This window comes from Frankia casuarinae (genome assembly GCF_000013345.1).
Lineage (GTDB): Bacteria > Actinomycetota > Actinomycetes > Frankiales > Frankiaceae > Frankia > Frankia casuarinae.
Map to the genome: position 1 here is coordinate 1376839 of NC_007777.1, position 57516 is coordinate 1434354.

Here is a 57516-nt window from a genome sequence, read left to right on the forward strand (position 1 = left end):
ATCTCGGGCCCGCCAGCGCCAGCTCGTCGACGATGCCAGCCACGAGCTGCGCACCCCGTTGACGAGCCTGCGTACGAACATCGAACTGTTGCTGCGCGCCGAGGCGAACCCGCATCGCGCGCTGCCCGCGGCCGACCATGAGGCACTGCTACGCGACGTGGACGCGCAGATGCGCGAACTGTCCGGCCTCGTCAGCGAACTGGTTGAGCTCGCCCGGGACGAGGCGCCCACCGAGGAGGTGGAACGGCTCGATCTCGCGGAGATCGTGCGAGCCGCGGCCGAACGGGCCCGGCGCCGCGCCACCGGCAAGAGCATCAGCATCGAGCTCGACGCGACTCCCTCGACGGTCGACGGGCGGGCGAACATGCTCGAACGGGCGATCACCAACCTGCTCGACAACGCCGTGAAGTTCTCGCCGCCCGCCTCCGTCGTCCGGGTCGGCTCCCGGGACGGCGAGGTAACCGTCGCGGATGACGGACCGGGCATCGCGCCGGAGGACCGCGTGCAGGTGTTCGACCGCTTCTACCGGGCCACCTCCGCGCGGGGCCTGCCCGGATCCGGGCTCGGCCTCGCGATCGTCGCGGATGCCGTGCACACCCACCGGGGTACCGTCACCGCGGAGAGTTCCCCGAGTGGCGGGGCGTTGCTGCGGATGCGGCTGCCGGTCGTTGACGACCCCGGTCCGCTGGGCCCGGCCACCACACCGGGTCCGGCGCCGAACCCGCCGGACGGCGCTGCTTCGCCTCCGGACCGCGCGGGCGAGAATCCCAGGCCGTGACTTCCGACTGCCCCGCCGTGCCCACCGCATCCGCGTCTGCGTCCTCCGCGTCCCCCGCGTCCCCCGCCGGTCCCACCGCCCCGGCGGGACCGCAGCCCGCTGGGACGCCGGTGGTGGACCCCACCATCGACCCGGTCCTCGCCGAACTCGCCGCAGTGTCCGGCGTGGCGACGTCCTACCTCGGGGCCGACGGTGTCCCGGTACAGGTCGCGCCGGACACCGTCCGGGCCGTCCTGCGGCTGGCGGGGGTCGATCCGACGGATCCCGCCGCAGCGCTCGCGGCGGCGCTGGAGCGGCCTTGGCGACGCCGGGTGCCGGCCTGCGCCGTCGTCGTCGCCGCAGCACCGCGCCCGGTGGTCGTTCACACGCCCGTGGAGATCATTCCACACGCTGAGCTGGAGCTCGGCACCGGCGGCCGAATCGTCCTCGATCCCCCTGGCGCCCCCCTGGCCGAGCGGGTGCTCGACGGCGTGCCCTGGGTCGCCCGGCCGATAGGGCTCCCGGCGGGTCTGCCCTTGGGGGACCACGTGCTGCACATCGACGCCGGAACCGAGCGGCATCGCTGCCAGGTCGTTGCCGTGCCGGCCGCGGTGCCCGGCCCCGCCGCCCTCGCCCCGCCGGCCCGCGCCTGGGGCTGGATGATCCAGCTCTACGCGCTCACCTCGACGTCGTCCTGGGGGATGGGGGACTATGGCGATCTCGCGACGCTCGCCGACTGGTCGGGCCGGGCGGGTGCCGACGTGCTGCTGGTGAATCCGCTGCATGCGGGTGCGCCGACCCTGCCCGTCGCGGCGTCCCCCTACTCGCCCGCAAGCCGCCGTTTCGTCTCCCCGCTCTACCTGCGACCGGAGCGGACGCCCGAGTACGCCCGGGCCGATCCCGCCACCCGGGCTGCCGTTGACAAGCTCGCCCGCGGCGCCCGTCGCGACGGGCGGCGGGACGGTCTGCTCGATCGGGACGCGGTGTGGCGGGCGAAGCTGGCCGCGCTGGAACTGCTCTTCGAGGTCTTCCGGCGTGGCGGCGAGCAGGTGGCATCCGCCGGGTCCGCCGCTTCCGAGCCCGCCGCCGAGCCGGCCGGGTCCGACCTGATCGATTTCGCGACCTGGAGCGCGCTCGCCGAGCGGTACGGCCCGGACTGGCGGACCTGGCCGGCGCGTCTCGCTCATCCGGGCGCGCCCGCCGTCGCCGAGGCGAGGGCGCAGCTGGCCGACCGTGTCGCCTTCCACGTGTGGCTCCAGCAGCGCTGCGACCAGCAGCTCGCCGCGGCGCAGGCCGCCGCCCGGGCCGCCGGGATGGCCGCCGGGATCGTGCACGACCTGGCCGTCGGCGTCGATCCGGGCGGTGCGGACGCCTGGGCGCTGCAGGACGTTCTCGCCGTCGGCGCGAGCGTGGGGGCCCCACCGGACACCTTCAACCAGCAGGGCCAGGACTGGGGGCTGCCGCCGTGGCGGCCGGACGCCCTGGCCGAGGCCGGGTACGCGCCGTTGCGTCAGATGGTCGCCTCGGTGCTGCGCCGCGGCGGCGGGCTGCGGGTCGACCACATCCTCGGCCTGTTCCGGCTGTGGTGGATTCCGGCTGGGGCGGGCGCCGCTCACGGGACATACGTGCGTTACGACGCCGAGGCGATGCTCGGCCTGCTCGCGTTGGAGGCCGCCCGTGCCGGCGCCGTCGTCGTCGGGGAGGATCTGGGTACCGTCGAGGCATCGGTGGCGACGACGCTCGCCCGCATGAACGTGCTGGGTTCGACGGTGCTGTGGTTCGAGCAGGACGCCGAGGGCCGCCCGTTGCCGCCGACGGCGTACCGGGCGGCGACGATGGCCAGCCTCACCACGCACGACCTGCCCACCGCCGCCGGCTACCTCGAGGGCGAGCACGTGCGCACCCGCGCCCGGTTGGGGCTGCTCGGGCGTTCGGAGGAGGCCGAGGCGGCCGGCTGGCGAGCCGAGCGGGACGCGTTGGTCGAGCTGGTGCGATCCGAGGGGCTGGTGGATCCGGCGGGCGCGGCGGCGGGCCTCGGCGGACGGGGGAACCCCGGCGGGCGCGGCCGGCCGGAGTTCGACCCCGCCGTTCGGCAGGAGATCGTTTTCGCGCTGCACCGGCTGCTGGTGCGGTCTTCGTGCCGCATCGTGCTCGGGTCGCCGGGTGACGCGCTGGGCGACCGGCATCAGCCGAACCTGCCGGGCACGACCGACGCCTATCCGAACTGGCGGCTCCCGGTGACCGACTCCGCCGGTCGGCCGGTTACGGTGGAACGTCTGCTGACCGATCCGGACGTGCGCCGGCTTGGCGAGTTCCTCGCCCAGGTCCGGGTTGCCCAGGTCCGGGGCGTGTCGTCCACCGGTGCGGCATCCCCAGACGAGGACCGTAACCCCATTTCCCGGTAATCTTCGCTGCGTGACTCGACGTCGACCGCGCCAGACCCGATGGCTGCCGTTCGCCGGCACCTCCCGCCCGTGGCCGGGGGCACACCCCGCGCCGGGGTCGCGATCCAGGATCGCGCCGCGCCGGGTTCTCACCGTTGTCGGCCTCGCGCTGTTCGCGGTGCCGGTGTTCGCGGTGAGCGCCTCGGCCGGGGAGATCGGAACCCCCTACAACCCCGATCCGCTCACGGCCGTGCAGTCATGGGCGATCTACGGCGGCACCATCGTCGGTGGGTTCGTCATCGCGATCCTGCTGGCCGCGTGGTCGAGCCGCAAGAGCGGGCCGGTGCGCTACCGCCCGGGGCAGCCCTGGGAGCACGACGAGATCTGGATCGGCTCCAAGCCGGAGGAGATCGAGGGCGAGCAGACGAAGACCGCCCTTCCCGGCGCGGGTGGTGCCAGTGGCAACTGGTGAGCCGTTCACCCACGAGCAGCTCGACCGGCTGAACCGGGCCCGGGAGCTTGCCGAGACGCGTACCGGCATCCACGTCAGCATCCGGATCGGCGCGGTGCGCGGCGACGTCCGGCTCGCCGCCGAGCGGATCCTCGCGAACCTCGTCAACGACGCGGGGCGGGATGCCGCCGTGCTGATCCTCGTCTCGCCCGGGCAGCGGTTCGTACGGATCGCCACGACCCCGGCCGCCAGGAAGCGGATCAGCGACTCGGCCACCGGGCTCGCCGCGTTGACGATGGCCTCCAGCTTCGCGCTGGGCGATCTGGTCGGCGGCCTGATCACCGGCATCCGCCAGCTCGCGGACGCGGCAGGTGGCGCGGGCGGCGCAGCCGCCGGGACCCTCCCCCCGACGCAGCCTTCGTTGGCGGTCAGCCCGACGCCCTGACCCCGCTGATCCCGGAGGAGCCGGCCCGGCCGGCTCCTCCCGGCCCGGCCGGCTCCGACCGGCCTGATGCGGGTACGCTACGCCGCCGCCTCGATGTCCTTCTTGCGTGCGGCCAGCGCCCGGACGAGCCCGTCGCGGCCTTCCAGCAGGGCCCGCCGCAGGGGCGGGACCGGGTTGTGCTCGGCCAGGTAGGCGTCGACCTTCGCCACCGTCTCCGGTTCGATCACCGACGCCGGGAACAGCATCTGGGTGATGGTGGAGGCCATGTCGAAGCTGCGGGTCTCCCAGATCCCAGCGATCTCGTCGAAGAAACGGTCCACGTAGGGCCGGGTCAGCTCGAGCTGGTCGGAGATCCAGAAACCGCCCATCGTCGCGGCGGCCAAGTGGTTCGACAGGGTGTCCGAGTCCATGACCGCCGACCAGGCTGCGGCCTTCGCCGCCGCGGTCGGCCGTGCCGCCCGCGCGGTCGCAGCTCGCTTCTCGCCGGTGGCGGTGCGGTCGCGGGCGAGCTCCGTGTCGATCTCGGCGTCGGCGTACACGCCCCGGGCGACGAGTTGGGTCAGCAGGGTCCAGCGCAGCTCGGTGTCGAGCACGAGCCCCTCGATGACGTCGGTGCCCTCGAACAGCGCCCGGATCCGCGCCACCTGGTCGGCCTCCTCGGCCTGGGCGAAGGAGGTGGTGTAGACGAGCTGCAGGTCGCTGCCGGGGGCCGCGGCGCGCGCCAGCTCCTCGGCGCGTTCCGTCAGCGCGCGCAGCGCGGGCTTCCGGTTTGCCGGGTCGCCGTAGGTGTCGATCGTCAGGTCCGCCTTGGCCAGCAGCGACTGCACCACGCCGATGTCGTCCTCAGCGGTCACCCCGGACAGCACGAGCCGGACGTAGTCCCGGGCGGCGAGTTCGGCGTCGCGGGTCATGTCCCAGGCCGCCGCCCAGCACAGCGTCCGGGGCAGTGACTGGGAGATGGCGCCGATCGCCTCGACGAGCGTGGCCAGCGACCGCTCGTCGAGGCGCACCTTCGCGTACGTGAGGTCGTCGTCGTTGAGCAGGATCAGATCCGGCTGGCGGGCACCGACGAGCTTGGCGACCTCGGTGAGCTTGCCCGTCACGTCGAGCTCGACCCGTTCCCGCCGGACCAGCGCGCCGGTGGCGTCCCGATCGTAAAGGCCGATCGCGAGCCGGTGCGGGCGCAGCGTGCGCGAGGCGGTCGGCGGCGCCGACGCCGGCTCCTGCACCACGTCGAACGAGGTGAACAGGCCCGAGGAGTCGGTGAAGAAGCGCGGCCGCAGGGTGTTCGCGCCGGTGGTCTCCAGCCAGTCCGCGGACCAGGCGGTAAGGTTCCGCCCGCTGGCGTTCTCCAACTCGTCGAGCAGGTCGCGCAGCGACGTGTTCGCGTACTCGTAGCGGCGGAAGTACGCCCGCAGCCCGGCGAGGAACTCCTCTTGGCCGACCCAGGCCACGAGCTGCTTGAGCACCGAGGCGCCCTTGGCGTAGGTGATGCCGTCGAAGTTCGTCCGTACCGCGTCCATGTCCGGGGCGTCGGCGACGATCGGGTGCGTGGAGGAGAGCTGGTCCTGGCGGTAGGCCCAGCCCTTCTCCGCGTTGGCGAAGGTCGTCCAGCCGTTGGTGAAGCGGGTCGCGTTCACCTGGGCGAGGACCGACATGTAGGTGGCGAACGACTCGTTCAGCCACAGGTCGTCCCACCAGCGCATGGTGACCAGGTCACCGAACCACATGTGCGCCATCTCGTGCAGGATCGTCTCGGCGCGCCGCTCGCGGCGGGCCTCGGTCACCTTCGCCCGGAAGACATACTCCTCCAGGAAGGTCACGCAGCCGGCGTTCTCCATCGCCCCGGCGTTGAACTCGGGCACGAACAACTGGTCGTACTTGCCGAACGGGTACCGGTAGTCGAACACCCGGTGGTAGAAGTCGAACCCGGCTTTGGTGATCTCGAAGAGCTCGGCGGGGTCGAGGAACTCGGCCAGCGATCGGCGGCAGTAGAGGCCCAGGTCGATGCCGTCGTGGTGGTCGCGGACCTCGTGGTACGGGCCGGCGACGAGCGCGGTGATGTACGTCGACATCACCGGGGTGGTCAGGAAGCGGATGGTGCGCACCCCGATCGCGGCCTCCGCCACCGCGGCGACCGCGCTGTTGGAGATCGCCTTCCAGTCCGCCGGGACGGTGACCGTGAGGGTGAACGTCGCCTTGAGGTCGGGCTGGTCGAAGCAGGCGTACATCCGGTGCGCGTCGTACGTCTCGAACTGGGTGTAGAGGTAAACGGCCTCGTCCACCGGGTCGACGAAGCGGTGCAGGCCCTCACCGGTGCGGGAGTAGACGCCGTCCGCCACCACCGTGAGCCGGTTCGACTCCGCGAGGTTATCGAGCCGGATCCGCTCGCCGTCGAACACCGCGGCGGGGTCGAGCGGCGCTCCGTTGAGAACGACCTCGTCGACCTTCGCGGCGGCGAGCTCGATGAACGTCGACGCCCCAGGCTCGACGCAGGTGAAGATGACCGCGGTTGACGTGCGGAAGGTCTCGTGGCCGGTCGTCAGGTCGAGTTCGACGTCATAGGAGGCAACGTTGAGCAGGCGGGCGCGCTCGCGCGCCTCGTCGCGGGTGAGGTTGTTGGGCACCCGGTTCCTTTCGGACGGCACGGACTTGCAGGACTGCACACGGTCATCACCGTGTTCCCAGTCTCCCACGCCGATGAGGGGAACGGTCGCCGCCGGGGGACGTGGTGGTCGGGGACGTGGTGGTCGGGCCGTCGGCCGTGGTACCGGTGCCGGAGATGGTGGATTGTGGTGATTGGCGCGGGGTGCCCGCTCTCGCTGGTCGCCGATGCGGCACGATGGCGACATCTTCCGCGTGACCAGCCTGCGGGAGGATCGGGATGTCCGCGCGGTCGCGGGAAGGCAGGAAGAGGGCAGGACAGGAAGGGAGCCGCCGGTGAGACGGGTGGCGGGGCTCGGTCGCGTCCCCGGGCGCCCTCACCGGGCTCGCCGGGCCTCAGCCGTTCCGGCCGGCGGTGGGTCGTCCACCGCGCCGATGCCCACCGCGCCGATGCCCACCGCGCCGATGCCCGAGGCGGCGGCATCCGAGCCACCAGGCGGGCCGCGGGCCGCCGGCGGGGGGGAGTCCCCGGCTCGGCGGGCCGACTATCACATCCCGGTCGCGCTGCGGGTCTCGGCGGGCTGGTCGTGGCGTCTGATCGTCACGGGCGCGGCCATCTACATCCTGCTGATGGTCGTGGGACGGGTCCGGATCGTGGTGATTCCGCTCATCGCCGGGCTGCTCATCGCCGCTCTCATCCATCCGCTCGCGCACCGGCTGCAGCGGCTCGGTATGAACCGGCTGGGCGCTGCCTTCACCGCGTTGTTCGTGTTCTTCGCGGTGTTCGTGGGTGCCGGGGTGGCGGTGGGCTTCAACGCAGCGAACGAGATCCCCACGGTCAGCGATCAGGTCAGCGAGGGCGTCGAGCAGATCCGCGGCTATCTGAGAAACGGTCCGCTCCACCTGTCACAGAGCCAGATCGACAATCTGGTCGACGACATCCGCAAGAGCCTGGCGAACAACCGGGGGCGCCTGGTCTCCGGGGTGATCTCCGGCGCCTCGGTGGCCGCCGAGGTGCTCACCGGCCTGCTCGTCACCCTGTTCTCGACCTTCTTCTTCCTGTACGACGGGGATCGTATCTGGAACTGGATCGTCACCCGCTTCCCGGACGGAGCGGAGGAGCGGGTGCGTGGCGCCGGTCGGGAGGCGTGGAACACGTTGACCGGCTACATTCGTGGGACGGTCTTTGTCGCGGCGGTCGACGCGATCGGTATCACCATCGGCCTGGTCGGCGTGGGTGTCCCGCTCGTCGCGCCGCTGGCCCTGCTGACGTTCTTCGGCGGGTTCGTCCCGATTGTCGGGGCGACGGTGGCCGGCGCCGCGGCGGTACTGGTGACCCTGGTCTCGAATGGCGTGCCGGATGCGTTGATCATTCTGGGTGTCGTGTTGGCCGTGCAGCAGGTCGAGGGGCACCTGTTGCAGCCGCTGGTCATGCGGCGGGCGGTGCGGTTGCATCCGCTCGCGATTGTCATCGCGCTGTCGGCCGGTGGCGTGTTGGCCGGCATCCCCGGTGCCATCGCCGCCGTTCCGTTCGCTGCCATGGTGAACAGGGTCGCCGGTTATCTCGCCGTGAGCGGGAAGTGACCACCACCCCGACGGGTTGATCCCGGTCGAACGGTGCCGTCGACCGAGGAGACCACATGAGCGCCGAAACTCTCGACACCCCCGCGGCCACGTTCGTACCCACACCCACACCCACACCCACGTCCGTACCCTTGCCCGCGGACGCGACCGAAGCGGTCTTCTGGGACGGAGTTCTGCTCGTCGCTGCTACCCCCGGCTTCCACGAGCTCAAACGGACCTGGGACCAGGACCCGATCCTCACGTGATCGGGCATGATGACACATCATGCGTGTCCATCTGGGATCTGACCATGCGGGCTTCCACCTGAAGGAGGCGCTCGCCGAGCGTCTGGTGGAGCTGGGCCACGCGCCCGTCGACCATGGTCCTGTCGAGTACGACCCCGACGATGACTACCCTCCGTTCGTCCTCGCCGCCGCCGCCGCCACCGCTGTCGAACCGGGCAGCATGGGCATCGTCATCGGGGGATCGGGCAACGGGGAGGCCATCGCGGCGAACAAGGTCGCCGGGGTGCGCGCGGCCCTGGCATGGAGCGAGCAGACGGCGACGCTGGCCCGCCAGCACAACGATGCCAACGTGCTGAGCCTCGGCGCGCGCATGTACACCGTCACGGCGGCCCTGACGTTCGCCGAGGTCTTCCTCACCACGCCGTTCAGCGGGGAGCAACGACACGTGCGGCGGCTTCGGATGCTCTCGGCCTACGAGCGGACCGGGGACGTACCGTCGGTGCCCGGGTCGGCCTCGTCGGCTTCCTGAGACCTGTTCTTCGAGGACCCGGTCTCGGCAGGGCCGCTCTCATGCGGTCCGGCGGATCCGCGGTCGGAGCGTCGGCGGGTCCTGCGGGCACCCCGGCCGCGGCGGTCGGTCGTGGCGCTCTCGGCTCCGGCGCTGCTGGCTTCGGCACGACCGGCTCCGGCGCTGCTGGGGCCGCCGCGGCGGACCGGGTCGGTGGGGCTGGTCGACGGGGTCGCCGGTGCGGGGCGTGATCCGCGATGCAGTACCACCGATCGCTCGGCCTCGGCGAGGTCGGCGTCGGTGGGCCGGGCGGCGTCGCGGGCCCGCATCGCCGTTCTCGGGGGCAGCTTGCTGCGACCCGCATCGATGAGACCGCGCAGCTGCGCGTCCGCCTCGCCCGCCCCGGCCGCATGCGACCGGGCCCGACCTGCGCGCTCGGGTCGTGGCATGGCTCCTCCATCCGCCCTGGCCGGAACCCTTGGTGGATCATCCCAGAAGCGGGCCGCTCGGGGAGGCCTCGTGACGCGGGTGGACGTCGGAAATCCGCCGGTGCGCGGTTATCCCCCGCGACAGGTTGATCTCCATCCTTCCATTTCCGAAGGTCTCCGGAAGTTCACCGTCCCGGGTGCTACCGGCGGGTCGCCCGACAGCGACAGCCCGACCGTTTCCGGTCCGGTCCGGTCGACGCCGGGCCCCGGAATCGTCGTGGCGTCGCCGATCCACGGTTCGCAAATCCGTACCCGGTGTCGGCGGTTGGTCCCCCGCCGGCCCGCCTGCCGCGTTTTTCTGCTCCGCAGCGTGCACGCCCGCGGGCGCCGGGTCGCCGCACCGCGACCTGGCCGACCGTCCGATCCAGGATGATCCGAGGCGCTCCGGGGGATCGGCCACCCCCTGTCCGAGCTGTTCTGCCTCATCCGTATGCTACACATCGCCAGATGAACGTCTGATAGTCCAACGTACGCTCAATAGATGTCCACCTGTACTCAAGAGATGCCCATTGTGTCACATTGCCAGTAAATGAAACAAAAGGAAATTCTAGCATGCATACTTTGCCGCGTTTCGGTAGAACGCCTAAAACTGTTTGCTGATCTCGATCGGCCGTCACCAACCGCTGCGCCTCGGTGGCTTCAGTCATCGGCTCCGTCGTCGCGGCCTAGGAGTGAGTCTTGGACCGCGTGCCTGTGAGCGTTGTCATCCCCGCCTACAACGAGGCGATGCGCCTGCCCGGCTCGCTACCCCCGCTGATCTCGGTCATGCACAGGATCCCCGGTGCCGAGGTGATTGTGGTTGACGACGGCAGTACGGACGGCACCGCTGCGATCGCCGAGGAGTTGCTCGCGGATCTGCCCGGTGGTCGGGTCCTGCGGCTGCCGTGGAACTCGGGCAAGGGCGCCGCGGTCCGCATGGGGGTGTCGGCCGCGCACGGTGAGTCGATCGCCTTCCTGGACGCCGACGGCGCCTCCGACGTCAATGATCTTCCTCTGCTCCTCGCCGCGCTGGAGCACGCCGAAGTGGCGCTCGGATCGCGCCGGGTTGGGGCGGGTGCGGTCCGCAGCAGTGGCCGGCGGGTCGGCAGCTGGGCCTTCAACCAGATCACCCGGTCCCTGACCAGCCTGGACGTCGCCGACACCCAATGCGGGTTCAAGGCTTTCCGCGGCCCCGAGGCCAAGCTGCTGTTCAGCCTTGCGCGCTCCTCCGGATTTGGCTTCGACGTGGAGGTGCTCTCGATCGCCCGGTCGATCGGCTACCGGATCGCCGAGGTCCCGGTCCGATGGGCGGAGATACCCGGTGGCACGTTCCGGGTGACCCGGCACACCCCCGCGATGCTCGTCGACGTGATGCGCGCCCGGCGGTACCTGAACCGCTCCGCTCCCGGCCTCGTAGTGACGCGTCCCACGGTGCAGTCGCCCGCCGCCGCGGCAGCGCCGGTTCGTCCGGGCGACGGGGCGTCCCCCGCCGCGCAGGTCCGAGTCCCGCCTTCTGCCGTGAGCGTCCCGGCCCCCGCGGAACCGGTGACCGCCGGGCCGCCGCCCGCCGTCCTCACGGCGGCCGTGGGGGGCGTCGAGAAGCCCCTGCGCCTGCCCGCGGACCTGGGTGGTGTGACTCCGCTGCCTCGGAAGGCTGTATGAAGGTCCGGCGAACCGGACCCCATCCTTATCCTTTGGAGTAAGCGATCCCTTCCCCCGCCGCCGGCACCCCCACGACGGCGCAGGGCCTCGGCGCGCCGTCACCCGCCCCGGCCGTCGCAGCCCCGGCCGTCGCCGCGTCGCCGCGTCGCCGCGACACGCGGACGTCACGGCGGCCCCTGTTCGGCATGGCCGCCGGCTTTATGGTGCTCTTTCTGCTCCAGGCCCCCGGCAACCTGACCGCCGACACCAAGCTGGACGTCCCCCTTGACCCGTGGGGCTTCATGGGGCGGGCCACCCACCTGTGGAACTCCCTCGCCGAGTTCGGCTACCTGCCCAACCAGTACGTCGGCTACCTGTTCCCGATGGGACCGTTCTTCGGTGCCGGTGACCTGCTCGGGATACCCGCCTGGGTCACCCAGCGGCTGTGGATCGCGCTGCTCCTCACCGTCTCCGCCTGGGGGGTCGTGCGGCTGGCCGAGGCCCTGCGGCTCGGCGTACCGCGCACCCGGGTGCTGGCCGGACTCGCCTACACCCTGTCCCCGATGTTCCTCGGCAAGATCGGGGCGACTTCCGTGGCGCTCGCGGGCGCCGCCATGCTCCCGTGGATCACCCTGCCGCTCATCCTCGCGCTGCGTCCGGACGGCGCCTTCGGCGCCGACACCGGTACGGCCGCCACCACCAGTACCACGGCCGTCGATGATGTCGATGCCGCTGACGATCCCGCCCTGGACCCGGGCCGGCGGCTGTCCCCGCGACGGGCGGCTGCCCTGTCCGGACTCGCCATCCTGGGCACCGGCGGAATCAACGCGACGGTCACGCTGTGCGTCCTGCTCTGTCCGGCGGCGGTCCTTGTGTTCGCCGGCGGCACCCGCCGGGCCTGGGCGCTGCGGGCCTGGTGGGTCGTCGCCGTCATCCTCGCCTCGGCCTGGTGGCTGCTGGCGCTGATGGTGCAGGGCCGCTACGGGCTGAACTTCCTCGCGTTCACCGAGACCGCCCAGACGACCACGGCGACGACGTCGGTGGCGGAAGCCCTGCGCGGCGCGACGGACTGGCTGGCGTATGTCCAGTTACCCAGGCCCTGGCTGCCGGCCGCCACCGAGTACGTGTCCCGGCCGGTGCCTATCATCGGATCGGCAGCCGTGGCGGCGATCGGGCTGTGGGGGCTGTCCCGGGCCGATCTGCCCGCCCGCCGGTTCCTGCTGGTGACGTTGGCCGCCGGCACGGTCTCGGTGGCTGCGGCCTATCCGGGGCATCCGGGCAGCCCGCTGGCGGGCGTGGTGCGGGACCTGCTCGGTGACCAGCTGGGCTTTCTGCGCAACGTCTACAAGTTCCAGCCGGTGGTGCGCCTGCCGATAGCCCTGGGGATCGCGCACGCCCTGACGGTCCGACCTGTCAGTCTCACCGCCCGTGTGCGGAGATGGACGACCCGCGGGGCTTCCCGCCGGCACGGCAGGACCGCGGACATGATCGTGACCGTCGCGGTGAACGTCCCCGTCGTGCTGACCGTGGCCGCGCTGGTCTGCGGCATGACGCCAGCGCTCGCCGGCAGGGCGCTGCAGCCCCGGCCGTTCGCCCGGGTGCCCGACTACTGGGTGGCCGCCGCGGACTGGCTGGCCGCCCATCCCCAGGACGGCCGGGCACTGGTGCTGCCCGGCTCGCCGTTCGCCGAGTACGAGTGGGGCCGGCCGCTCGACGAGCCGCTGCAGTGGCTGGCCCGCACGCCGTGGGGGGTCCGCGGCCTGATCCCGCTCGGTGGCACGGGCGTGACCCGGCTGATGGACGGCATCGAGCACCAGCTCGCCACCGGGTCCGCCGCGGGCCTCGCCCCGGCGCTGGCCCGGGCCGGGATCGGCCAGATCCTGCTCCGCAACGACCTGGAACAGAAGAACTGGGACGTCCCCCCGTCCACCGACGAGCTCCACCGGGCGTTGCGTTCCTCCGGTCTCACCCTGACCGCCGCGTTCGGCCCGCAGGTGCCGGCGCGCGCCTCGGCGAAGGAGAGGCTCGTCCCGGAGCTGCGTAACCCGACCGCGCGGGTACCCGCGCTGGAGGTCTGGACCGTCCCGGGCGGCGCGAAGCTTGTCGGCTCCTACCCGGCGGACACCGCCGTCGTCGTCTCCGGCGGCCCCGAGGCGACGGTGCAGCTCGCCGGGCAGGGCCTGCTGAGCAGCGACCGGGCCGCCGTGCTCGCCGCGGACCTCGCCGCGGATCGCACCGATCCGTCCGCCGCCGTGGCGTCTTCGACGAGCCCGGCGGCGATCAAGGTTGCGCCGGGGGAGGTGATCGGCCCGACGACCGCCTGGGTCGACACGGACACCCTGACCCGGCGCGACAGCACCTTCGGACTCGTCCACGACGCCGCTTCGTACCTCCTCGGGCCCACCGGCACCGCGGTCGGCAAGACGGGGGAGCCCCACCAGTGGGCCGAGGCCGACGTCGCCGGCCACCAGACGGTCGCGGGCTACGTCGGCGGCATGTCCGTCACCGCGTCCTCCTACGGCTACGACCTACTCGCCGCGCCGGACCTCGCGCCACCGGCGGCCGTCGACGGCTTCGCCGCGACCGCGTGGACGGCACAGCGCACGAAGGGCACGACGTCGGCCGGGCAGTGGATCCAGCTCGATGCCGGCCGGCGGATGACCGTGCCCTACCTCGACGTGCGGCTGCTGTCCGAGGGTTCGTGGCGGCCGGCCGTCGAGGCGCTGCGGGTGTCCAGCGAGGCGGGCTCGGTGGTCACCGAGGTGCGTCCGGTGGAGGACATCCAGCGCCTCGCCGTCCCAGCGGGGCCGAGCCGCTGGTACCGCATCACGTTCGCGCGGGTCGGCCAGGAGACCGACGACACCCTCGGCGCCGGTATTCGGGAGATCACCATCCCCGGGGTCACCTTCCGCCACTACGCGCAGCTCCCCACCGACGTGGCCCGGCGCTTCGCCGCGCCGGACGGGGGGCTGGTCGCCTTCTCGATGGCCCGGGAGCGGGTCGACCCGGCGCAGCCGTTCGGCGGCTCGGAGGAGCTGGCGCTGTCCCGGCGCTTCGAGGTGCCCCGGGACATGACCTTCACGATGAGCGGCTCGGCGAGCTTCATCCCCCCGCCGCGGGGGACACCCCCAGCGGGTGACACTCCGTTGCTGGTCGACTGCGGCCAGGGCCCCACCCTGGTCGTCGACGGGACCCGTTACCCCCTGCGGATCTCCGGCCGGGACAGCGACGTCACCTCGGTGCGGCCGGTGCGGGTGTCGCTGTGCACCGACGGCGGCACGCTGCGGCTCTCGGCGGGGCCGCACCTGCTCGGCGTCGACCAGGGAGCGACCTCCATCCTCGTCGACGCGATCGCGCTGGTCGGATCGGGCGCCCAGGTGAGCGCGGCCACGCCGCGGGCGACGACGGTGCACGAGTGGACAGCGGAGCACCGGACGGTCCAGATCGGCGCCGGTGACCGCGCCTTCCTCGCCGTCCGGGAGAACGCCAACTCCTCGTGGACGGCGAAGCTGAACGGCGTGGCGTTGACCCCGCTGCGCCTCGACGGCTGGCAGCAGGGCTGGATCGTCCCGGCCGGCACCGGCGGCACGATCGTCATCGACAACGCGCCCGGTGCGGAATACCGCCGCAACCTCGTGGTGGGGCTGTTGCTGGTCGTGGTGCTGGTCGTGCTCGCCGTGCTGCCCGCCCGGTTCCGGCTACGGCCACGATCCGACGAGAACGGCTATCCGGCGCTGCTGAGGCCGCGCCGGCTGGGCCGGCTGGGCCGGGCGACGGTGTCCCCGCCGGTGGCCGGTGTGGGGTGGACGGTGCTCGCCATGCTGGCGGTGGCGCTGGTGGCGGGCCCGGTGGCGCTGGCCGTACCGGTGTTCGTCCTGGTCGGTCGGCGCTGGCCCGCGGCGGGGGGCCGCTGCGCCGCGGTCGCCATGATTGGCGCGGGAATCGGGGTGGCGGCGCAGCCCGGCAGCCAGCCCGGATCCGGGCAGGGGGCGTTCGGGCCGCTGGTCCAGGTGTTCGGCGCCTTGGCCTTGGCGGCGGTGCTGGCCGCGTTGGCCGGGCGGGCCTGGGACCGTCCCGCCGGCTCGGGCGCCGGCGCCCACTTCGGCGCCCGAGCCGGGTCCGATGTCGGGCATAGGACTCGCAATCCCTATACCGACAGCAAGGGACTCGGTTAGCGTTTTCGTGGCGCCGATTGTTCGGACGTCGTCCACCGTCTGTTCCTGAGGGAGACATCCGGTCATGATCACAGCCAGGCGTGCCGTGCGTGGAGTCCGCGTGGATGCTCTACGGCCGATCGGGGCCTCGCGCCCGGCCTGGGCCGATGCGGTGGGCGGGGATGGCGGCGTCGGCGGCACGCCGTCGGTCCTGGGCGACGGGGAGTTGGTGGAGCAGCTGGCGCGGGCGATCCACGACCGCTATCTGGAGCATGAGCTCGGTAAACGGCACGCGGCCGGATCGAGGCCCGGACTGCGGCCCTGGGCGGAGCTCTCCGAGGCGCTGCGGGAAGCCAACCGTGATCAGGCGGTTCATTACGAGACGGTGCTGCGTAACCGTGGCTGGGTGTGCACACCGGCCGAGCAGGACGTCGATCCGGCTGTCGATCCGTTTTCGCTGTCCGCCGCCGAGGTCGAGGAGCTCGCCCGGGCCGAGCACGACCGGTGGCGGCAGCACAAGGAGCGGCAGGGTTACTCCTACGGTCCGGTGCGCGAGGACCTCGGCCCGGACAAGCGTCACCCGTCGATGGTGGACTGGGAGGAGCTGACCGAAGAGGACCGTGATCGGGACCGCGACGCGATCCGGAACATGCCGGCCGTTCTGGCCCGGGCCGATCTGTGCATCACCCGGCGACCCGCGGCCGAGGCGGCTATCCGGTGAGCGGCTGACGGCCGCGACGATCGTCGGCGCATTGCCGCTGTCCGCCGATGACCCCGAAGACCTCCGCAGCCTGAGCGCACCGGTCACCTTATTTTCGTGTCAGCCCCCTGGGTACCGTCCCGATCAACGGTCACCTGGTTTTCCCGCTAGCTCCGTGGAAAGCATGTTCGAGGCTGCTCGTCGCGCTCCGGCCTTCGCCTGATCGCCCCGGTTGTCGGTCGGGATCGGACCGGGACCCGGATCCGGGGGAGATGCCGCCAGGTCACGGCTGGCCGCGAACAGCAGGTCCTCGCCGGTCGCCGGGCGTAGCCGCAGGTCGGCGAGCGCGCCGACCCCGACTCCGGCCCGGGTCAGGGCGGTGCGTGCGGCGGCGGGGCCGGCGCCGTAGAGGAGCGCGATCATCTCCGGGCCGGTCGGATCCGGCCGGTACACCAGGTCCGTGCGGCGCAACGCCGGGCGGGAGGTGCCGACCGGCAGGGTGAAACGGGCGTGCGTGAGGTCATCGTCCCGGCGCCGGCGCTCCAGGCCCCGATCCGGTCCCCGACCCCGCTGCGGCGCGCGGCCTTGTTCTCCTGCTTCGGCCCGCTTCGCCGCCGGGTCGGCCAGTCGGTCGATCTCGGCGGTGACCACCCGGGCCAGCAGTTCGGCGCTGGCGTCCCAGGTGAACCCGGCCGCCCAGGCGCGGGCCGCCGCGCGCAGCTCGGCCGCCGCGGGCGGCTCGGCCAGTAGCCTTAGCGCCGCGTCGAGGGTCTTCTCCAGCGGCTCGCCCTCGTCGACCAGCCATCCCGTAGTCCCGTCCCGGACCGCGTCGCGCAGCCCCGGGACCCGGAACGCCACCGCGGGCACCCCGAGGGCAGCGGCCTCCAGGACCGACAGCCCCCAGCCCTCACCATGCGAGGGGTTGACTGTCAGCCAGGCCGAGGAAAGCAGCCGGTCGCGGGTGGCGGCATCGGTGTAGCCGTGCCAGCGCACGGCGTCACCGTCCCGGTCGGTCGTGCCTCCCGAGCCCGGAGCCGCCCCCGGGTCGGTAGTGGTCACCGCACCGGTAGTGGTCAGCCCGAGGGCGACCGCGCGGGCGGTCAGCCGTTCGCGGTCCGGGCCGTCGCCGACGATGTGGACGGTGAGCCCGGGATGCGCCCCGACCAGCGCGGGCAGCGCGTCGAGGAGCAGGTGGAGCCGCTTGTGCGGCACGAGCCGGCCGACGCACACGATGGTGGGTGCCGTCGCGGGGCCGCCATCCGAGCCTGCGGGCCCACCGCCAGCCGGGCCCGTGAACGTAGTGGCCCCGGCGGCCCCGGCGGCCCCGGCGGCCGAGGTGGTCACCCCGTTGGGGACCAGGAAGCGCGGGCCGGGCAGGCCGAGGATGTCACGGGCCTCGGCGCGGGTCGAGGGGGAGACGACCACCACCGGCCGGCGCCGGTAGACCCACCGGCTGCCCGGCGCCTCCAGCAGTTGCCCCACCCGGGCGACCGGCCCGGGGAAGTACAACGGAAACTGTTTCTGATGAACGTGGTGGAGCACCTGCACGACGGGGGTGCTCGCCGGCAGCACCAGGGGGCTGAAGAACGGGATCCCGTTCTGGCAGTCGACGACGGCGTCGACGCGGTGCCCGGCCCGGCCCAGGCTGGCCAGCCGGGCGAGCACCGATGGATAGACGCCGAAGGTACCGCCCCCGCGGCGCACCTCGACGCCGCCAACGGACTCGGCGACGGGCGGACCAGGGCGTTCACCTTCCGTGGCCCGCGAGGTCAGCAGGGTGACCCGGGCACCGGCCGCGGCGAACCGCTCGGCGATCGACTGGCAGAACAACTCCGCCCCGCCGGCCTGCGGATGCTCCCGGTCCCGCCAGTTGAGGAACACCACGTGCCGGCCGGCGAGGGTGGGCAGGTACCGGCGCTCCCGGGACCCTCCGAGGTGTGTCGATCCTCCCGGGGGCGTCACGCTGGGACTTCCCGTCACCGGTGGCATTCCTTCCATTTCGTTCCGCTCGCCAGGGCTTACCATGTTCGTCTGCAAGGTTCGCCTGCAACCTACCGATGTCGGAAAATCGTCGACCACCTACCATGGCCGGTGTTCCGCTGTGGGTGATTTCGACGTGTCCCGTTCCCGGTGGGGAGACTGATGGCGAAGCCCTCGCGTGAGGCTGTGACGGGCCTGCTGGCCGGTCCGGCAGCACTGGCCGTCGCCGGCATGCTCGTCAACGGGTGCAACCTGCTGATGAACCTGATCGTCGCCCGGTCGCTGGACCCGGACTCCTACGGCGCCGTGTCGGTGCAGGTCAGCATCTTCCTGATCCTCTCGGTCGCGGGTAACGCGCTGCTGATCGCCGTGGTGCAGCACGAGACGTCCGGCCCGGGGGGCACCCGGCGCGAGCAGTGGTCCTGGATCCGGCGGCTGCGGGGCGCCTGCGGCGTCGGCATCGCGATCTCCGCGATCGTCGCGGTGGTGCTGTGCCGGCCGGTGGCCGCGCTGATGTCCTATCCGCATCCGCTCGCGATCGCCGAGGCGACCATCGGTGCCGCGCTGTGGACGCTGCTGTGCGTCGAACGCGGCCTGCTGCAGGCCAGGGGGGCCTATCCGCGTCTCGCCGTCAACTTCGTGGTCGAGGGCTTCGTCCGGATCGGCCTGGTGATCGTGCTCGTGCTGGGCGGGCTCGGGGTGAACGGCGCGGGCCTGGGCATCGTGCTCGGCGTCGTCGTCGGCGCCGAGCACGCCCGGTGGGCCGTCACGCGCACCCCGCGGCTGCCGCGCCCGCCCGCGTCCCAGCGCGGGGCGCCCGTGTCCCAGCGCGGGGCGCCCGTGCTGCCTGACGACGGCACACCGCCGGCCACCGGGCCGATTCCGCTGCCGATCCCGGCGCCACGCGCCAGCGCCCGGCAGAGCGTCATTGCCGACACCACCGTCGCCCTCGGCGCGCTGATCCCCCTCGCCCTGCTGCAGAACATGGACGTCGTCATCGTCGGCTGGCTGGGCTCCTCCGGGGTCGGCGGCTACGCGGCGATCTCGACGGCCTGCAAGGTACCGGTCTTCATCGGGCTGGCGGTCGCGAACTTCCTGCTGCCCGAGGCGGCACGACGGCGCAAGGAGGGACGCCCCGCCGGGGGCACGTTGGTCGTGGCGCTGGTCTTCGTCGTCGCTCCCGGGCTCTTCCTTGCCGGGCTCGGTCTGTTCGCGGCGAAGTGGTTGATCGGACTCGTCTTCGGGGCGCATCTCACCGCCGCCGCCTCCGCGCTGTCGGTGCTCGCGCTGAGCATGACCCTGCTGGCCGTCACCCTGATGTTCACCACGTACCTGCTCGGCGCCGGGGTGCGCCGGGTCGTCGGCGTGCTCGCCGTCGCCACGGTGGCGACGGCTGGGGCGCTTGTCTCGGCCGGCGGCGGATCGATGGCCACGGCCACCGCCGCGCTCGCCGCCGAGTCGGTGACCGCACTCGCGGTCGGCCTGCTCGTGGTCCAGCTGCATCACGCCGACCGCCGGGTGGCGCGGGTCGCCGAGACGCACCGGCGGCCGGCGGGGGATATGGGGCTACCCAACCCCCAACCCGGCGAGGGGGTCCCGGCCCGGGTGTGAGGAGCTCCTCTGCCCGACGAGTCCCAGCCCACCCCGCGCGGAGAGGCCACCGCTGATGCCAGCCCAGACCCGTCCGAACGCGGACGGCGGTGAGCCCGGTTCTCCCGTTTCTCCCGGGTCGTCGGGGTCGGTGCGTTCGCCGCTCGCCGTCACTCGCCGCCGCCTGCTTGCGACGGCCGTGGGCCTCGGCGCGACATCCGCCGGTGCCCTCGTCGCCGCGCGCCTGCTCTCCTCGTCCTCGGGTCCGACATCCTCCGGTGACCTGCCGCTGAGCCGACCCTCGGCACCAGTCGGCGGGGTCACCGTGGGGCCGTCGATGCCGGCCGGGGCGGTGGCGGGCCTGCCCGGGAATCTGCTGACCATTTACGGCGCACCCGGCACCTTCGGAAACCTCGACGACCGGTCGGCCATCGAGATTGCCGGGGTGCCGGGCTGGGGCTTCGGCCCCGGTCAGGCCGCCTTTCTGTCCGCGGTCGCCGCGGACGGCACCGTCTTCCTCGCGACGACTCCGTTCACCGACGACCAGGCGAAACTGACCGGCACGGGCATGGAGATAGAGATCTTCGAGCCGGCCGCCGAACGGTTCACCCGCCTGGTGATCCCCTCAACGAAGGGCCGGACAAGCCTGCCCCGGGCCGACCCGAACTACCATGGTGTGGGCGGCGGGGACATCTCGGACGTGATCGTCGTGCCCGGTCCGGACGGCACCGAGCGGGTGGTCTTCGTCTCGCTGATGCCCTTCTTCGGCTGGAACACCTCCATCGATGGCGAGTTGCCGAGCATCGGTCAGCTCCGGCGGGATTCCCCGGGCGGACGGTGGGCCTACGACCGGACGGCGTCCAGGACGGCGGCCCAGCTCGCCGGGACCGCCCCGCCGCACGTGGCGGCGCTGGCCTTCCCGGTGCTCGCGCCGCTGGAGCCGCGCTCACCGCGCGGGCCGTCCTCGATCGCCCGGCTGCCCCGCAGCGGGCACCTGGTCATCGCCCAGTACCTGGGGACCGGGGTCGGCGGCACCGACAACGGCGCCCTGCTCGTCGTCGACCTTGCCGGCCGGGTGCGGGCGCACTGGCAGTACCCGCAGGTCCGCCCGCTGGGCCTCGAACTGGTCGTGAACCCGCGGGAGGTCGTCGCCGATCCCACCAGCGAACCCGATGACGAACGGTTCGTGCTGATCAGCGACGTGCGCGGGCTGGACTTCCGGGCCCAGCCCTTCCCCGTGCAGGAGTTCTCCTACTCGGCGTCGCGGGGCACCATCAGCCCGAGGAGCACGGCGGTGCGCGCCGTTCAGGACGGCTCCCGGATGGAGTCGGCCGTGTTCGGCGCGGACGGCACCCTGTATGTGGCCCGCACCAAGGCCGACGGGCTGCGGGCGGAGACCCTCGCCGTCTACCCGAAGATCGATGGGGAGCGCGGCCTGGTGACCCGGGCCCCCGCCACGGGCAACTGGCCGGTCGACACCTGGGGCATCGCCAACCGCCCCGACTACCTGGTCGCGGGCACCGACCGGGGTGGGCTGGTGCGCAGCATCACCCTCGATCCGGCCACCGGCGCGGTGCTGCTCGCCGGGCTCGACGGCCTGGTGCAGGTCGTGCGGCCGGCGGGGCGCGGCACGCGGATGACCTTCCGCACCGACCGGCCGATCGACGTGGGGCTGAGCAGGCTGCGGGGCCCCGCGACCCGGTATGTCGGGGTGCGCCGCGGCGCGGTCGACGCCCGCCGTCGCAGCCTGTGGCTCCCGGTGAACCAGCTGCTGCTCGACGGCCTGCCCTGGCCGTACCCCCCGTTCAAGCTCGATCAGTGGTTGCTGCGCGTCAACCTGGATGTGCTGCTCGGTGACGGGTAGGTGACGGGCGGCCAGCGGGGGCCAGCGGGGGCCAGCGGCGTTCGGCGGGGCCTGCGGCGGCCGGCGATGCTTAGCCCCCGCCGGCGGCGGCGTGTAGCGGCAGCGCGAGCAGGTAGGGGTCGACGTGGGTGCCGAGGAAGCCGAGATGGCGGTAGAACGCCCGGCCGGGTTGCCGTATCGCGTGGGCGAGCAGGAGCGGCACTCCGACCATGCGATGGACGGTCAGCGACCGCATCACGGCGTCCCGCACGAGTTGGGCGCCGAGCCCGCGGCCCTGGTACCGGACATCGACCGCGAGCCGCCCCACGAACATCGCCGGAACGGGTTCGGTGGACCGGCGCGACCACCGGCGTGAACCGGGGATCCGTTCCAGGGCCGCGGTGGCCAGGCAGTAGTAGCCGGCGATCCGGGTAGCGTCGACGATCACGAACGTGTTTGTCGTCCGGTCCTGCTGGTGTTCGAGGGCGTGGTGGCGCAGCCAGCCGTCGAGCAGGTCGTCACCGCTGTTGAAGGTGAGCCGGTCCGGGCCCTCGGACAGGGCCGCGGGCTTGGCGAGGGGCACTGCGTAGGATCCTTTCTTGGGGCCGCGTCGGACCGCGTCGGGATCGCCGGTCGACTGGTCGGCCGATCGGGAGGCGGGCAGAGGTGGCGGGGTACTCCGGCTACTCCTGCTGCTCCGAGCCCGGTTCCTCGTCGAGGAGCCGGCGCAGCCGGGGGGAGTCCGGCGGCGGCGCGTCGAGCAGCGCCTCGAGCTTGCTCCAGTCGGCATCCGGGACGCGGAACAGGCGGCGGTCGGCGAGAACCTCTCGCGCGTATCGCTTCATGGCCTCGGCGGCGAAGTCCTCAAGGGACAGGCCCTCACCCTCCGCGGCCGAGCGGATGATCTCGGCTTCATCCTCGGGTAGCCGTACCGCGAGTCTGTCGTCCCTGGCGGTGCTCATGCTGGCAGTCTGCCCTCCGGGTCTTCGGACCCGTTTCCCCGGGTCTCGCTCGCCGACGTGGGTACCACATCCATCGCGGCCGTGTCGCCCGGATACTCGAAGGCCGGCCGGAGCGCGGATCCGGTCGGGTGCCCGGCATCTCTTCGTACCAGATCTTCGTACCAGAGAGGTCCTACGCCCGTGGTGCTTTCGCCTGTCCCCACCGTCCCGCTCGCGCACGGTGCCCGGATGCCCAGGCTCGGGCTCGGAACCTGGCCGCTGAACGACCGGGAGGTCCAGGGGGTGGTGGAACAGGCGCTCGGGCTGGGCTACCGATTGATTGACACCGCGCACAACTACGGCAACGAGAAGGGAGTGGGCGCCGGACTACGCGCCGCCGGCGTGCCCCGCGAGGAGCTGTTCGTCACCACGAAGTTCAACAAACGCTCGCACAGCGTCCGCGGCGTGCGCAGGGCCGCCGTGGAGAGTACCCGCCGGATGGGGCTGGACTACCTCGATCTGCTCCTCATCCACTGGCCGAACCCGTGGCGGGATCGGTACGTCGAGGCCTGGAAGGGGCTCGTCGAGCTGTTGAAGGACGGCCAGGTGCGCGCGATCGGGGTGTCGAACTTCAAGACGACCCACCTCGACCGGTTGCTGGCCCAGACCGGTGTCGCGCCGGACGTGAACCAGATCCAGCTCGATCCCCGACTCGGCCGGTCCGCGATCCGCGCCTACCACGCGGAGCAGGGGATCGTGACGGAGGCGTGGAGCCCGCTGGGCGCCGGCACCGGGCTGCTCGACGAACCCGTGATCACGCGGATCGCCGCCGCGCACGAGCGCACCCCCGCGCAGGTCGCCCTGCGCTGGCACATCGAGCTGGGCATCGTGGTGGTGCCGAAGTCGGCCAGCCCCAGGCGCATGGCAGAGAACATCGACGTCTTCGACTTCACGCTTTCCGCTGAGGAGATTGCCGCGATCTCCGGACTGGACCGGGGCGCCGCGGGGGAGGCGGACGCCCTCGACTCCGACGTGTTCGGGCACTGAGCTCCGGGAGTTCGGGGTCCCTGGGAGCTCGGGGCAATCCTCTCGTTTCGTATCATTCATGATACGTACGATGTAAGCCTGCCACGTCTTCACCGGAGGGCGTCGCCCGTAGGGGCTCGGAGCGGTCCGGCAGCCTTGGTGGAGGAATCGTGGGGCGAAAGGCGGCGCCGTCCGCTCCGGGCGGGCACTACCACCACCTGGACGCGTTGCGCGCCGTCTTCATGCTGGGCGGCGTCTTCGTGCATGCCTCGACGCTCGGTGACGACCCGTTCTTCCACGGGATCGCCTACGCCTCCGGCCTCTTCCGGATGGCGGACTTCTTCCTGATCTCCGGGTTCCTCTCCGCGATGCTCGTCGGGAAGTATGGGCCGTCGCGCACCGTGCATCGCAGGCTCGCCAGCGTGGGAATCCCATTCCTGTGCACCCTGGTCCTGTTCAATCCCACCGCGCTCTGGTTGAGCTACAACTTCCACAACCCGGACGTCTCGTTCCTGGACTTCCTGCGTGGAAACATCGTCCCCGAGCCGGTGGGCGAGCTGCGCTGGCCTCTGCAGCTGTGGTTCCTCATGGTGCTGCTCGCCTACGCGCTGTGCACCCCGGCGGCCGTGAGCGTCATATCCCGCCTTGTGGCCAGCTCCCTCTACCGGCGGGCCACCACCGGTCGGCTGCGCGTCATGGCCACGATCATCTCACTCGTCATCGTGACCACCATCCTCATCCGCGGCGGGTACCGGGCCGCGGTGACTCCCGTCATCGGTTCCGATCCCCTCGACCTCCCGGTCGAGGAGACGCTGGACTTCCTGCCGTTCTTCCTCCTCGGCGTGCTCCTCTACCTGGATCGGCGGCGAATCCTGCCGTCCTTTCAGCGGCCCGCGCCGATCCTGCTCGCCGTGGCCGGCGTCCTGCTGCTGGCGGCCAATCAGGACTGGGGTGGAGTGCTGACCTCATCCACCGGTCTGGTGCTCAGCAGGACCCTCTTCACCATCGCGATCACCGCCACGCTCTTCGCCCTTGCCAGCCGGCTCGTCCCCGGTCCGCGGCCCGCCGTCCGCTACCTCTCCGACGCCTCCTACACGGTCTACCTCTTCCACTATTTCTGGATCTACGCCATCGCGACGCTGCTCTCGCTGGACCCGAGCCTCCGCTGGCCGCAGATGCTCCTGGTCACCGCCCTCACCTTCGGCGTGACCCTGGCCATCCACCATTTCGTCATCTTGCGGTCACCCTTCCTCCGCAAGATCTTCAACGGGAAATTCCCGGTCGACGGCCGCCGCGGCACCGGCCGGCCCGCGGCCGGGCCCCTGACCACAGCGGCCGGCACGGCGGACTCCGAGCTGACCCAGCCGCTGCGCTGGCTTCCCCGGGCCGAACAGCTCGACCCGGAACGGACCCAGCACCTGCGCTGGGCTCCCTGACGCAACCTTCCTTTATAACGCTCCCTTATAACGTTTCCTTATGAGGTCATGTCCCGGCGCCAGAAGAGGACGACGGCGACCAGCACCATCGCGGTGCAGTAGACCAGCCCGCGCAGCAGCGCGTCGGCGTAGGGCGTGGCGACGGCGAAGCCACCGGTGGCGATCGCCTCCATCAGCTGCACCGGCAGCCAGGCCCGGGCGGGACCGTAGATGCGCGTGACCAGCATCTCCACCGGCAGCGCGTAGGCGACCGCGACCGCGATCGCCGCGGCAGGCGCGCGGAAGACGATCGCGGCCAGGGCGCCGAGCGCGGCGTAGCCGAGCGATCCGGCGCACAGGTTGACAAAGCTCTTGCTCAGTTCGGCCAGCCCCGCCGCGCTGCTCCAGGCGGCCGTCGACACCCCCTTCAGCGGCGCGAGCGCGAAGGACAGGGCGACCGAAACCACGGTCGCCACGGCGATGACGAGGACCACGAACGCCGCCAGAGCCAGCAGTTTGCCGGCGAGAAGCCGGAGCCGGTGCGGCTGGGCGACGAGCTGGTTGCGCAGGGCCCCGTGCGCATGGTCGCCTGCGAGCGACGCGGCGACGACGGACAGGGCCACCACGCCGAGCAGGATGCTGACCGCCTGCACCCCCTGCGCGACGCCGTTCGCGGCGGACAGCCCGCTGGCCGTGACGGGGTCGCCATCGAAGTCGTTGTGCCCCACCGAGACGAAGGTCAGAACGGTGCCGAGCAGGGCCGAGGCGATGACCGCCCCCAGCGTCCCGAGCAGGAACCGGGTCCGCAACAGCGGCACCCATTCGGCGCGGAAAGCCGTGATCATGTGGCACCTCCACGGCTCTGGGCCGGGTCGAGCCCGGCTCCCACGGCGGGCACACTGCCGTCCGGGGTGCGACCGAAACGGACGAGGTCGCCGTCGATTTCGCCGGTGACGCGCAGGAAGGTCTCCTCCAGGTTCGGCCGATGGGTGCGCAGCGAGCGCAGGGTGATGCCGGCGCGCATCGCCAGTCGGTTGAGGTCCGCGGCCACTCCCTCGCGGGCGTGGGCGGTCACCACCGGATGGCGTTCGCCGACTCCCGCGTCGCACGACGGCCCGGGGCAGAGGTCGATCTCGACCCGAAGGCCGGTCTCACCGAGGAGCCCGGCCAGGCGGCGGGCGTCGTCGTCCCGCTCGGGCACCATGAGGATCCGGGGATCCTCGGCGGAGAGCAGGTCGGTGACGTGCCCCTGGAACAGCATCCGCCCGCCATTGATCATCACCAGATGATCGCAGATCTGCTCGACCTCGGTCAGTAGATGGCTCGACATGAAGACCGTCATGCCGCTGCTGGCCAGCTGACCCAGCAGCGCGCGGATCTCCCGGATGCCCGCCGGGTCGAGGCCGTTCGTCGGCTCGTCCAGGATGAGCAGGCTGGGATCGGGCAGCAGAGCGGCGGCGATGCCCAGGCGCTGCTTCATCCCGAGGGAGTAGGCGGTGAACCGGTCGTCGGCTCGCTCGGTCAGGCCCACCTGTGCGAGGACTTCCCCGACCCGCCGCGCGCGATCGGCGCGGCGCCGCCCGCCGATCCCACGCAGCAGGGCGAGCTGGTCCAGATTGCGCCGGCCGGACAGCCCGGGATGGAACGTCGGGCCCTCGATCATCGCCCCGACCCGGCCCAGGTAGCGGGCCGGATGGGAGATCGACGCGCCCAGCACGTACCCCTGGCCCGCCGTGGGGCGGATCAACCCCAGCAGCATGCGCAGCGTGCTGGACTTCCCGGCCCCGTTCGGGCCGACGAAACCGGACAGCGTCCCGCGCGGCACCTGGAGGTCGAGATGGTCCACCGCCACCCGGTCGCCGTACCGCTTGCCGAGCCCGTGGGTCCAGATTGCCGCCTCGGTCGGGCCCTCGGGCGATCGCCCGGCCAGCCGCGGGGGCCGCGCCGCGCCGCGGGGGCGACCAGCCACGTTCGATGCGTGCGTCGGTTCGGTGACCGAACCCGAAGTCATCGTCTGACAGCCTCCCAGATCATGCGTTCAACTCCCGAGATCGGTCGATCCGTTACCCTCCACCGTGACTCCGTCATCCACCGTGCTCTATGGGAGTCGTGCCCGCGGAGGCCGTCGTGGTCGACCACATGCGCGGCCGCTGGCGGGGTCGGCACCAGCACGGAGGCTGACCGAACTCCCGCGCCGACCGGCGGTACGCACTGGGCGCCGTCGGCACCGGGCACCGCAGCGGCCGGGCCAGTCCCCGGCTCGGGATCCGCCGAGCTCAGCAGGCCTAACGAGCGGACCACGGGCACCGTTCCAGCTCCCGGCACTCCGGAGCGCTCGGTGCCGTGGGAACCCGGAGGTTTCCGCCTCGTCCGAAAGAGTGACGACGTATCGTCATTTTCGCTCATTTCCGACATGTCATCAAACGATCATTGGCGAAAGTCCGGGGCCAGGGCAGGTCCGCGTCGTCGCCGAGGTTTGCGATCATCCGGCGCGGCACAGTCAGTGCGGCGCTCATCGTTCCAGCCGCGAGATGGGGTAGCTGTCGTACGAGCCCCCCGGGGGACCCCACACGTCACCCGACACAACCGGCGCCCGACGGCTGGACGACAATCTTCACATGGGTGAGACGGCTGGCCTTCGGCGTGGCATCCGGGTGCTGACGCTGCTCGCCAGCATCTCGATCATCGTGATGCTGGTGTTGGCCGTGGTCTCCGCCCTGCGGTCACGTCATGCCGCGACGGAGCGGAGCAGGCATCTGGACCCGGCTGCGACCACCACCGCGATGCTCCTGGCCGACTTTGTCGACCAGGAGAATGCTCTGCGTGGCTACATCATCACCCGGGACCGGGGTTTCCTGGTCCCCTACAACGAGTCCGCCAGGTCCATCCCGGTCCTGACGGCACGGCTGGACGCATTGCTGGCCGACTTCCCTGCGCTGCGCGCACAGCACGGGGAAGTCGGCCAGGCGTACCGGGACTGGCGTCGCGAGGTTGTCCGGCCGGAACTGGTCGCGATGGCGAGAGGAGACACCGCCACCGCCCAGGATATCGTGCGCACCAAAGCGCGCCAGGACTTCGACCTGCTGCGCCGCGAGGTCGCGGAGCTCGCCGCGGCGATCGACCGTGAGCAGGTCGAGGCGTCCGGGCGGGTGGAGAGTGCCTCCGTGCTGCTGCTGAGCTCGCTGGCCAGCGCGATGTTTGTCATCCTCGGCTTCCTGCTGACCATTATGATCATCTCGCGGCGATGGCTGCTCCGCCCGATCGGAGCGTTGCAGCGATCCGTCAACGCGGTGGCCGCCGGTCGCTACGACACCCGGATCCCCTCCGTCGGCCCCAAGGAGATCGTGGAGCTGGCCGCCGACGTCGAGACGATGCGCGCCCAGCTGGTGCGGCTCGTCCGCCAGAACGAGCGGTCGTGGGAGGCCCTGGCCCAGCAGGGACCCGCCGTGATCGCACTGCGGGACGCGCTCACGCCCTCGCTCCTGCGGGCCCGCGGCCTGGTCCTGCACGGCCGGGTCGATCCGGCCGAGGGCGAACTTGCCGGGGACTGGTACGACGCCTTCGAGCTGCCCGACGGGCGGGTCGCCGTCGTGGTCGGTGACGTCTCCGGTCATGGAGCCGCGGCCGGGGTCTTCGCGTTGCGGCTCAAGCAACTGCTCGACGCGGCTCTGTCGACGGAGATCGATCCCGGTCGGGCCCTGGAGTGGACGGTGGACAACCTCGGCGAGATCGAGGAGATGTTCGCGACCGCGATCATTGCCGTCGTCGACCCGCGGACCGGGGACCTGTACTACGTCAACGCCGGTCATCCCGACGCGCTCCTGCTGCGCCGGGCGGTGCCCGGGAACTCCGGGAACATGGCGTCGGCGGGCGAGTCGCCCGTGGGCGAGGTGTGGGTGGGTGAGCTGCCCACAGGCAAGGTACCTGCGGACGCGGTGCTTCCCGACGAGGCATCCTCACCCCAGGTACCCGCTCCGACCGCTCACCTGGTCGGACCCCGCGATCCCGCCCGGCCGGGATGCGGCCCCGGTGACGGGGCGGGCGGATCCGTCATGGCGGCTGCTGTTGGATCCGCGCAGGCCGTCGGATCCGCGCAGGCCGTCGGATCGGCCTGCGGGCCGGGGGATGGGGCGAACGGTGCCGGCCCCGGGTCCGGTCGGGTGCCGGGAGCCGGTTCCATCGTCGGTTCCCGGCTGGGAACGGCGCAGGTCGTTCGGCTGCCTCCGACGGGCCCGTTGATGTCGAGCCTGCTCGCGGAGCCCGGGGCGTGGGGAATCCAGACGCTGCGGCTCGAACCGGGCGACGTGCTCTTCGCCTACACCGACGGACTGGTGGAGGCACGTGACGAGGCCGGGCGGCAGTTCGGGCTGCACCGGCTGATCGCCGAGATCCTGCGCGATCCCACGCGCACGCCGGTGGCGCTGCTCGACGACGCCTTCGACGCGGTTCGCCGGTACGCGCCCGGACGGCAGGGCGACGACCGTACGGCGATCATCCTCGCCCGTACCGCCCAGCGTGGCTCCACGATCGCGCCCGGAGAGTCATAGCGGCGACATCGGCGTGGTTGCCGGCCATTTCGGGTAGAAGACGCCCATGAACGACGAGTCCGGCCTGGACCGGCCCACCCGCTCGACCCGGTCTCCGCGATCTTTGCGGTCTCCGTCGTCCCGGCTCAGCCCACTGCGGTTGATCGCCGTCGTCGCCGTCGTCGTGCTCGTCCTCGCCGGCATCGCCCTGGTGGCGGGATGGCGGCCGAGCCTGCCGAACCTGTTCGAGGAGAGGACGGTCGACCGCAGTTCCCCGGCGGTGCTGCGTTCCCTGGAAGAGCTGAGCGACTATCACGCCGCCAGCGCCCACTTCGAGGTGGTGGTCGACCTCGAGAAGGACAGCAAGTGGATCCCTGATGCGCTGCGCGGCGAGCGCACCCTGTTCGTCGGGGTCGGTACCGTCGACTCGGTGATCAATTTTGGTGCGCTCGGCAAGGACGCGGTCACCGTCTCCCCGGACCGTCGTGCGGTCACCATCGAGTTGCCGAACCCGACGCTGTCCAGGCCCGAGCTGGATCTCGACCACAGCTACGTGGTGGCCCGCCAGCGCGGCGCGCTGAACCGCGTCGGCGGGTTGTTCGGTGGGGTCGGCACCGACCAGGAGCTCTACCGGACCGCGTCGGCGCGGATGACCGACGCGGCGAAGACGGACGGTCAGGTGCTCGAGCTGGGCAGGAAGAACACCACCGCCATGCTGCGCGGTCTACTCGGCGCGCTGGGCTTTACCGACGTCAGGGTGACCTACGCAGCCGACCGCCGCTAGGCGAACGGAGTGCTCAGTCCGTCGCGGTCAGCCTGCCTTCGTCAGCCCGGCGACCTGTCTTCGTCAGCCCGGCGACCACCCGGTCGATCTCGGCCCGGAAATGCTCCGAGATCTTGATGATGTGCGGTTCGCGGAGCAGGTAGAAATGCTCACACGGAACGAAATGGGTGTCATGGCTCCCGGTGAGGAATGCTGACCATGCGTCCTCCGGGTCCGGATTCTCCGCCGATCGGTACACGAGGGTCCGGCCGGGCCATGGCCGCGGTCGGTAGAAACGTTCGAGAAGCCGCCCGTGGTTGAAGAAGACGTCGAACTGCTCGAGCCCGCCGAACTGTACGACCCCGGTGAGCGGAATCTGCACCATTTTCTTGAGGGTCGCCTTGCTGGTGAAGTTCGCCCGCTGTTCCGGTAGCAGCTTCTGGGTGAACCGCGCCAGCCGGCCGCGGTAACCGCGCGCGTGGTCCTCGGCTGCCTTCGACGACCCGGCGGCGCCGCCCGACCCGGCGGCGCTACCCGACCCGGCCGACTCGATCCGCAGCGAGGCCGGCAGGTAGGTGTCCATGATGGACAGGAAACCGACCTCCTCTCCCGCGGCGGCGAGCTGCTGGGCGATCTCCATGGCGATCAGGCCACCCAGCGAGTGCCCGGCGAGCAGGTAGGGACCCCGGGGAGCCAGGACGCGGATGATCTCCAGGTGGCGGCGGGCGGTCCGCGCGACGCTCCAGTCCGGGACGCCCCGCCGCTCCAGCCCATGCGCCTGGAAGGCGTAGACCGGCTGGTCGTCGCCGAGGCGGCGGGCCAGTGAGTGGAAGCCGAGGGCGAGCGCGCCGGCCCCGGCGAAGCAGAACAGCGGCGGCCGCGAGCCGGTGGTGCGCAGGGGGACGACGGTGGGGTGTCGCGGACCCGACTGCTGCGCGAGTGACAGCGCGCGGGCGAACTCGCCCAGCGTCGGCGCGTCGACCAGCGCCGATGACGGCATGGTGATCCCGAGCTTCTCCGCGACCAGGGTGAGCAGCTCGTTCGCGGCCAGGGAGTCGCCGCCGAGCTCCATGAAGTCGTCCCCGATGCCGACCTCCTCGAGATCGAGGACCCGCGTCCAGATGTCGGCGACGACGATCTCCCACTGCGTTCTCGGCCGGGCGGAGACGGCCGGGGCCTCCGGCGGGGGCGGCAGCGCGCCCCGGTCCACCTTGCCGCGTTCGTTGCGGGGCAGTTCCGCCAGGGGGATGATCGTCGTCGGGACCATCCAGACCGGCAGCTTCTCGCGTAGCCTCCGCCGGATTCGGACCGGGGACAGGGTGTTGCCGTGTACCGCCGGCACGACATAGGCGACCAGCCGGTTCCGCGCCGAAGGATGCGCGACGGCGGTGACGACCGCCTCGGCGATCTCCGCGGAGCTCAGCAGCGCCGCCTCCACCTCGCTCGGTTCGACGAGATAGCCGCGGATCTTCACCGCCGCGTCCCGGCGGCCGAGCAGGATCAGCGTGCCGTTGGGTTCGAACCGGCCGACGTCGCCGGTCCGGCAGGTGGTCCGGCCATCGGTGAGCGGGGTGAAGCGGGACGTCGTCATCTCCGCGTTCCCCCAGTACCCGGCCGACAGGTAGGCCGAGGTGACCTCCACGTCGCCTACCTCGCCGGGATCGGCGGGCGTGCCGTCCTCGCGACGCAGTACCACCTCCTTGCCGGTCGCCGGCAGGCCGGCGGGTACCGTGCCCGCGGGCGGCTGCGTGCCCGGCGGGACCTCGAAGAAGCCGAGGGATGCGATCTCGGAGGCACCGGACCAGTTCACGTAGGTACACGCCGGTGGCACGTGCGGCCGCAGCGCCGTGATGTCGCGTCCGTAGACGGCCTCCCCGCACGTGGTCACGATCCGCAGGTCGGCGAGGACCTGGTCCGGTTCGAGCGAGCCGACGAGGGAGCGCAGCAGAGACGGAGTGGTCTGCAGCGCGGTCAGGTGCTGCGAGGAGATCCAGTCGGCGAGGCCGCTCAGGCCCGCCGCCCGTGGATCATAGGCATACACCCCGGCCCCGTTGAGTAGACCGAACACCACCACGGTGATGCCGGCGGCGAACGAGTACGGCAGCACGAGGGCCAGCCGGTCGCCCGGCGCGAAACCGAGACGTTCGGCGCCGGCGTAGGCGTCGCACAGGAACGTGCCGTTTGTCCACACCACGCCCTTAGGCGCGCCGGTCGAACCGGAGGTGAACACGATGCAGGCCGGATCGTCGACCAGCGGCTGCGGCCACCAGACCGCGTCCGCGCCGTTTGCCGCGATCCACCGGGCGCCGTCCGCGGCCGCCGCGGCGAGGTCCAGGACGTGGCGGGGGCCGCCCCCGGCCAGCGCGGCGAGCAGGGCGTCCGGATTCACGCTGGATTCGGCCGTGGCGTTCGAACCGTTGGTCCCCACCGGCCGCAGGCCCACCGTCGAGCGGGCCACGGAACTGTCGCCCAGGTCGGTCAGCAGGGCCACGCAGCCGGCCTGCCGAACGATCTGCGCCATCCGCTCGGCGGGCACCATCGGATCCAGCGGGACGACCGGGCGTCCGGTTTTCAGTACGCCCAGTACGCCCAGCAGGCCGGCCACGCTGTGCGGCAGCAGGGTCGCGACCGGACCGTCCTCGTTCGCGTCGAGGCGGCCGAGGACCGCCATCGCGATGTCATCGGTCCGGCGATCAGCCTCGGCGAAGGTCATGACGACGCCGGGCGAGACCAGCGCGGGTGTATCGGGCAGGTGCGTGGCGACCTCCCGGAACCGGCTGACCACCGAGGCCGGCAGGTCGTCGAAGTGCAACGCCGGGAAGAACGCGCCACCTTCAGGCGTCGCGACCGCAAGGGACGCGCGCCGACCGCTTTCGTTCAAAGCCACTCCCTCGTCCTGTCCTCTCTCGGCGTCATCGGCTCACAGCGGATGACGATGATCTTGTATCCTCGCCGGTCCTCATCTCGTCAACCGGATGCGGCTGGTTACCCCTGATCGGGGGGCGGACCTCGAATCCCGTATGGTCACGGATGCGCCGGGGCCGGGGCCGGTGCCGGGTGGCTGCGCGATGGGACGGGCCGTTTGTGGTAACTCCGTCCAACAATCTCGTACGGTGCTGCCTCGTACGGTGCTGCAACCGTTCGCTCGTGGTACACGAACAGCCTCCCCAACACGCAGTCCGGTATGGCGCGTGCGACTTTATACCACGGTGCTGTGGCTATCTTGTGGTCACTCCCGGTAACCCTCACTCAAGGGGTAGTTTGTCGGTGGTAATCGGGCTTCGGGTATGTACGGCGCAAACGATTTGCCGTGATCCCGGACTAATTTGATCCCGGGTCGGCGGTTCGGCTGATGGTGCCCGGATCCGGTGCCGCCATTCCGCGGTGTCACGGTGTCACGGCGGCCCGGAGCCCGCGGCGGCCCGGCGCCCGCGGCGTCACGGCGGCCCGGAGCCCGCGGCGGGCCGGAGCCGGGGCCCCGCCGCCCGGCCGCCCGGGGTCGGCCGCTGCGACCGTTCGCCGTTTCGGTGTTCTGTCTCACATCCAACAAATTCCTTACCCCCGCTTGCAACAGCAAGGTTGAGCGCCTTAGACTCATGAACTGTGAGAGCGGGAGGCAATCGAACCGAAGGTGATCCACCCAGGGAGCGCCTGAGGCGCGGGAGCGTCCCGATCGGCATCGATGTACAGAGATCGGCCCTAGAAAGATCAATCTTTTGGAGGGGGAGCATCGTGAGCACCTACCTGTGGGACCCGTTTGCCTCGCTGGGGCGTATGGACCGGGAGTTCGACGAGATCGTTCGGCGTGTCTGGGGCCCGCGGCGTCCGGTGCTTACCGGACGGTCGTCGGTCACCGAGTTCGCCGTCCCGTCGGCTGATGTGGTTACTGAGGGAGCGGATGTACTGATCAACCTCGAGCTGCCCGGGGTCGATGTCGAGCGGGACGTCGCGGTCGAGATCGACCGGGGCCGCCTGGTCGTCCGCGGGAAGCGTGCGGCCGGCAGCGAGAGTGAGCACGCCGGTCGCGTACACCGCGAGCGCTGGCACGGTTCCTTCCGCCGGGAGTTCAGGCTTCCCGAGGGCGTGGAGGCGCAGCGGATCTCGGCCACTTACGACCGGGGCATCCTGACGGTCCGTCTCGTCGGCGCGGCGGCGGAGCCCAAGGCGACCCGGATCGAGATCACCCCAGTCGTCGGCGACGCCCGGCCGGCCGAGGTCGTCGAGGGGGGCTCCCCGGGGCTGCCGGCGGAATCAGCGGAGTCCGCGACGCCGCGGTCCGCCGAGCCGGCCACGCCGGCCGCAGCCGGTTCCACCGCCTGAGGACCGCACCCGGCGTGCGGACGCCGACGTCCGCACGCCGGGCAGCGGTTCCCTCGCGCCGGGCGGCCTACCCCGCTGGACCGGTCGATCCTGCCGGGACCGCCCGGCTCAGCGGCGGCGCGGTCCGGTGCCGGTGGAGGAGGTCCGTCCCGGGGCGGACTGTCCGGCCGAGCTGCCACTCGACGGAGGCGGCACCATCGGCCCGATGTCGCCGTCCGGCGCGGTGTCCAGATCGACGATGACGGGAGCGTGGTCGCTCGTCCCGACACCTTTGCGGGCCGCCCGGTCCACCCAGACCGCGCGCACGCGGCCCGCCACGTCGGCGGTCGCCAGAGCCAGGTCGATGCGCATCCCGAGGTTCTTCGGGAAACACAGCTGGCGGTAGTCCCAGTAGGTGTAGACGACGTCGTCGGGCCAGCGGGCCCGCAGCACATCGATGAGCCCGGCGTCGACGAGTTCCGCGAGTGCCGCGCGTTCCGCCGGGGTGACGTGGGTGGCGCCCTCGAACTGGGTGATGTCCCAGACGTCAACGTCCGTTGGCGCGATGTTGAAATCACCCAACGTCATCACCGCGCCCTGGGTCGTGGCCTCGGCCACCACCTCGCGCAGCGCGGCGAGCCAGGCCAGCTTGTAGGCGTAATGAGGGTCGTCGATGGTCCGGCCGTTGGGCACGTACAGCGACCAGATCCGGATGCCGCCGCAGGTCGCGGCGATGGCGCGAGGCTCGGGACCGGGAAAGCCCGGATCGCCCGGAAGACCCCGCGCGACGTCGTCGAGGGTATCCCGCGACAGAATCGCCACGCCGTTCCACCGGCCGTCGCCGTGATGGGCGACCCGGTAGCCCCGGCGAAACAGATCCTCGTCGAACAGCTCCAGGAAGGCGTCGTCCGCCAGCTTCGTCTCCTGCAGGCACACCACATCCGGCTCGGCCCGGTCGAGCCATTCGATCAGGCGGGCCTGCCGAGCCTTCGCAGAGTTGATGTTCCACGTTGCGATCCGCACATCTGTTGACGGTAGTCCCACGGTCCGACAGGTCTGCCGGGCATGTCGGGTCTGGGATGATGGTCGTCATGGGAATGAGCCGGCGTGTCGACGATGACACTGTCGACAGTGTCATCGTCGACAATGACACTGTGGGCCAAGGCGCTGTTGCTGGCCGGCCGTACGTCATCTGCAGCTGCGCGATGTCGTTGGATGGGCACATCGACGACAGCTCGGCTGAGCGGATGATCCTCTCCAGTGCCGCCGATCTCGACCGGGTGGACGAGGTGCGTGCCGGCTGTGACGCGATCCTCGTCGGCGCGGCCACTGTCCGGCGGGACAATCCCCGTCTCGCCGTGCGCGCGCAGCACCGTCGGGTGGCGCGAGAGGCGGCCGGACGCCCGCCCACGCCGATCAAGGTCGTGCTGTCCGGCGGGGGAGACCTCGATCCGAGCGCTCGGCTGTTCACCGCCGACCCGGTCGAGACGATCATCTACCGTCGGGCTGGATCATCGTTGGCGATCGCCGAGCCGACCTCGTCTCCCGAGCCGACCTCGTCTCCCGAGCCGTCGACGCCGCAATCGGCGCCGGCTGCGATCCGCACCGCGCCCGCTACCCGCGCCGCGCGCGTCATCCTGGTCGAACTCCCCGGTCGGCCCCGGGTCGAGGTCGCCGCCATCCTGACCGATCTCGCCCGGCGTGGCGTCCGTCGGCTGCTGGTGGAGGGTGGTACCTCGCTGCATACGGCCTTCCTCACCGCCGGCCTGGTCGACGAGCTGCATCTCACCGTCGCCCCGTTCTTCGTCGGCGAGCGCGATGCGCCGACCTTCGTGGGACCGGGGGTCTTCCCCAACGACGTCCACTCGCCCCTTCGCCTTGCCGAGGTCCGACAACTCGACGATGTGGTTTTTCTTCGGTATCTGGCACCGACGTCTCACTAAGCGCCGTGGTCCGGCGGCTCGATCGCTTCCGGGCCGGCGCGGATCAGCAACGCCGGCCAGGTGGCAGGCTTTCGCCCCCATCGCGGGGACGTCGTCGGCTGGGCCCAGGCCGCCGATCGGACGATGCACGCGGTCGTCTGGCGGGGTCGGAGGATCATCGATCTTGGGACGCTGGGCGGCCGCGGCAGCCTGGCGACGGCGGTCAACAACCGCGGTCAGGCCGTCGGTTCCGCCCGCCTGCCCGACGGCGGCACCCGTGCGGCCCGCTGGAACTGATTCGATTTCCACCACCCGCCCACCACATTTCCTCGTTCCCCGGACCGGTCGGTGTCCGGGTCCAGCACGCTCCAACCCGTCGTGGCCCGTCTCATGGCCGTCAGCTTTCGGACATGTTGCGGAAGGGGCAGGAAAATTCCCTCTGTACAGGCACACTATGGTGCGTCTGGCGATCGAAGGAGCGAGGGAGAGTGCTGGTGGTTCCGACCCCGCTTCATGTCACCACCCCCGCGGGGGAGGTGACGCTCACCGGAGACAAGCCGGTCGTGGTGGGGCGGGCCCGTGCGGCCGACATTGTGATCAACGATGGCCGGGTGTCGCGCCGGCATCTGGTGCTGCATCCCGACGTCGGCGGATGGCGGATCGAGGACATCAGCGCCAACGGTCTGTGGCGGGATGGCTGCCGTGTGGGCGGTCTCGCCGTCTCCGGGGAGCTTCGGCTCCGGCTCGGCGCGGTGGACGGACCCGAGGTGGTGCTCGTTCCGCGTCCGGCCCCGCCGATGATCCCGCCGACCGCGCCGACCCACAGCCCGGGCGGGGCGCCCATCCCCCTTGCCGGCCCGTCGCCCTCGTCTTGGCCGTCGCCGTCGCTGCCATCGCCGCCGGGCGCGGCGGTGCCGGGCATGGAATGGTGGTCCGAACCGGCGCCGGGCGCTGCGTCGGCGCCCGTCCCGTCGGCGCCCGCGCAGTCGGGCGGGCCCGACCCGGCCGTGGGGCAGGCGACGATGGTGCACGACCGGCGGCGCGTGTATCCGCTGACGATCGGACGGGTGCGGATGGGCCGCTCCCGCGACAACGACATCAACGTGGGCGACCTGCTTGCCTCCCGCCATCACGCCGAGCTGCATATCTCGGTGGCCGGCGTCGAGCTCATCGACCTCGCCTCCGCCAACGGCACCTTCGTCAACGGCCACCGGGTCACCCGGGCACGGGTGATACAACGCGACATCATCGCCATCGGCCATCATCTGTTCCAGCTCGAGGGAAACTCGCTCGTCGAATACGTCGACTCCGGTGACGTGGCCTTCGAGGCGCAGGCGCTGTCGGTGTGGGCCGGCACCAAGCAGCTCATGCACGACATGACCTTCCGGCTGCCGGGCCGTTCCCTGCTCGGTGTCGTCGGACCGAGCGGGGCCGGCAAGTCCACGCTGCTCAACGCTCTCACCGGCTTCCGACCGGCGGACCAGGGATCGGTGATCTACGCGGGACGTGACCTCTACGCCGAGTACGACGAGTTGCGACGCCGGATCGGGTACGTGCCGCAGGCCGACCCGCTGCATGACCAGCTGACCGTGCGTGAGGCTCTGGTATACGGCTCGGAACTGCGTTTCCCCGCCGACACCACCGCCAAGGAGCGGCGGGCCCGGGTGGAGGAGGTCATCGGCCAGCTTGGACTGACCGCGCACGCCGACACACCGGTCTCCCGGCTCTCCGGCGGCCAGAAGAAGCGCACCAGCGTCGCGCTGGAGCTGCTCACCCGGCCCTCTTTGCTGTTCCTGGACGAGCCGACCTCCGGTCTGGACCCGGCCAATGACCAGTCCGTGATGGAAACCCTGCGGGGCCTGGCGAAGGGCGGCGGCGCCGGCTCCGGCGACGAGACCGGCCGGACCGTCATCGTCGTCACCCACAGTGTGCTGTTCCTGGACCTGTGCGACTTCATCCTCGTGCTCGCGCCCGGCGGGCACGTGGCCTACTTCGGGCCGGCGGATGGGGCGCTGCGCTTCTTCGGCAAGGAGGACTTCCGCGAGTTCGCGGCGGTGTTCCGCGAGCTCGAGGCCACTCCGGGCGAGGAGATGGCGGAGCGGTTCCGGGACTCGGAGTTCTTCGTACCCTCCGCGATCGTGGCGCCCGCGGTGCGCAAGGCACCGCCGGAGCTGCCCAGCGTGCGCCAGCAGCCGGTCCGGGCCCAGCTCGCGACGCTGACTCGACGGTACTGGCGGGTCGTGCTCGCCGACCGGTCGTACTTACGGCTGATCATCGCCTTCCCGTTCCTGCTCGGCGTCGTCCCGCAGGTGATCCGCGCCCCGGACGGGCTGCGTGCGTTACCCCAGGCACCGAACACCGACGCGACGAAGGTCCTCCTCGTTCTGGTGCTGTGTGCCTGTTTCATGGGCATGGCCAACTCGGTCCGGGAGATCGTCAAGGAGCGGCCGATCTACCGGCGGGAACGCACGATCGGGCTGTCCCGCACCGCCTACCTTGGATCGAAGATCATTCTGCTGACCGGGATCACCACCGCCCAGTGTCTTGTCTTCACCCTGATCGGGCTGGTGGGCCGGACCCCGCCGAGGGCGGTCGTGCTCGGCTCGCCGGTGCTGGAGTGTCTGATCGCGGTGGGGGTCGCGGCGCTCGCCTCGATGATGATCGGTCTGCTGGTCTCGACGCTGATCGACAACGCGGACAAGACCATGCCGATCCTGGTCCTGGTCACGATGGGTCAGCTGGTGTTCTCCGGGGGACTGACCTCGCTGGTCGGGCGTCCCGTGCTGGCGCAGATCAGCCTGCTCGTCCCGGCTCGCTGGGGGTTCGCGGCCCTGGCGTCCACGGACGATCTCAACGACGTCAGCAAGTTCGGTAACGAGACCCTGCGGACCGACCCGACCGACGGGCTGTGGAAGCACAGCGTGACGATCTGGGTCCTCGACATCGTGATCTGCGTGCTGATCGGTGTCGTGGCACTGATCCTCACTGCCGTCATGCTGCGCCGGATCGAACCGAAGGTCACCCGGCCGACGGGTGCCGGGCCAGGGCCGGCCACTGGTCCGGGTTCGGGTTCGGGAGGGTTGTCGGGAGGGTTGTCGGGTCCGCGGCTGTATGGCACCGGGGTTCCCCCGGCGCACGGTTCCAGGACCGGTCGGTCCATGCCGCTGCGCGGCTGAGCGGTCAGTCCTCCCCGTAGCCCACGCCCCGGAGCAGGTATCCCGGCGATCTCCCTCGCGAGCCGGGCCGTGAGGGGGACCGCTATGCCCCTATATGTGGGTCGACGTGGCGCGAGTGGCCGCAAATCCAAAACCCCCCGCAGCGACCGGTTATCGTAGCGATAAGGTGAGCCGACCGAAGTTCGCTCGCGGTGGGGGATTGGGTATGGAGATCGTCTTCTTGTGCGAGCAGTATCCGCCGATCATCTGGGACGGGGCGGGAGTCTACACACACGACATCGCTCACGCCCTGGTCGCGCTCGGTCATCGGGTTCATATCCTTTGCGCCCAGGGGCGCTACCGCACGGACGAAGATCATGACGGAGTGATGGTGCACCGGCGGCCGCTCCTGCGGTTGCCCGTCACCAGGTTTCTCGGTCCGCTCGGCCGGTCGTTTCAGGGGGAGAACCATCCTCGCGATTCGCTCTCCCTGCGGTTCGTTCTCGCGGTCTCCTATGCTTTTTGGCTGCGTCGTCTCGGTCTGCGTCCCGACGTGATCGAGACTCAGGACGGCGAGACCCGGGGCCTGCGTACCGCCCTGCGCCGCGATATTCCCCTCGTGATCCACCTGCACACCCCGACGATGATGGACGTGCGTCTGCGGGACGGCCGGCTGCACGGCAGGGGCGCGGTGGCCGACCGGATCGACCGGTTCTCCGCGCTGCGCGCCGACGCGCGCACCGCTCCCTCCGAGCTGATCGTCACCACGCTGCGCGGTTTCGGCTGGCTGGATAAGGACACCGACGCGGACGTCATTCCTTACCCGTTCGACCGGTCCCCGTACATGGAGGTGGCTTCGCCCCGGCACACCGACCCGACGTTGCTCGTCGTCGGACGGCTCGAATGGCGCAAGGGGCTGGACGTCCTGATCGAGGCGGCCGCGCTGCTGAAGAAACGGGGTGTCGAGGTAACGGTGGTCTTCGCCGGTCAGTCCTCGGGCACGATCGAGGGCGTGGCGACCGGGACCTGGCTGGAGCAGCAGGCGGTCAAACTCGGCGTCACCTGCCGTTTCGCCGGCCACCTGACCCGTCCCGAGCTGGTCAAGGCCTATGAGGAGGCACGGGTGGTCGTCGTGCCGAGCCGGTTCGAGAGCTTCTCCATCGCGGGTCTCGAAGGAATGGCCTCGGGACGCCCGGTCGTCGCGACCGCGACGACCGGGGTGGCCACCTGGGTGGCGAAATGGAAGGGCGGCACGGTCGTTCCGCCGGAGGACGCCCCCGCACTCGCCGACGCCCTGGAACCTTTCCTCACCGACCCGGAGCTCGCGGAGACGGTGGGTGCCCGCGGTCGGGTCGGCACCGCCGAGCTCGAGCCGCTGCGTATCGCCGCCCTGCGGGAGAAGGTCTACCAGAAGGCCATCGACCGTTTGCGGGCGCGCCACGGAAAAACCTCCGCCGTGGCATGAGGGTAGCGACCCGGATCATCGATTGCCGGTCACGAACCTGATCCAGGCGAAAACCCTAGGGTAGGGTCATGAGCGGTCTGTGCGGTGTCTCCCTGGAACATCCGATCATGAACGCGGCTGGCACCTGCAAGACCGCCGAGGATGTCGAGACGTTCGCCCGGTCGGCGGTCTCGATGATCGTCGTTGGTTCGATTACCCGGGAACCGCGGTCAGGTAACTCCGGCAACGTCTACTGGCCCGGCCGGGTCTACTCGTTGAACGCGCTCGGGCTTCCCAACCGCGGGCTGGACTACTATGCCGCGCATCTGCCCGGTATGGTGCGGCGCGCTCACCGGGCGGGCAAGCCGTTGACCGTCAGCGTCGCCGGGTTCGGTGTTGACGAGTACCGCGAGATCTCCGCGGTCGTGGCGCGGACCGGGGTCGACCTGATCGAACTGAACCTGGCCTGCCCGAACATCTGGGACGGCGGAACGCAGAAACGCATCGCCTGCTTCGATCCCGGGCACACCGCGACGATCTGCACGGCGGTGGGCGACACGCTGGTGGCGCAGGCTGGTGCCGATCCGGCCCGACGCGTCCCCTACGGAGTCAAGATCTCGCCGTTCTCCGATCCGTCGGCCCTGGTGGAGCTCGCAACGGTGATCGATGAGGTTGCCGCGCGTCCCGGTGGCCCGCGGTTTGTCACGGCGGTGAACACCTTCCCCAACGCCTTCGCCGTTGACGATGCGCACCGACCAGTCGTCGACGTCGAGCTCGCCGGTATGAGCGGGCCGGCGCTCAAGCCCGTCGGGCTCGGTCAGGTGCGCCAGCTACGCCGCCTGCTCCCGGAGAGTGTGGACATCATCGGGGTTGGGGGTGTGACCGGCGGTCGTGACGTCGCCGACTACCTGCTGGCCGGGGCCACCGCGGTCCAGGCCGCCACCGCGTTCTGGAACCGTGCGGAGGATCCGGCCGTCTTCGGTGCCATTCTGTCCGACTGGATCGACCACACCGACCCGGCCGTCCCCTGAAAAGGGTTTCATGCGTGTTTTCCGTATATCTTCCCGACATATTTTTTTCACGTCCTCGGCACGGGAGCCTGTCGCGCCGGATCAGCCTCCGGCTGCCGCGTTTCTCGGTGCCGCTCGGCCCGGCTGCTCGGCGGTGTTCTCCGGGCCGTTTCCCGGGACCAGGGAGATCCGCCGGTCCGGCGGTGGAAACGTCAGCCGGAACGTGAAGGCGGTGGCGGTCGGGCCGTGGGCCCGCAGGTGACGAACCCGGTCCTCGGCCTCGTCCGTCCCCGGCCGATGCCCGGCGGGTACCCACCACAGGGCGTTGGTCGTCCGCTGGATGGGATGAAACCACTCGCGCCGACGGTGTAGGAACGCCCCGTGGCCGCTATGGAAGACGAAGTTGGCCAGTGCCTCCACCGACTCCCACACGGTCAGGTTCACGATGATCGCATGGTCGCCGTCGCCCTCCCACACGAACGTGCGCACGGCGGTGTCGCCATCCTCGGGCCGCGGGCGCCAGACGACACCAGACTGCCGGTCGCCGAGCGTGTTGGTGGGGGTGAGACCGGCGACGAAGTCGGTCAGCGCGGAGGAGCCGGGCGGCGCGAGCAGTCGGGCGATGTTCACCTGGGCCAGATGGTAACCCGTCATGAAGGCAGCCTAGGGAGGTTGTCGCGCCGCCGCCAGGAATATCGGTCAATTACCGGTCGATCATGATCGGCGAGTCGGCGGGTGCAATTTCTACCAGTTTTTCGATGCCGATCGGAACAGCCAGCGAACAGTAACCCCGCCACGAACGGGCCGGCTGATGCCGATGCCTCCCGATCGGCGCCCCATCGTGGGGCTGTCAGATGATCCGTCAGGTGGTGTCGCCGTCGAGGACTCCGCTGGAGCCACCCGGATGGACTCACCCGAGTCGATCATGCGCGCCTCCCACCTATTGGCAACGGCGACGCTACTCTCCGTAGTCGGAGGTGCCGGGAGGGGAAGATCCCAGGATCCCGGGGCGGGCTGTGTCACTTACGTGGAAGCGCGTTTCTCCGCGGAAATCAGCCTGAGTGCGGATCGCTCGAGCTCGGCCGGTGATCCAATTTCGGTTCTCGCTGGCCGAAATGGCCTCCACCGCCGGCAGTATTTGGTCATTTTCTATTAGCCATGGGGGAATCATGGGAAGTTCCGCAAGGAGAAAAGCCGCAGTTGTCGCTCTGTCCACGACGGCGGCTCTGGTCGTCGCCGCGGGGCCCGCGGCCACGAGCGCGTTGGCCTTCGATGGTCACGACGGCCCGAAGGACAAGCACGTCACCAAGCACGTCGTCAAGGAGCACTGGACCAAGATTCGCTGGGAGAAGGAGAGCTGGGACAAGAAGGTCTGGGAGGCCAAGGACAAGAAGGGCCGGGACGACAAGGACAAGAAGGACTGGGACGGTAAGGACAAGAAGGACTGGGACGGTAAGGACAAGAAGGGCCGGGACGACAAGGACAAGAAGGACTGGGACGGTAAGGACAAGAAGGGACGGGACGACAAGCACAAGAAGGACTGGGACGGTAAGGACAAGAAGGGCCGGGACGACAAGGGTGGGCACCAGAAGGACGACTGGGACTGGAACTGGGACTGGGCCTGAGCTGACGAGAGGACCTGGACGGAGCGCCACTGAAATATGGCGAACCGCTAGGAGAAACGTGTAGCGGCGTTGGCGAGGGTGTCCGGAACGGATTCCGATCGGCAATGCCCGCCCGGGTTCTTTGGCCGGCGCGGTGCCGGACACCATGGCGCTGCGGTGTCCGGCACTCACGTTTCATGGCCATCACGCGCGGGTGGCGGGAATGTGGCGCTCCGGCTTACCTCCGGCGGGCGAGGATGCGGTAGGCGTTCGACCGGCTGCCGGCGGTCAGATAAGGCCGGCTCATCGCGTCCAGGGCCAGGCCTGCCACGAATGCGGGGACCATGGCGGCCGCGGTCAGCGCCCGGACCCTCCGCGGGCGGCCCGGCTCCTCCTCGGTGCGCCACGCTGAGGACGGTGACGGCGCGACAGTCTGGAGCAGCCCGTACAGGGCCATCACCGGGTCCCCCCGCTGATGGACGTCACCGAACCGGATCTCCTGGACCGCGAAGCCACGTTCGCTCAGGGCAGCCGCCAGATTGGCCGCCGGCATAAGGTGCTGATGTTGCGGAATCAGCCATCCCGGCCACAGTTGGCGGTACATACGGGCCGCGGGGCTCTCCGGATTCGGTACCTCGAGCAGCAGATGGCGGCCCGGGGCCAGCGCGAGTGCGGCGGCATCCAGTTCGGCCAGCGGATCCCGGGTGTGTTCGAGGTAGTGGAACATGCTGATGACGTCGTACTGGTCAGCCAGATCGGCGGCGATATCGGGAAATAATCCGCGGTAGGCCCGATCCACCCAGCGTCGGCGTTCCGCCTCCTCGATGCCCGCCCCGATGTCGAGTGCGTCGAACGACGTCGTCGGCCAGACCGTTCTCGCCACGTTACAGAAATGTCCATGGCCGCCTCCCACGTCCAACCAGCGACGGGGCGTCGGTATCGACAGGCTGGCCCGGTGGAGATAAGGGCCCGGGCTGAATCCGAAGACCTCCTCGATCATGGCGGCGCCGAGCCCGTCGTAGAAGTCCCGGTAGTAGAAGTCCAGACCTTCGAAGGAGAGTCGGGGATTCTGGAAGACGTGGCCGCAGTCGCCGCACCGGTCGTAGCGGAACCGGCCGGGCTTCCCCTGGGAGACGTCGCGGCCATTCATGCGTACGGAGAGGTCGTTTCCGCCGCACCACGGGCAGGTCGTGCGAGGCGACTCGAGGAACCGGTCAAGACCGCCGGCGAGCTCCCCAGGGTGACCCGCAAAGTCATTGATGCAGGTCAGCGGGGTTGTCGAGAGTGAGGATGGCCAGGAGCAGGGCGTTGTCGTGTCGGATTCTGCGGATGGTCGGGGCGATGCGGTTATGGCCAGCGAGGCGAATCAGCCCGATGATCAGGTTACGGAGTGTGGTCATGATGCGGGGCAGTGGGCCGGTCCGAACCCGCGAGGCATCCTCACGGAACGTCACATCGCGCACCCAGTGGACCTTGTTCTCGATCGTCCAATGCCCTCGGGCGTAGCCCGCGAGATCAGCGGGTGTGACCGCGTCGAGGGTGAGGCTCGTCAGGACGTGGACCGTGACAGTGCTCGGGATCGTCCGGGTGACCCGGGCCCGGCCCGTGCCGGTGGTCACGGTCCGCCGGACATGACGGCGGATCCGCGCCACGGTGCGGGCGTGGGGATAGCGGGCACGGATCGCCTCGCTGGCCTGGGCCAGCTGGATGGTGCGTCGTTCGAACCGTCCATGGGCCCTGCCCTCGGCGCTGTGCCCGATCGGGATCTTCGTCCAGTCGGTCGCCTGGTGGCAGTCGACCGACAACGCCGGGGTGTTCGCCTTCACCGTGAACACGAAGTGCGCTCCCAGCTCGGTGACGATCAGGTCGGCGTGGGCGCGGGTCGTGTGCAACGCATCAGCGGTTACCACCACCCCATCCAGCGGATCATGGGAATGCAGTTCGCGGAGCAGCGGTGCGAACGCGGTGACCTCGTTCGTCTTCGCGCCGACCTCATGCTCGGCGAGCACCACACCCGTGCCGTGTTCGGCGACCGCGAGCAGGTGCGGTGCCCGCCCCTCAGGCCCAGCCGCGCCACGCAGGGTCTTCCCGTCGACCGCGACCACCCGCCGCCCACCACCACGGGCCTGGCGGGCGCGGGCCGCGGCGAACATCCCGACCGCCCTCGCCAGCGCCGAGCTGTCCACCGCGGACAGGACCCGGATCATCGTGTCCACCGACGGTGCCTGCGGCTGCCCGGTCACCGGATGGACCCGCGCCCCGAGAGCGGTCAGGACCTGCGTCGGGGCGTGCGCAGCCCAGGCCGCGATCTCCTCCACCGACTTCTCCCCCGCGGCGACCGCTGCGGCGGACAGTCCCAGGATCACCGGGAGCCGGTGACGTATCCCTCGCGGGTCCCGCGGGTCAGGCACCCCGGCGAGTACGTCGGCGAGCCCCTGCACCTCACCGCCGTGCGCCCCCAGGACCCGCAGCGACCGCCGCATCCGGACCAGCTGCCCCGACCCGGCCTGTCCGAGATCGGTGGGAGTGACGGGCATGCGAGACTGGACCGGCAACGGGGCTCCCTACGGCTGGTGATCTAGGCAATCCCCGTCCTACCGGGACCCCGTTGCCTCACCGCAGCCACCCTCACCGTGGTGGCCCGCCGTTGTTCCCCCGGACCCCACGGCCCCACCGCCCCACCCACCCCACCGGCTGTCACAGAACGTCATCGGTGGCGTTTCCGCCGGCGCCGGAACCCACCCTCACACGCGCTACTCACAGCGACGAAACAGCAGCCGGGCCCGGATCCTCACACCACCACCGGCCCCAGCCCCCCGCACCCCGTCTCACACCGTCTACCTGCACAAACAGACTTTGCGGGTCACCCTGGCGAGCTCCCGCCGGTACTGGGATCTCTTCTCGGCGATCTCCGTGGGGGTGAGCCTGCCCGCCGTTCTGATCGGTCGCGGAGCCCGCGGGCACGTCGCCGGGTCCGGGCCGATGGTCGGTGCGCCGAGAAGATCACGGGTTCGGCTCGGCATCCCCACCAGCTGGAGGAGGGCGCCGCGTCGCCGCGTCAGCATGCTGCGCCGCAGCGTCCCGGGCGTCACCAATAGTCGGCTACCGCCCACGGCGACCGGCTGCAGCCAGGACATCGTCACCGCCGCGAGTGCCGCGAGCGGGTTGCTGGTAGCCCCGAGCAGGATGGCGGCGTCCCGCAGCGCGGGCAGCACCCGTCTGGCGGGCTCCCACGCATAGGCGGCGCGGTGCACGGACAGCCGGGTGCGCCCGTCGTCCGGCTCGGCACCGACCAGGCCGGGCAGCACGGCGAGGTCGGTGGACGCGGCGGCGTGCCGTTTGCACGTCTCGAGCACGGCCACGAGCTCGGCCTCGGTGAGGTCGGTGAGGTCGGTGAGATCGGTGCTGTCCGCGGTGGTGAGGCCGGTGCGGGCCAGCACCTCTGCATCGACGAGCACCGCTTGGAAGGCACCGCGACCGCGGGCCAGCCGGGCTGACCGGTAGGTGGACGGGTCGACCATCCGCGCCAGGTCGAGGATCCGGTGCGCCGACATCTCGGCCGGGACCAGGTCGAGGACCTCGCAGCCGTGCCGACGCGCGTACGCGTCGGCCGCGCGGCGATGCTCGGGGCCGAGACGCACTCCGGAAGCGAGGAGGAGGACGTACGGCGGACGCTGCGCGTGAGGGTCGTCCGAGCCGGGCGCGCCCCCCGGGGGCCCATGGTCCACCGATTCGATGACGTCGATGGCACCTACCCGGCCGCGCAGCCGGATGCTGTTGAGGCCGATCCCCACACACGCGGCTACCGGGAGCCAGCCACGACGCCTCACCATCGGCCTCCTCTGAATATTTGATCCGCATCCGGTCCGCTGTCGGGAAGCCCCCGCAAAATACCTCTTGCCTCCGAATTGCAGCCGAAGCTTCACCGACCGCTCCGCGCTGCGCGGCTGAACCGGGTGGTCAGGCTGAACCGGGGCGGAACACGCAGCTGGGTTCGGCCGCACCCGCCGCGGCACGGGAGAACGTCACCGCAGGCACGCCGGAGCCCTGCGTCAGGGTCACGGGACTGGTCTGATTTTGATCTCCAGCTCTGGCGGTGGTCCGGCGGTGGGCGCGTCCTGGGCGAGGCGGTTCCAGAACTGCTCGACCATGGGTTGCAGCGGGCGAGGGCCGAGTTCGCGGATCAGGATGCCCAGCGCCTGGGTGTGCTCTGGATCGGGCTTGGTGGAAATGCCGGCGGCACGTAGGTCGCGGACCTGGCTGAGGGTGAGGTCGGCGAGCAGGATGATCAGCTGACCGTTTGTATAGCCTGCCGTACCGTCGGACAGCATGAGTATCCGAGAAGCCGTCATCGTCAACACCGCGTCGACCGCGGCCTTTGCAAGGCAGATCGGCCAGACCGCCTACTCCGCCTCGAAGGGCGGGCTGCCCGAGGTGACCCTCGGGGTGATCCCGGGCGCGGGCGGCACCCAGCGGCTGGTGCACGCGGCCGGCAAGGCCACGGCGATGCGGATGCTGCTCACCGGCGAGCCGATCATCGCCGCCGACGCGCTCGCCGACGCGCTCGCCGCCAGGCTGGCCGCCGAGGTCGTCCCCGACACCGGAACCCTTGCCACCGCGACGAAAATCGCCGAACGGATCACCGACAACTTTACCGGCCACTGAGGACAGACTATGACCTACCGATCATCGTGGATGACCGAGGAGCTCGACCAGCTCCAAAACCTCACCCGCACCTTCCTGGCCAAGGAATCCGAACCCAACCACGGGCGGTGGACCGAGCAGCACGCGGTCGACCGCGAGTTCTGGAACAAGGCCGGCGAGATCGGCCTGCTGTGCATCAGCTGCCCCATTGAGTACGGCGGCGGTGGCGGCACGTTCGCGCACGAGGCCGTGGTGTTGCGCGAGCAGGGCTACATCGCCGACGACTGCTGGGCCTACCTGGTGCACAGCCCGATCGTCGCGCACTACATCAACGCCTACGGCAACCACGAGCAGAAGCAGCGCTGGCTGCCCAGACTGGCGTCCGGTGAGTTCGTCGGCGCGATCGCGATGACCGAACCGGGCACCGGTAGCGACCTGCAGGCCGTGCGCACCACCGCCCGGCGTGAGGGTGACCATTACGTGATCAACGGTGCAAAGACGTTCATCACCAACGGTACCCACTGTGACCTGCTCATCATCGTGGCCCGCACCGGCAACGCGCCCGGCGGCAGAGGGCTGTCGCTGATCGTGGCGGAAACCCAGGGGCTGCCGGGGTTCGAACGCGGCCGGGTGCTGCAGAAGATCGGCGCGATGGGCACCGACACCCGCGAGCTGGCCTTCACCGACATGCGGGTGCCTGCGGTCAACCTGCTCGGTCCGGCCGAGGGCCAAGGCTTCGTGCAGCTGGTACAGCAGCTGCCGCAGGAACGGCTGTCCATCGCGGTGAATGCCGCGGCCGCCGCCGAACACGCCGTCGACTTGGCCATCGCCTACGCCAAGGAGCGCACGGCGTTCGGCAAACCCCTGCTGGAATTCCAGAACACCCGGTTCGTGCTCGCCGAGTGCCGTACCGAAGCGCTGGCGCTGCGCACCTTCATCGACCACTGCATCACCGAGCATGTGGCCGGCCGGCTCGACGGAGCAACCGCGTCCATGGCCAAATACCTGGCCACCGACAAGCAGTGCGAGATCGTCGACCGCTGCCTACAGATCTTCGGCGGCTACGGCTACATGACCGAGTACCCCATCGCCCGCATGTACGCCGCCGCCCGCGTCCAGAGGATCTACGGCGGCACCAACGAAATCATGAAGGAGCTCATCGCCCGCTCCCTCTGACCGGCAAGAGACCAACCACGCCTGGAGCCGGGTCTGTTCGGTACGTGGGGGGTTCGGGGGGTTCGGCCCGCCCGGTGGACATGGCGGAACGACAAGGTCCGCCTCCGCGCGGACACGGTTTGCCTGGAGCCGGGTCTGTTCGGTACGTGGGGGGTTCGGGGGGTTCGGCCCGCCCGGTGGACATGGCGGAACGACAAGGTCCGCCTCCGCGCGGACACGGTTTGCCTGGAGCCGGGTCTGTTCGGTACGTGGGGGGTTCGGGGGGTTCGGCCCGCCCGGTGGACATGGCGGAACGACAAGGTCCGCCTCCGCGCGGACACGGTTGACCCAGAGTGGAGCGGGTGACCGGGATCGAACCGGCATGGCCAGCTTGGAAGGTTGATCGCGGGCCTGTACGACCGCCACCAGCCCGACCGCAGAGTGCCACGAACGGCACTGAGTGCCCTCTAGGCCGCCCACCTACTGGCCCGTAGATGGCCTGCCGGATCGCTACCGAGTAGGGCGTCTCCGGGCTGCTCAGGGCCTCGCGTTCGTCCCGCTTGTAAGCCACATCGTCACGGAAGGTAGTGGCCGGCAGTCTGCTAGCGCTAGCACCTACACCTGCTATCGCTAGCAGGTGCGCTAGCAGTCCGCAGGCCGCCTGAGCAGCAGGCTAGCGGCTAGCAGGCTGACAGCTTTCCTCCCATCGACCCGCCAGGAGCCGCCTCATGCACCCTCATGTCACTCCTGCTAGCGGCGCGACGCCGCATCGCGAGCTGTCACCCTCGGCAACATCGGACGGAACCGCACCGTTGCCGTTTGGCGACGCCTCGCCCATCGGGGAAGATGGCCCGGTGACCGCAGGATCGCCTGACCCGGACCTCGAATGGTGGACGACGTCCGACGTGGCTGAGTACCTCGGTGTCCGCGTTGGCACGGTCAGCAGCTACCGGATACGCGGCCAGATGCCAGAACCCGACCGGACGATCGGACGCACGCACGTTTGGCGGCCGCAACGCATCCTCGAATGGCACGCCGGACGTACCCGTGTAGGTGTTGGGGGACGCGCTCGAAGCGGCGCGACTTCCGCACCAGACGAGCAGGCGTCGGGCGAGCTGCAAACTGATCCGGAATCGGAGATCGGCGAATTTGAGGTGAATTCAGGTGATTGATTTGGAGAGGGCCTCTACTCGCTCGTTAAATTCCTGCACCACCGACAATCTGTGATACGGTACAAGATGCTGTCTTACCTGCTTTACGTGCCCGACGCAGCGCGCTGAATCAACCTCATTCGTGAGAGCGTCAATCGCCTGGTTGCCAATTGCGCATGCACTGTCCGGATCACCCTGTTGAGCGTAGGTGTCAGCCAACAGGGCTTGACGCAAAGCCCCTTCCCGAGTGTCTGGACCTCCTGTAACACCGGTAGACAGGGACAGGTGGTCGCGGGCACGCTCCCAATCCCCAAGGCGCATGTAGCAGTAGCCAACCTGCTCATTCATCTGAGCCTCATTGAACCAGTAGGACCACGGTGGTTCTCCGTGACCGGGAGGATTTCCGCCGAAGACGTCGAAGGCGGCATCGATTGCCCGGCGCGTCTCGACCGCGTCTTTCAGGTTCGCGTACGCCTGGGCGGCCCTCATGTTCAGGATTGCCGAAACTGTCGGGCTGGTACCGGCGTAGCCTGTTCTCGCGCTGTCTGCGAATCTCGCTGACTCGGTGAACTGGCCGATGTCCTTCGCCTGGCAACTCATGAACCCGAGGATGTTCGCGCCGAGCGCGCGGTCTCCGGCGGTGTGGGCGCTGCGCAGCCCTGCGGTGAAAAAGCGTTGCGCTTGACCGTGGCGCCCCGCGTCAAACGAGAGCCACCCCGCCAGGCGCAGAAGCTCGGCAAGCATTCCGTAAAGGTCTCGGCTCACCGAGTCGGTGTAGCGGCCGTTCTTCAGAAGGTCGGTGACATAGGATGCCTGGCTGCGGACTACTTGCACCAGGGGGCCGCTCCCGATCTGGTCGTCCATGCGGCGAAGCTCGTCTGTGATACGGCGCAGGTTGTCCACGATCGATGTTCCAACGAATCTCCCTGATTGACTCGAAAGATCGTTCGATGGCCGCGCAATGAGCCATTCATGTGCAGGAGAGGTGAGGGTGGAACCCGAAAGAACAAGAAATTGCCTTCGGTCCATTGGACTTCCCTCCGAGACTTCGGCTACTGCCGATAGTGTACCGTCCGGAGTCCATAGCCCCGTAGGGCTGGCGTCAACCTCTGCCTGATTTTTATTCTCGCTGGAAGTCTCCCGAGAATCTGCCCGCCGACCGTCGGCGGACAGCAGCATCCGGAATTGCTCCCGGACGTTGAAGGGCGCGCGCGCCAACGCGGCATCCAAGATTTCCTGAGCGGCAGGCCGCGGCACGACCTCTGGACGTGCCCGCCAGTTGGCGACGGTCCGAGCGGCTACGCCTAGGTGAGCCGCGAACCCCTCGTTGGACATCCTCAGCGCCTCACGCAGTGCGTCAGCCCGCGCTCCGGTCCACGATGCGACGACGTCCACGGTCACGCCCCGAGCTGCACTGGCGATGCACTAACGGTGCATCGCCAGTGCGCCGGTGGTGCATGGTCGTTCCCGTCGCCACCCGCTTGACTTGAGTACATGAGGTCACCGCCTGCAGCCCGACGCCTACGCCTCCCCGAGTAGACCATGCGAACCGTCGCAGATCAGACGTTTTACCCAAGCGTGCGACAACGATCGGACACTCTGAGTTGATATCGATCACGGAAAGTTATGCGCCCCGTCGGTTGACGAGTACTGAGTTGTTCAGTACTGTCAGTCCACGAAAGGCCCCGAGGAGCGGCAACTCCTCGGGGCTGGTGCACCGAACGCCCTGGTGAGAGGAACCGAACGATGCTTCTTGAGCGTACTTCCGCGCGTCCGGTCGGGTCGATGCCCGCGGGTAGTCCTGTCGGGGGTCGCCCTGTTGGTGGTCCGCCGATGTTCGAGGAGGGGGAGTACGGGCCGACCCGTGGCTACCTGTCCGCGCGAGTGCCGCTGACGTACGCGGTGATGGTGGCCGCGCTGGTCGATGCCGACGTCATCGGCTGGGATGACGTGGCTACCCCGGAGCTGGTGCGGTACGAGGTGGAGTACCAGGTTGCCGCCCGCGGGATGACGGCGGTGTACCAGACCTGGCAACGGCTGGCGGACGCCAACGTGCGCGGGGACGAGTGGGTGATGCTTTGCCGCCGGGCCGTGCTCGACATGCTGATCGCCGAGGGTGTTCCGTCCGGCGTCGACGAGCTCACCGCCGGTGAGATGGCCGCCGCGCTGATGGTGCACAGCGACCTGTACGCCGAGCACCTGTCCACCCCGGTCGATGTCCGCCGGGAGCTGACCCGCCTGGCTTACAGCTACGGGGTTGACGCTCTGCGCAGGACCGCTGCTTCCCTGGCCGGGGAGCCCTACCGGGTCCTCGCTCCCGCCTCCGACGCCGAGGCCCACGCCTGGCCGGCGTTCTGCCGCCGGGCCGTGGCCGGCATGCTCGCCGCCGACATCCGCGCCTTGGCGGGTGTGCGGTGAGCATCCCGGCCCTGGAGCATGCCGCGCCGCCGGCCGGGGGCGTCCCGGTGCCCGCCGGCTACCCGGCGGGGGATGTCGCAGCGGCGTTGCGGTGGCTTGCCGCCGAGGCGCTGCGTCTGCACGACCTGGTCGTCAACGCCGCCGACGCTGTCCCGGCTTCGGCGGTGGGGGAGCTGGGTCTGACGGCCAGCGACGTGCGCCGGTTGTGCGAGGACCGGAAGTGGAGCACTGGCCGTCTCATCGTCGAACTGCGCCGCGCCGCCGGGCGCCGTGGGGTGAGGCTTCCGGACAACGACAGCGTGAAGCGGACCGTGAGACGCTGGCGCAACGGCCACACTGCCGGCCTGTCGCCGTTCTACGCCGATCTGCTTTCCGACGTGTTCGGCTCCGCGTTCACCTCCCGCCCGCCGTTGCAGGCGGTGGCCCGGTGAGCGTCGGGAACCCGTCGACCCGCCGGCACCTGTTCGCCGCGTTCGGGGGCCGGTGCGGCTACTGCCTGACCGCCGCCGCCGATCATCTCGATCACCTCGTGCCGCGCGCCGCCGGGGGCACGAACAGCCGCTTCAACCTGATCCCGGCGTGCACCCCGTGCGGGACGTCGAAGGGTGCGCTGTCGGTCGCGGAGTGGGTGGCGCGCCGCGCCGCCGGCACCCTGACGACCGGCGCCGGTGCGCCGCCGGTGCCGGTGTACCGGGTGCCGATGAAGCCGGTGAACCACCGCCCCATCGCGGCCTGACCTCCGGCCGGTCGTCACGTGACGGCCGACGGGAACCCGATCCGCAGGTCGATCGGCAACCGGCCGGCACCCCGATCTGGACGTGTACGGCCCATTCGATCCGACTGTCGGTCCTGAGCTGGGCGGATCGACCCCGCGCGACCCTGCCCGGGTCGATCCGACCTGAGCGCCTACCGGTACGCCCTCCTTCCTGTCACCGAAAGGTGTTGCTCGCATGCCCCGATCCAGTCCGCCCCCGCCGCGGGCGTTGCCCGATCCGTTGCGCCCGTCCGACACCGACCGTAACCGGCTCGGGGACGGCAAGAGTCCCAAGAGTCTCACCAGCGGCCCCGCCCGGGACCCGATCCGCCCCGTTGGTGCTGGTCACCGGGGGGCCGGTAGGGACCGTGGGACTCTTGGGACTCTTGGGACTCTTACTCACCGTGACCCCCGCGGCCCGGGGGGCGGGAAGGACAGGTACCGCCCCGCACGGGCGGTACCGCACCGCACTCCGGCCCCGTCGGCCGCTGTCCCGCCCCACACGGCGGGGGAGACGAGATGCCCCCTCCCCCCGATCGGCACGCCGTGCGCGGTGCTGATCGTTGGGCGGGCGACCGCGCCGCGGGGTGACTTGCGGGTGGCTGGTCCGGCTGGACAGCGGCGCAACGCCGGGGGGGAGGGGCATCTCACTGCGGTGCCCCGCCGCCGCGGTGGTGGTGGCGTGCGATGAGCGGCGACCACGGCGACCCGACCGGTGCGCGCCGGTCGCGGCACCTGCACGTGGCGGTGCCGCCCGGTGGGCACGGTGACTCCGTGCCCGGGAAGGCGACCACTGCGGTTCCGGTCGACGTCCCGCACCAGCACGAGCACGAGCACAACCCGCATGACGAGCACGAGTCTGTGCCGGACGACGGCGGGTCGGGGTCACAGGCAACCCGGCTGGTTGCTCTGGCCCGGGAGCGGTACCGGGTCGTGCGCGGCAGCGACGGACGCGCCTACGCCGTTGACCTGGCCGGGCCGATGATCGCCCTGTCGCTGCGGGGCCGCGACGGTCTACGGACGCGTCTGGCCACGGCCTACTACGACCGGTTCGGGTCGACGCCGGGGGGCGGTGCGCTGTCCGACGCGCTGACCGTGCTGGAAGGCGCCGCCGCCGAAGCCGAACCGGAAGCGGTCGGTCTGCGGGTCGCTGCCACCGTCGACGGTGGGATCGTGCTCGACCTGGGCACCGTCGACGGTCGCTGTGTGCAGGTCGACGCGCACGGCTGGACCGTGCTGGAACGCTCCCCGGTGCTGTTTCGCCGGACCGCGCTCACCAGCCCGTTGCCGATCCCGGCCCGGCCTGGTGACCTGGCCGCCCTGCGCGGGCTGGTGAACGTGTCCGAGGCCGGGTTCCGGCTGCTGGTCGGGTGGCTGGTTGCCGCGTTCCTACCCGACATCCCGCACCCGATCCTGGTCCTCACCGGCGAGCAAGGTACGGCGAAGTCCACCGCGGCCCGGATCACCGTGTGCCTACTGGACCCTTCCCCGGCGCCGTTGCGCTCCGCCCCCCGCGATGCGCGGCAGTGGTCGATCACCGCGTCCGCGTCGTGGGTGGTCGCACTCGACAACGTCTCCGGGGTCGCGCCGTGGTTCTCCGACACCCTGTGCAAGGCCGTGACCGGTGACGGCATGGTCGACCGGGCCCTGTACACCGACGACGACGTCACCGTCATCTCCTACCGCCGGGTGCTAGCCATGACCTCGATCGACGCCGGAGACCTGGCCGGCGACCTCGCCGAACGCATCCTCCCGTTGGAACTCACCCGGATCGACCCGGCCCGGCGCCGAACCGATGGCGAGATCTCCGCCGCCTACGACGCCGCCCGCCCCACCGTCCTGGCCGCGCTGCTGGACCTGCTGTCCCAGGTTCTCGCCACGCTGCCCGGCGTGCGGGTGGACGAGCTGCCCCGGATGGCGGACTTCGCCCGGGTCCTGGCCGCCCTCGACACCGTCACCGGCTGGACGACCCTGCCCGACTACACCACCGCCGCGGCCGACCTGGCCGCCGCCGTCGTGGCCGCTGACCCGGTCGCCGAGGCCATCCGCCGGCACCTGGCCAAAGTCGGTGCTTTCACCGGCACCGCCGAAGCGCTCTACGCGAACCTTCCCGCCCCCGACCCCCGGCCGCGGACCTGGCCGCGCTCCGCCCGTGGGATGTCCGGCGCCGCACGCCGCGTGGCACCCGCCCTACGCGCCCAAGGCGTCACGGTCGACTTCACCCGCAGTCGCGACATCCAACGTCAACGGCTCATCCACCTGGCCTACGACAGTTCTGCGATTCAACCGTCCGAACCGTCCAAACCGTCCAAGGACCCCCGGTGACCAGCACAAACGCGCTGGACGGTTGGCCGCGCCGATCGTCCAGTCCCGCCCGCCGACCGTCCAATCCGTCACGCACCTGGACGGTTGCCCGCTCGATTGGACGATCGTCTGTCCCCAACCGTCCAGCCCTGGCACCCATGCTGACCTGCGGAAACGTCGATGCCTGGACGGTCTGGACGGTTCGGACGGTCGTTTCCGCACTCTGTTGAAGGACACGCCCATGAACCCGACCGCGCTCGCCGACCAACTCACCGCCGCCACCCGCGACGCCCGCCGCCACCTCGACACCCTCCTGAAGATCCTGCGGGAGCCGGCGGCGGCCCAATGACCGCCCGTCAGGGGTTGTGGACTCCCGACCTCGCCGACGACTCTCTCGATCCGCAGGTCAGCGAGACCGCGATCGTCACGGTGAGTCAAACTCCCGAAACTCCCGAAACTCCCGCGGTGTTTCGGGGCTCCCCAGTGACCAGCGCCAACAGCCCCGGAGAGGCTGCGGGTGGGGGGGTGGACGGGAGTTTTGGGAGTTTCATCGCCGCACGGTGGGGCACGTTCGGTCACCGGACGCGACACCCTCGATACCAACCCTGAGTAACCGTCGTCAGGTCGTCGTCGCCTCGACCGTCACCCCCGCCACGACGGCCCCCAACCGGCCACAGAGCGACGAATCCCGGTCCGACCAGGACCTGACGACCTGACGACAACCTGACGACGACGATCCCCCACCACCGTCCGTCATCAAACCCCAAGCACGGAGAGGCGGTACCCCCATGCCCAAAACCGTCTCTGTGCCCGCGAACCCCCACCGCTACCACCGCGCCGTGCCCTTCGAGCCACCCCCACCGAACCCCCACCCACAGACCCGACCGGCCTGGCCGGGGGCTGCTAGCAGCTCATCCCACCCCTGACCAGGGATCTAGCAGCTAGCAGCCCCCGGCCCACCACCCCCGAAACGCCCCCCACCACCCGATCCGCACCCCCCCAACCACCTGCTAGGAAGGATCACCCAACCCCATGGCCGACACCGCCCCCCGCGACAACCGCACCCCGACCCGACCCGCCAGCAAACCCACCCCGGCCACCCTCCCCGCCCCGTGCCGCGCGGTCTACACCGTCGCCGAAGCCGCCCACATGCTCTCCCTGTCCCTCGCCAGTACCTACGACCTGCTGCGCCGCGGCGACCTCCCCGGACGGCGTCTCGGCCGCCGCTGGGTCATCCCCCGCGACCGGTTCCACACCTGGCTCGACAACCTCCCCGCCGCCGACCCCCACGACACCGACCCCGCCGACGGGCAGGACAACCAGCCATGACCACCCCCCGCCCGTCGATGCTGCCCGCCGCCGTCACCTACGCCGACCAGGGATGGCCGGTGTTCGTCCTCGGACGTACCAAGCGGCCGGTGGCGAACTGTGAGCCCTGCGCGCAGGCAGGGCCAGACCACGACAGGGAAGCCTGCCCGTGTCTGACCTGCCACAGCTTCTACGCCGCCACCACCGACCGAAACCGCATCGTCGCCATGCTCGCCGCCGTCCCTGACGGCCTGTTGGCGATCCGCACCGGCACCGCCGCCGGCCTGGCCGTCATCGACATCGACCCCCGCAACGGCGGCACCCTCGACCGGTCGCTGATGACCC

General features: G+C 70.6%; 47 protein-coding genes (2 of these 47 cut by a window edge). 32 read left to right on the plus strand and 15 right to left on the minus strand.

Features of this window, described 5'->3' with window-relative positions; genetic code table 11:
- The 4 genes in view from FRANCCI3_RS05780 to FRANCCI3_RS05795 are tightly spaced (at most 10 nt apart) and all read left to right on the plus strand, a layout consistent with a single transcriptional unit that may run on beyond the window.
- A protein-coding gene (locus tag FRANCCI3_RS05780) for a sensor histidine kinase (protein ID WP_023840452.1) crosses the window boundary here: on the plus strand, positions 1-778 show its 3' portion. 905 nt of this gene lie to the left of the window's left edge; only the last 778 of its 1683 coding nucleotides appear in the window; the start codon falls outside the window, past its left edge; it ends in the stop codon at positions 776-778.
- Positions 775-3162, plus strand: a complete 2388-nt coding sequence (gene malQ / locus FRANCCI3_RS05785) for a 4-alpha-glucanotransferase (protein WP_236701470.1) — start codon at positions 775-777, stop codon at positions 3160-3162. The genes FRANCCI3_RS05780 and malQ overlap by 4 nt, the downstream gene beginning before the upstream one ends.
- Before the next feature lie 10 nt (positions 3163-3172).
- On the plus strand, positions 3173-3613 hold the full coding sequence (locus FRANCCI3_RS05790) for a hypothetical protein (protein ID WP_232234886.1): 441 nt from the start codon (positions 3173-3175) through the stop codon (positions 3611-3613).
- Entirely contained in the window at positions 3600-4037 is a 438-nt protein-coding gene (locus FRANCCI3_RS05795) for a DUF5130 family protein (protein ID WP_011435605.1), read from the plus strand. The genes FRANCCI3_RS05790 and FRANCCI3_RS05795 overlap by 14 nt, the downstream gene beginning before the upstream one ends.
- A 77-nt stretch (positions 4038-4114) precedes the next feature.
- On the opposite strand, the gene pepN is transcribed toward FRANCCI3_RS05795, so the two are convergent.
- Positions 4115-6664 carry an aminopeptidase N gene (gene pepN / locus FRANCCI3_RS05800; protein ID WP_023840454.1) on the minus strand — a complete coding sequence of 850 codons (2550 nt, stop codon included), beginning with the start codon at positions 6662-6664 and terminating at the stop codon, positions 4115-4117.
- A 313-nt stretch (positions 6665-6977) separates the two neighbouring features.
- On the opposite strand from pepN, the gene FRANCCI3_RS05805 reads away from it, so the two are divergent.
- From FRANCCI3_RS05805 to FRANCCI3_RS05815, 3 genes are read left to right on the plus strand one after another with little or no spacing between them, the layout of a single operon-like run.
- Positions 6978-8225, plus strand: coding sequence for an AI-2E family transporter (locus tag FRANCCI3_RS05805; RefSeq protein ID WP_011435607.1), 1248 nt, complete (start codon positions 6978-6980; stop codon positions 8223-8225).
- Between the two features lie 56 nt (positions 8226-8281).
- Complete coding sequence (locus tag FRANCCI3_RS27840) at positions 8282-8470, plus strand: hypothetical protein (protein WP_023840456.1); 189 nt, start codon at positions 8282-8284, stop codon at positions 8468-8470.
- 19 nt (positions 8471-8489) lie between these two features.
- The gene (locus FRANCCI3_RS05815; protein WP_011435608.1) at positions 8490-8978 is read left to right on the plus strand and encodes a ribose-5-phosphate isomerase; all 489 of its coding nucleotides are present in this window, start codon (positions 8490-8492) and stop codon (positions 8976-8978) included.
- Here FRANCCI3_RS05815 and FRANCCI3_RS05820 read toward each other — a convergent pair.
- Entirely contained in the window at positions 8921-9406 is a 486-nt protein-coding gene (locus tag FRANCCI3_RS05820; protein WP_023840457.1) for a hypothetical protein, read from the minus strand. The two genes, FRANCCI3_RS05815 and FRANCCI3_RS05820, sit on opposite strands and share 58 nt — an antisense overlap.
- A 726-nt stretch (positions 9407-10132) precedes the next feature.
- On the opposite strand from FRANCCI3_RS05820, the gene FRANCCI3_RS05825 reads away from it, so the two are divergent.
- The 3 genes from FRANCCI3_RS05825 (at position 10133) to FRANCCI3_RS05835 (ending at position 15940) form a co-directional block, all read left to right on the plus strand.
- Positions 10133-11086, plus strand: a complete 954-nt coding sequence (locus FRANCCI3_RS05825) for a dolichyl-phosphate beta-glucosyltransferase (RefSeq protein ID WP_235463053.1) — start codon at positions 10133-10135, stop codon at positions 11084-11086.
- 185 nt (positions 11087-11271) lie between these two features.
- A complete protein-coding gene (locus tag FRANCCI3_RS05830; protein ID WP_011435611.1) occupies positions 11272-15240 on the plus strand; it encodes a DUF3367 domain-containing protein in 3969 nt (1322 codons plus the stop codon).
- 100 nt (positions 15241-15340) lie between these two features.
- Positions 15341-15940 (plus strand): RyR domain-containing protein, encoded by a 600-nt coding sequence (locus FRANCCI3_RS05835; RefSeq protein ID WP_232234888.1) that lies wholly within the window; start codon positions 15341-15343, stop codon positions 15938-15940.
- Positions 15941-16063: 123 nt separating this feature from the next.
- Here FRANCCI3_RS05835 and FRANCCI3_RS05840 read toward each other — a convergent pair whose 3' ends face one another.
- Positions 16064-17881 (minus strand): glycosyltransferase family 4 protein, encoded by a 1818-nt coding sequence (locus tag FRANCCI3_RS05840; protein WP_011435613.1) that lies wholly within the window; start codon positions 17879-17881, stop codon positions 16064-16066.
- A 180-nt stretch (positions 17882-18061) separates the two neighbouring features.
- Between FRANCCI3_RS05840 and FRANCCI3_RS05845 the strand changes: the two genes are divergently transcribed.
- Positions 18062-19510 carry a hypothetical protein gene (locus FRANCCI3_RS05845; RefSeq protein WP_011435614.1) on the plus strand — a complete coding sequence of 483 codons (1449 nt, stop codon included), beginning with the start codon at positions 18062-18064 and terminating at the stop codon, positions 19508-19510.
- 55 nt (positions 19511-19565) lie between these two features.
- A complete protein-coding gene (locus FRANCCI3_RS05850; protein ID WP_236701469.1) occupies positions 19566-21353 on the plus strand; it encodes a hypothetical protein in 1788 nt (595 codons plus the stop codon).
- A 70-nt stretch (positions 21354-21423) separates the two neighbouring features.
- Here FRANCCI3_RS05850 and FRANCCI3_RS05855 read toward each other — a convergent pair whose 3' ends face one another.
- Positions 21424-21915 (minus strand): GNAT family N-acetyltransferase, encoded by a 492-nt coding sequence (locus FRANCCI3_RS05855; RefSeq protein WP_011435616.1) that lies wholly within the window; start codon positions 21913-21915, stop codon positions 21424-21426.
- A gap of 100 nt (positions 21916-22015) precedes the next feature.
- The gene (locus tag FRANCCI3_RS05860) at positions 22016-22294 is read right to left on the minus strand and encodes a DUF1778 domain-containing protein (RefSeq protein ID WP_011435617.1); all 279 of its coding nucleotides are present in this window, start codon (positions 22292-22294) and stop codon (positions 22016-22018) included.
- A 228-nt stretch (positions 22295-22522) separates the two neighbouring features.
- Here FRANCCI3_RS05860 and FRANCCI3_RS05865 point away from each other — a divergent pair, with 228 nt between their 5' ends.
- Both FRANCCI3_RS05865 and mdoC read left to right on the plus strand, forming a co-directional pair.
- A complete protein-coding gene (locus FRANCCI3_RS05865) occupies positions 22523-23320 on the plus strand; it encodes an aldo/keto reductase (protein WP_082456648.1) in 798 nt (265 codons plus the stop codon).
- A gap of 149 nt (positions 23321-23469) precedes the next feature.
- Complete coding sequence (gene mdoC, locus FRANCCI3_RS05870) at positions 23470-24735, plus strand: glucans biosynthesis protein MdoC (RefSeq protein ID WP_011435619.1); 1266 nt, start codon at positions 23470-23472, stop codon at positions 24733-24735.
- A gap of 38 nt (positions 24736-24773) precedes the next feature.
- Here mdoC and FRANCCI3_RS05875 read toward each other — a convergent pair whose 3' ends face one another.
- A complete protein-coding gene (locus FRANCCI3_RS05875) occupies positions 24774-25559 on the minus strand; it encodes an ABC transporter permease subunit (RefSeq protein ID WP_011435620.1) in 786 nt (261 codons plus the stop codon).
- Entirely contained in the window at positions 25556-26725 is a 1170-nt protein-coding gene (locus FRANCCI3_RS05880) for an ABC transporter ATP-binding protein (RefSeq protein WP_011435621.1), read from the minus strand. The genes FRANCCI3_RS05875 and FRANCCI3_RS05880 overlap by 4 nt, the downstream gene beginning before the upstream one ends.
- 607 nt (positions 26726-27332) lie before the next feature.
- On the opposite strand from FRANCCI3_RS05880, the gene FRANCCI3_RS05885 reads away from it, so the two are divergent.
- Both FRANCCI3_RS05885 and FRANCCI3_RS05890 read left to right on the plus strand, forming a co-directional pair.
- The gene (locus FRANCCI3_RS05885; RefSeq protein WP_011435622.1) at positions 27333-29261 is read left to right on the plus strand and encodes a PP2C family protein-serine/threonine phosphatase; all 1929 of its coding nucleotides are present in this window, start codon (positions 27333-27335) and stop codon (positions 29259-29261) included.
- A gap of 46 nt (positions 29262-29307) precedes the next feature.
- Positions 29308-30024, plus strand: a complete 717-nt coding sequence (locus tag FRANCCI3_RS05890; RefSeq protein ID WP_011435623.1) for a DUF4230 domain-containing protein — start codon at positions 29308-29310, stop codon at positions 30022-30024.
- A gap of 13 nt (positions 30025-30037) precedes the next feature.
- Here FRANCCI3_RS05890 and FRANCCI3_RS05895 read toward each other — a convergent pair whose 3' ends face one another.
- Positions 30038-32890, minus strand: coding sequence for a non-ribosomal peptide synthetase (locus FRANCCI3_RS05895; RefSeq protein WP_011435624.1), 2853 nt, complete (start codon positions 32888-32890; stop codon positions 30038-30040).
- Positions 32891-33735: 845 nt separating this feature from the next.
- On the opposite strand from FRANCCI3_RS05895, the gene FRANCCI3_RS05900 reads away from it, so the two are divergent.
- Complete coding sequence (locus tag FRANCCI3_RS05900; RefSeq protein WP_011435625.1) at positions 33736-34323, plus strand: Hsp20/alpha crystallin family protein; 588 nt, start codon at positions 33736-33738, stop codon at positions 34321-34323.
- A 108-nt stretch (positions 34324-34431) separates the two neighbouring features.
- Here FRANCCI3_RS05900 and FRANCCI3_RS05905 read toward each other — a convergent pair whose 3' ends face one another.
- Positions 34432-35325 carry an exodeoxyribonuclease III gene (locus tag FRANCCI3_RS05905; protein ID WP_035959179.1) on the minus strand — a complete coding sequence of 298 codons (894 nt, stop codon included), beginning with the start codon at positions 35323-35325 and terminating at the stop codon, positions 34432-34434.
- A 68-nt stretch (positions 35326-35393) separates the two neighbouring features.
- Here FRANCCI3_RS05905 and FRANCCI3_RS05910 point away from each other — a divergent pair, with 68 nt between their 5' ends.
- From FRANCCI3_RS05910 to FRANCCI3_RS05930, 5 genes are all read left to right on the plus strand, one after another.
- Complete coding sequence (locus FRANCCI3_RS05910) at positions 35394-36245, plus strand: RibD family protein (RefSeq protein WP_011435627.1); 852 nt, start codon at positions 35394-35396, stop codon at positions 36243-36245.
- A 60-nt stretch (positions 36246-36305) separates the two neighbouring features.
- Positions 36306-36521: a hypothetical protein gene (locus tag FRANCCI3_RS05915; protein ID WP_011435628.1), complete on the plus strand. Its 216-nt coding sequence runs from the start codon at positions 36306-36308 to the stop codon at positions 36519-36521.
- Positions 36522-36712: 191 nt separating this feature from the next.
- A complete protein-coding gene (locus tag FRANCCI3_RS05920) occupies positions 36713-39400 on the plus strand; it encodes an ATP-binding cassette domain-containing protein (protein WP_011435629.1) in 2688 nt (895 codons plus the stop codon).
- A 205-nt stretch (positions 39401-39605) separates the two neighbouring features.
- Positions 39606-40844, plus strand: coding sequence for a glycosyltransferase family 4 protein (locus tag FRANCCI3_RS05925; protein WP_011435630.1), 1239 nt, complete (start codon positions 39606-39608; stop codon positions 40842-40844).
- Between the two features lie 68 nt (positions 40845-40912).
- A complete protein-coding gene (locus tag FRANCCI3_RS05930) occupies positions 40913-41854 on the plus strand; it encodes a dihydroorotate oxidase (RefSeq protein ID WP_011435631.1) in 942 nt (313 codons plus the stop codon).
- Positions 41855-41935: 81 nt separating this feature from the next.
- On the opposite strand, the gene FRANCCI3_RS05935 is transcribed toward FRANCCI3_RS05930, so the two are convergent.
- Positions 41936-42487 carry a DUF3291 domain-containing protein gene (locus tag FRANCCI3_RS05935; RefSeq protein ID WP_011435632.1) on the minus strand — a complete coding sequence of 184 codons (552 nt, stop codon included), beginning with the start codon at positions 42485-42487 and terminating at the stop codon, positions 41936-41938.
- A gap of 515 nt (positions 42488-43002) precedes the next feature.
- Here FRANCCI3_RS05935 and FRANCCI3_RS05940 point away from each other — a divergent pair.
- Positions 43003-43458, plus strand: coding sequence for a hypothetical protein (locus tag FRANCCI3_RS05940; protein WP_011435633.1), 456 nt, complete (start codon positions 43003-43005; stop codon positions 43456-43458).
- Positions 43459-43675: 217 nt separating this feature from the next.
- On the opposite strand, the gene FRANCCI3_RS05945 is transcribed toward FRANCCI3_RS05940, so the two are convergent.
- From FRANCCI3_RS05945 to FRANCCI3_RS05960, 4 genes are all read right to left on the minus strand, one after another.
- Positions 43676-44587 carry a class I SAM-dependent methyltransferase gene (locus tag FRANCCI3_RS05945; RefSeq protein ID WP_011435634.1) on the minus strand — a complete coding sequence of 304 codons (912 nt, stop codon included), beginning with the start codon at positions 44585-44587 and terminating at the stop codon, positions 43676-43678.
- 103 nt (positions 44588-44690) lie between these two features.
- Entirely contained in the window at positions 44691-45974 is a 1284-nt protein-coding gene (locus FRANCCI3_RS05950) for an ISAs1 family transposase (RefSeq protein WP_049760812.1), read from the minus strand.
- A 300-nt stretch (positions 45975-46274) separates the two neighbouring features.
- A complete protein-coding gene (locus FRANCCI3_RS05955) occupies positions 46275-47270 on the minus strand; it encodes a hypothetical protein (RefSeq protein WP_131728965.1) in 996 nt (331 codons plus the stop codon).
- A gap of 225 nt (positions 47271-47495) precedes the next feature.
- On the minus strand, positions 47496-47768 hold the full coding sequence (locus tag FRANCCI3_RS05960) for a hypothetical protein (RefSeq protein ID WP_049760852.1): 273 nt from the start codon (positions 47766-47768) through the stop codon (positions 47496-47498).
- Between FRANCCI3_RS05960 and FRANCCI3_RS05965 the strand changes: the two genes are divergently transcribed.
- The 3 genes from FRANCCI3_RS05965 (at position 47767) to FRANCCI3_RS26020 (ending at position 50408) form a co-directional block, all read left to right on the plus strand.
- The gene (locus FRANCCI3_RS05965) at positions 47767-48102 is read left to right on the plus strand and encodes an enoyl-CoA hydratase-related protein (protein ID WP_023840467.1); all 336 of its coding nucleotides are present in this window, start codon (positions 47767-47769) and stop codon (positions 48100-48102) included. The two genes, FRANCCI3_RS05960 and FRANCCI3_RS05965, sit on opposite strands and share 2 nt — an antisense overlap.
- Before the next feature lie 30 nt (positions 48103-48132).
- On the plus strand, positions 48133-49257 hold the full coding sequence (locus FRANCCI3_RS05970) for an acyl-CoA dehydrogenase family protein (RefSeq protein ID WP_198030948.1): 1125 nt from the start codon (positions 48133-48135) through the stop codon (positions 49255-49257).
- A gap of 833 nt (positions 49258-50090) precedes the next feature.
- The gene (locus tag FRANCCI3_RS26020; RefSeq protein ID WP_083503464.1) at positions 50091-50408 is read left to right on the plus strand and encodes a helix-turn-helix transcriptional regulator; all 318 of its coding nucleotides are present in this window, start codon (positions 50091-50093) and stop codon (positions 50406-50408) included.
- Here FRANCCI3_RS26020 and FRANCCI3_RS05975 read toward each other — a convergent pair.
- Positions 50397-51617 (minus strand): tetratricopeptide repeat protein, encoded by a 1221-nt coding sequence (locus tag FRANCCI3_RS05975; RefSeq protein WP_131728966.1) that lies wholly within the window; start codon positions 51615-51617, stop codon positions 50397-50399. The two genes, FRANCCI3_RS26020 and FRANCCI3_RS05975, sit on opposite strands and share 12 nt — an antisense overlap.
- Positions 51618-52220: 603 nt before the next feature.
- Between FRANCCI3_RS05975 and FRANCCI3_RS05980 the strand changes: the two genes are divergently transcribed.
- From FRANCCI3_RS05980 to FRANCCI3_RS06010, 6 genes are all read left to right on the plus strand, one after another.
- Positions 52221-52805: a hypothetical protein gene (locus FRANCCI3_RS05980; RefSeq protein WP_236701547.1), complete on the plus strand. Its 585-nt coding sequence runs from the start codon at positions 52221-52223 to the stop codon at positions 52803-52805.
- A complete protein-coding gene (locus tag FRANCCI3_RS05985; protein ID WP_011435641.1) occupies positions 52802-53236 on the plus strand; it encodes a hypothetical protein in 435 nt (144 codons plus the stop codon). Before FRANCCI3_RS05980 ends, FRANCCI3_RS05985 begins: the two co-directional genes overlap by 4 nt.
- The gene (locus FRANCCI3_RS05990; RefSeq protein WP_011435642.1) at positions 53233-53541 is read left to right on the plus strand and encodes an HNH endonuclease; all 309 of its coding nucleotides are present in this window, start codon (positions 53233-53235) and stop codon (positions 53539-53541) included. Before FRANCCI3_RS05985 ends, FRANCCI3_RS05990 begins: the two co-directional genes overlap by 4 nt.
- 705 nt (positions 53542-54246) lie before the next feature.
- Positions 54247-55884 carry a hypothetical protein gene (locus FRANCCI3_RS05995; protein WP_011435643.1) on the plus strand — a complete coding sequence of 546 codons (1638 nt, stop codon included), beginning with the start codon at positions 54247-54249 and terminating at the stop codon, positions 55882-55884.
- A 1011-nt stretch (positions 55885-56895) separates the two neighbouring features.
- Positions 56896-57192: a helix-turn-helix domain-containing protein gene (locus tag FRANCCI3_RS28675; protein ID WP_011435644.1), complete on the plus strand. Its 297-nt coding sequence runs from the start codon at positions 56896-56898 to the stop codon at positions 57190-57192.
- Positions 57189-57516 carry the 5' portion of a bifunctional DNA primase/polymerase gene (locus tag FRANCCI3_RS06010; protein WP_011435645.1) on the plus strand. The gene runs 560 nt beyond the window's last position, so 328 of the gene's 888 nt are visible here — the first part of the coding sequence; its start codon is at positions 57189-57191; its stop codon lies off the right edge, out of view. The genes FRANCCI3_RS28675 and FRANCCI3_RS06010 overlap by 4 nt, the downstream gene beginning before the upstream one ends.

What these genes read in the sequence shown, in the direction of transcription:
- FRANCCI3_RS05925 (WP_011435630.1), top strand. Translation starts at nt 39,606, where the DNA reads ATGGAGATCGTCTTCTTGTGCGAGCAGTATCCGCCGATCATCTGGGAC.
- FRANCCI3_RS05850 (WP_236701469.1), top strand. Translation starts at nt 19,566, where the DNA reads ATGCCAGCCCAGACCCGTCCGAACGCGGACGGCGGTGAGCCCGGTTCT.
- FRANCCI3_RS05880 (WP_011435621.1), bottom strand. Translation starts at nt 26,725, where the DNA reads ATGACTTCGGGTTCGGTCACCGAACCGACGCACGCATCGAACGTGGCT.
- FRANCCI3_RS05845 (WP_011435614.1), top strand. Translation starts at nt 18,062, where the DNA reads ATGGCGAAGCCCTCGCGTGAGGCTGTGACGGGCCTGCTGGCCGGTCCG.
- FRANCCI3_RS05875 (WP_011435620.1), bottom strand. Translation starts at nt 25,559, where the DNA reads ATGATCACGGCTTTCCGCGCCGAATGGGTGCCGCTGTTGCGGACCCGG.
- FRANCCI3_RS05940 (WP_011435633.1), top strand. Translation starts at nt 43,003, where the DNA reads ATGGGAAGTTCCGCAAGGAGAAAAGCCGCAGTTGTCGCTCTGTCCACG.
- FRANCCI3_RS05910 (WP_011435627.1), top strand. Translation starts at nt 35,394, where the DNA reads ATGGGAATGAGCCGGCGTGTCGACGATGACACTGTCGACAGTGTCATC.
- FRANCCI3_RS05995 (WP_011435643.1), top strand. Translation starts at nt 54,247, where the DNA reads ATGAGCGGCGACCACGGCGACCCGACCGGTGCGCGCCGGTCGCGGCAC.
- FRANCCI3_RS05935 (WP_011435632.1), bottom strand. Translation starts at nt 42,487, where the DNA reads ATGACGGGTTACCATCTGGCCCAGGTGAACATCGCCCGACTGCTCGCG.
- FRANCCI3_RS28675 (WP_011435644.1), top strand. Translation starts at nt 56,896, where the DNA reads ATGGCCGACACCGCCCCCCGCGACAACCGCACCCCGACCCGACCCGCC.
- FRANCCI3_RS27840 (WP_023840456.1), top strand. Translation starts at nt 8,282, where the DNA reads ATGAGCGCCGAAACTCTCGACACCCCCGCGGCCACGTTCGTACCCACA.
- FRANCCI3_RS05970 (WP_198030948.1), top strand. Translation starts at nt 48,133, where the DNA reads ATGACCGAGGAGCTCGACCAGCTCCAAAACCTCACCCGCACCTTCCTG.
- FRANCCI3_RS05980 (WP_236701547.1), top strand. Translation starts at nt 52,221, where the DNA reads ATGTTCGAGGAGGGGGAGTACGGGCCGACCCGTGGCTACCTGTCCGCG.
- FRANCCI3_RS05965 (WP_023840467.1), top strand. Translation starts at nt 47,767, where the DNA reads ATGAGTATCCGAGAAGCCGTCATCGTCAACACCGCGTCGACCGCGGCC.
- FRANCCI3_RS05820 (WP_023840457.1), bottom strand. Translation starts at nt 9,406, where the DNA reads ATGCCACGACCCGAGCGCGCAGGTCGGGCCCGGTCGCATGCGGCCGGG.
- FRANCCI3_RS05955 (WP_131728965.1), bottom strand. Translation starts at nt 47,270, where the DNA reads ATGGTGAGGCGTCGTGGCTGGCTCCCGGTAGCCGCGTGTGTGGGGATC.
- FRANCCI3_RS05930 (WP_011435631.1), top strand. Translation starts at nt 40,913, where the DNA reads ATGAGCGGTCTGTGCGGTGTCTCCCTGGAACATCCGATCATGAACGCG.
- FRANCCI3_RS05945 (WP_011435634.1), bottom strand. Translation starts at nt 44,587, where the DNA reads ATGAATGGCCGCGACGTCTCCCAGGGGAAGCCCGGCCGGTTCCGCTAC.
- FRANCCI3_RS05960 (WP_049760852.1), bottom strand. Translation starts at nt 47,768, where the DNA reads ATGCTGTCCGACGGTACGGCAGGCTATACAAACGGTCAGCTGATCATC.
- FRANCCI3_RS05815 (WP_011435608.1), top strand. Translation starts at nt 8,490, where the DNA reads ATGCGTGTCCATCTGGGATCTGACCATGCGGGCTTCCACCTGAAGGAG.
- FRANCCI3_RS05860 (WP_011435617.1), bottom strand. Translation starts at nt 22,294, where the DNA reads ATGAGCACCGCCAGGGACGACAGACTCGCGGTACGGCTACCCGAGGAT.
- FRANCCI3_RS05950 (WP_049760812.1), bottom strand. Translation starts at nt 45,974, where the DNA reads ATGCCCGTCACTCCCACCGATCTCGGACAGGCCGGGTCGGGGCAGCTG.
- FRANCCI3_RS05830 (WP_011435611.1), top strand. Translation starts at nt 11,272, where the DNA reads ATGGCCGCCGGCTTTATGGTGCTCTTTCTGCTCCAGGCCCCCGGCAAC.
- FRANCCI3_RS05865 (WP_082456648.1), top strand. Translation starts at nt 22,523, where the DNA reads ATGCCCAGGCTCGGGCTCGGAACCTGGCCGCTGAACGACCGGGAGGTC.
- FRANCCI3_RS05885 (WP_011435622.1), top strand. Translation starts at nt 27,333, where the DNA reads ATGGGTGAGACGGCTGGCCTTCGGCGTGGCATCCGGGTGCTGACGCTG.
- FRANCCI3_RS05890 (WP_011435623.1), top strand. Translation starts at nt 29,308, where the DNA reads ATGAACGACGAGTCCGGCCTGGACCGGCCCACCCGCTCGACCCGGTCT.